57 protein-coding genes and 1 tRNA gene (2 of these 58 only partly in view) are annotated in these 57,671 nt (G+C 51.8%); 19 read left to right on the top strand and 39 right to left on the bottom strand.

Going from position 1 to position 57,671, the window contains the following annotated elements; all coding sequences use genetic code 11:
• The 4 genes from fis to purD form a co-directional block, all read left to right on the top strand.
• On the top strand, window positions 1-55 hold the 3' end of the coding sequence (gene fis, locus CWE14_RS10755) for a DNA-binding transcriptional regulator Fis (RefSeq protein WP_111569125.1). The gene continues 242 nt to the left of window position 1, outside the view; the window shows 55 of its 297 coding nt (coding positions 243-297); its start codon lies off the left edge, out of view; the stop codon is at window positions 53-55.
• A 99-nt stretch (window positions 56-154) separates the two neighbouring features.
• Window positions 155-1,735: a bifunctional phosphoribosylaminoimidazolecarboxamide formyltransferase/IMP cyclohydrolase gene (gene purH / locus CWE14_RS10750; protein WP_126799377.1), complete on the top strand. Its 1,581-nt coding sequence runs from the start codon at window positions 155-157 to the stop codon at window positions 1,733-1,735.
• 69 nt (window positions 1,736-1,804) lie between these two features.
• A complete protein-coding gene (locus tag CWE14_RS10745; protein ID WP_241972380.1) occupies window positions 1,805-2,752 on the top strand; it encodes a class I SAM-dependent methyltransferase in 948 nt (315 codons plus the stop codon).
• Between the two features lie 9 nt (window positions 2,753-2,761).
• Window positions 2,762-4,054, top strand: coding sequence for a phosphoribosylamine--glycine ligase (purD, locus tag CWE14_RS10740; RefSeq protein WP_126799376.1), 1,293 nt, complete (start codon window positions 2,762-2,764; stop codon window positions 4,052-4,054).
• 41 nt (window positions 4,055-4,095) lie between these two features.
• Here the strand turns inward: purD and CWE14_RS10735 are convergent, their stop codons facing one another.
• The 11 genes from CWE14_RS10735 to orn form a co-directional block, all read right to left on the bottom strand.
• A complete protein-coding gene (locus CWE14_RS10735; RefSeq protein WP_126799375.1) occupies window positions 4,096-4,467 on the bottom strand; it encodes a MaoP family protein in 372 nt (123 codons plus the stop codon).
• 132 nt (window positions 4,468-4,599) lie between these two features.
• Window positions 4,600-6,114, bottom strand: a complete 1,515-nt coding sequence (locus tag CWE14_RS10730; protein WP_126799374.1) for a response regulator — start codon at window positions 6,112-6,114, stop codon at window positions 4,600-4,602.
• The gene (locus tag CWE14_RS10725; protein WP_126799373.1) at window positions 6,111-6,539 is read right to left on the bottom strand and encodes an OsmC family protein; all 429 of its coding nucleotides are present in this window, start codon (window positions 6,537-6,539) and stop codon (window positions 6,111-6,113) included. Before CWE14_RS10725 ends, CWE14_RS10730 begins: the two co-directional genes overlap by 4 nt.
• Before the next feature lie 70 nt (window positions 6,540-6,609).
• Complete coding sequence (locus CWE14_RS10720; protein WP_126799372.1) at window positions 6,610-7,509, bottom strand: hypothetical protein; 900 nt, start codon at window positions 7,507-7,509, stop codon at window positions 6,610-6,612.
• A gap of 37 nt (window positions 7,510-7,546) precedes the next feature.
• On the bottom strand, window positions 7,547-9,916 hold the full coding sequence (locus CWE14_RS10715) for a fimbria/pilus outer membrane usher protein (RefSeq protein WP_126799371.1): 2,370 nt from the start codon (window positions 9,914-9,916) through the stop codon (window positions 7,547-7,549).
• Window positions 9,917-9,919: 3 nt separating this feature from the next.
• The gene (locus CWE14_RS10710) at window positions 9,920-10,684 is read right to left on the bottom strand and encodes a fimbrial biogenesis chaperone (RefSeq protein ID WP_126799370.1); all 765 of its coding nucleotides are present in this window, start codon (window positions 10,682-10,684) and stop codon (window positions 9,920-9,922) included.
• Window positions 10,685-10,756: 72 nt separating this feature from the next.
• Window positions 10,757-11,227: a hypothetical protein gene (locus CWE14_RS10705; RefSeq protein WP_126799369.1), complete on the bottom strand. Its 471-nt coding sequence runs from the start codon at window positions 11,225-11,227 to the stop codon at window positions 10,757-10,759.
• Between the two features lie 153 nt (window positions 11,228-11,380).
• Window positions 11,381-12,052, bottom strand: coding sequence for a response regulator transcription factor (locus tag CWE14_RS10700; protein WP_126799368.1), 672 nt, complete (start codon window positions 12,050-12,052; stop codon window positions 11,381-11,383).
• 127 nt (window positions 12,053-12,179) lie between these two features.
• Entirely contained in the window at window positions 12,180-12,593 is a 414-nt protein-coding gene (locus CWE14_RS10695; RefSeq protein ID WP_126799367.1) for a hypothetical protein, read from the bottom strand.
• 200 nt (window positions 12,594-12,793) lie between these two features.
• A tRNA-Gly gene (locus tag CWE14_RS10690) sits at window positions 12,794-12,869 on the bottom strand.
• Between the two features lie 83 nt (window positions 12,870-12,952).
• Complete coding sequence (gene orn, locus CWE14_RS10685) at window positions 12,953-13,507, bottom strand: oligoribonuclease (protein ID WP_126789663.1); 555 nt, start codon at window positions 13,505-13,507, stop codon at window positions 12,953-12,955.
• 97 nt (window positions 13,508-13,604) lie between these two features.
• Between orn and rsgA the strand changes: the two genes are divergently transcribed.
• The 3 genes from rsgA to CWE14_RS10670 are packed head-to-tail and all read left to right on the top strand — an operon-like array spanning window position 13,605 to window position 16,229.
• Window positions 13,605-14,624: a small ribosomal subunit biogenesis GTPase RsgA gene (gene rsgA, locus CWE14_RS10680; RefSeq protein ID WP_126799366.1), complete on the top strand. Its 1,020-nt coding sequence runs from the start codon at window positions 13,605-13,607 to the stop codon at window positions 14,622-14,624.
• Window positions 14,625-14,631: 7 nt separating this feature from the next.
• Window positions 14,632-15,501 (top strand): archaetidylserine decarboxylase, encoded by an 870-nt coding sequence (asd, locus tag CWE14_RS10675; RefSeq protein ID WP_126799365.1) that lies wholly within the window; start codon window positions 14,632-14,634, stop codon window positions 15,499-15,501.
• Complete coding sequence (locus tag CWE14_RS10670; RefSeq protein WP_126799364.1) at window positions 15,501-16,229, top strand: glycerophosphodiester phosphodiesterase; 729 nt, start codon at window positions 15,501-15,503, stop codon at window positions 16,227-16,229. Before asd ends, CWE14_RS10670 begins: the two co-directional genes overlap by 1 nt.
• Here the strand turns inward: CWE14_RS10670 and CWE14_RS10665 are convergent.
• The 4 genes from CWE14_RS10665 to nudC form a co-directional block, all read right to left on the bottom strand.
• Window positions 16,226-19,372, bottom strand: coding sequence for an efflux RND transporter permease subunit (locus tag CWE14_RS10665; RefSeq protein ID WP_126799363.1), 3,147 nt, complete (start codon window positions 19,370-19,372; stop codon window positions 16,226-16,228). The two genes, CWE14_RS10670 and CWE14_RS10665, sit on opposite strands and share 4 nt — an antisense overlap.
• A 3-nt stretch (window positions 19,373-19,375) precedes the next feature.
• On the bottom strand, window positions 19,376-20,431 hold the full coding sequence (locus tag CWE14_RS10660) for an efflux RND transporter periplasmic adaptor subunit (RefSeq protein ID WP_126799362.1): 1,056 nt from the start codon (window positions 20,429-20,431) through the stop codon (window positions 19,376-19,378).
• Between the two features lie 117 nt (window positions 20,432-20,548).
• Entirely contained in the window at window positions 20,549-21,622 is a 1,074-nt protein-coding gene (gene hemE, locus CWE14_RS10655; RefSeq protein WP_126799361.1) for a uroporphyrinogen decarboxylase, read from the bottom strand.
• A 24-nt stretch (window positions 21,623-21,646) separates the two neighbouring features.
• The gene (gene nudC / locus CWE14_RS10650; RefSeq protein WP_126799360.1) at window positions 21,647-22,480 is read right to left on the bottom strand and encodes an NAD(+) diphosphatase; all 834 of its coding nucleotides are present in this window, start codon (window positions 22,478-22,480) and stop codon (window positions 21,647-21,649) included.
• A 135-nt stretch (window positions 22,481-22,615) separates the two neighbouring features.
• Here nudC and rsd point away from each other — a divergent pair, with 135 nt between their 5' ends.
• The gene (rsd, locus tag CWE14_RS10645) at window positions 22,616-23,086 is read left to right on the top strand and encodes a sigma D regulator (protein ID WP_126799359.1); all 471 of its coding nucleotides are present in this window, start codon (window positions 22,616-22,618) and stop codon (window positions 23,084-23,086) included.
• Between the two features lie 82 nt (window positions 23,087-23,168).
• Here rsd and CWE14_RS10640 read toward each other — a convergent pair whose 3' ends face one another.
• Window positions 23,169-23,894, bottom strand: coding sequence for an FKBP-type peptidyl-prolyl cis-trans isomerase (locus CWE14_RS10640; protein WP_126799358.1), 726 nt, complete (start codon window positions 23,892-23,894; stop codon window positions 23,169-23,171).
• Between the two features lie 101 nt (window positions 23,895-23,995).
• Between CWE14_RS10640 and CWE14_RS10635 the strand changes: the two genes are divergently transcribed.
• Genes CWE14_RS10635 through CWE14_RS10625 form a run of 3 tightly spaced genes read left to right on the top strand, consistent with a single transcriptional unit; the run spans window position 23,996 to window position 26,196 of the window.
• The gene (locus CWE14_RS10635; protein ID WP_126799357.1) at window positions 23,996-25,009 is read left to right on the top strand and encodes a WD40 repeat domain-containing protein; all 1,014 of its coding nucleotides are present in this window, start codon (window positions 23,996-23,998) and stop codon (window positions 25,007-25,009) included.
• 59 nt (window positions 25,010-25,068) lie between these two features.
• Window positions 25,069-25,290, top strand: coding sequence for a SlyX family protein (locus CWE14_RS10630; protein WP_126799356.1), 222 nt, complete (start codon window positions 25,069-25,071; stop codon window positions 25,288-25,290).
• A gap of 27 nt (window positions 25,291-25,317) precedes the next feature.
• Window positions 25,318-26,196 (top strand): phosphoribulokinase, encoded by an 879-nt coding sequence (locus CWE14_RS10625; RefSeq protein WP_126799355.1) that lies wholly within the window; start codon window positions 25,318-25,320, stop codon window positions 26,194-26,196.
• Between the two features lie 15 nt (window positions 26,197-26,211).
• On the opposite strand, the gene CWE14_RS10620 is transcribed toward CWE14_RS10625, so the two are convergent.
• From CWE14_RS10620 to CWE14_RS10575, 10 genes are all read right to left on the bottom strand, one after another.
• The gene (locus CWE14_RS10620) at window positions 26,212-26,562 is read right to left on the bottom strand and encodes a DUF3802 family protein (RefSeq protein WP_126799354.1); all 351 of its coding nucleotides are present in this window, start codon (window positions 26,560-26,562) and stop codon (window positions 26,212-26,214) included.
• Window positions 26,563-26,638: 76 nt separating this feature from the next.
• Window positions 26,639-28,120, bottom strand: coding sequence for a succinylglutamate-semialdehyde dehydrogenase (astD, locus tag CWE14_RS10615; protein ID WP_126799353.1), 1,482 nt, complete (start codon window positions 28,118-28,120; stop codon window positions 26,639-26,641).
• A 10-nt stretch (window positions 28,121-28,130) separates the two neighbouring features.
• The gene (gene astA, locus CWE14_RS10610; protein ID WP_126799352.1) at window positions 28,131-29,189 is read right to left on the bottom strand and encodes an arginine N-succinyltransferase; all 1,059 of its coding nucleotides are present in this window, start codon (window positions 29,187-29,189) and stop codon (window positions 28,131-28,133) included.
• Window positions 29,182-30,405, bottom strand: coding sequence for an aspartate aminotransferase family protein (locus tag CWE14_RS10605; RefSeq protein ID WP_126799351.1), 1,224 nt, complete (start codon window positions 30,403-30,405; stop codon window positions 29,182-29,184). The genes astA and CWE14_RS10605 overlap by 8 nt, the downstream gene beginning before the upstream one ends.
• A gap of 219 nt (window positions 30,406-30,624) precedes the next feature.
• Entirely contained in the window at window positions 30,625-31,725 is a 1,101-nt protein-coding gene (locus CWE14_RS10600; protein ID WP_126799350.1) for an HDOD domain-containing protein, read from the bottom strand.
• Window positions 31,726-31,903: 178 nt separating this feature from the next.
• The gene (locus tag CWE14_RS10595) at window positions 31,904-32,533 is read right to left on the bottom strand and encodes an anthranilate synthase component II (RefSeq protein WP_126799349.1); all 630 of its coding nucleotides are present in this window, start codon (window positions 32,531-32,533) and stop codon (window positions 31,904-31,906) included.
• Between the two features lie 29 nt (window positions 32,534-32,562).
• Window positions 32,563-34,242 (bottom strand): amino acid ABC transporter ATP-binding/permease protein, encoded by a 1,680-nt coding sequence (locus CWE14_RS10590; protein ID WP_126799348.1) that lies wholly within the window; start codon window positions 34,240-34,242, stop codon window positions 32,563-32,565.
• Entirely contained in the window at window positions 34,226-35,845 is a 1,620-nt protein-coding gene (locus tag CWE14_RS10585) for an ABC transporter ATP-binding protein/permease (protein WP_126799347.1), read from the bottom strand. The genes CWE14_RS10590 and CWE14_RS10585 overlap by 17 nt, the downstream gene beginning before the upstream one ends.
• Window positions 35,846-36,853 carry a cytochrome d ubiquinol oxidase subunit II gene (gene cydB / locus CWE14_RS10580; protein ID WP_126789642.1) on the bottom strand — a complete coding sequence of 336 codons (1,008 nt, stop codon included), beginning with the start codon at window positions 36,851-36,853 and terminating at the stop codon, window positions 35,846-35,848.
• Window positions 36,853-38,307, bottom strand: coding sequence for a cytochrome ubiquinol oxidase subunit I (locus CWE14_RS10575; RefSeq protein ID WP_126799346.1), 1,455 nt, complete (start codon window positions 38,305-38,307; stop codon window positions 36,853-36,855). The genes cydB and CWE14_RS10575 overlap by 1 nt, the downstream gene beginning before the upstream one ends.
• 371 nt (window positions 38,308-38,678) lie before the next feature.
• Between CWE14_RS10575 and CWE14_RS10570 the strand changes: the two genes are divergently transcribed.
• Window positions 38,679-39,560 carry an MBL fold metallo-hydrolase gene (locus CWE14_RS10570; RefSeq protein ID WP_126799345.1) on the top strand — a complete coding sequence of 294 codons (882 nt, stop codon included), beginning with the start codon at window positions 38,679-38,681 and terminating at the stop codon, window positions 39,558-39,560.
• Between the two features lie 78 nt (window positions 39,561-39,638).
• On the opposite strand, the gene CWE14_RS10565 is transcribed toward CWE14_RS10570, so the two are convergent.
• Entirely contained in the window at window positions 39,639-40,499 is an 861-nt protein-coding gene (locus tag CWE14_RS10565; RefSeq protein ID WP_126799344.1) for a TraB/GumN family protein, read from the bottom strand.
• A gap of 68 nt (window positions 40,500-40,567) precedes the next feature.
• Between CWE14_RS10565 and CWE14_RS10560 the strand changes: the two genes are divergently transcribed.
• Entirely contained in the window at window positions 40,568-41,368 is an 801-nt protein-coding gene (locus CWE14_RS10560; protein ID WP_126799343.1) for a TlpA disulfide reductase family protein, read from the top strand.
• A 19-nt stretch (window positions 41,369-41,387) separates the two neighbouring features.
• Here CWE14_RS10560 and trpS read toward each other — a convergent pair whose 3' ends face one another.
• Both trpS and rpe read right to left on the bottom strand, forming a co-directional pair.
• Entirely contained in the window at window positions 41,388-42,389 is a 1,002-nt protein-coding gene (gene trpS, locus CWE14_RS10555) for a tryptophan--tRNA ligase (RefSeq protein ID WP_126799342.1), read from the bottom strand.
• A 69-nt stretch (window positions 42,390-42,458) separates the two neighbouring features.
• Window positions 42,459-43,127 (bottom strand): ribulose-phosphate 3-epimerase, encoded by a 669-nt coding sequence (gene rpe / locus CWE14_RS10550; RefSeq protein ID WP_126799341.1) that lies wholly within the window; start codon window positions 43,125-43,127, stop codon window positions 42,459-42,461.
• Between the two features lie 160 nt (window positions 43,128-43,287).
• Between rpe and CWE14_RS10545 the strand changes: the two genes are divergently transcribed.
• Both CWE14_RS10545 and CWE14_RS10540 read left to right on the top strand, forming a co-directional pair.
• Window positions 43,288-43,653: a hypothetical protein gene (locus CWE14_RS10545; RefSeq protein WP_126799340.1), complete on the top strand. Its 366-nt coding sequence runs from the start codon at window positions 43,288-43,290 to the stop codon at window positions 43,651-43,653.
• A gap of 56 nt (window positions 43,654-43,709) precedes the next feature.
• Window positions 43,710-43,961, top strand: coding sequence for a DUF2970 domain-containing protein (locus tag CWE14_RS10540; protein ID WP_126799339.1), 252 nt, complete (start codon window positions 43,710-43,712; stop codon window positions 43,959-43,961).
• Between the two features lie 45 nt (window positions 43,962-44,006).
• On the opposite strand, the gene prlC is transcribed toward CWE14_RS10540, so the two are convergent.
• Window positions 44,007-46,073, bottom strand: coding sequence for an oligopeptidase A (prlC, locus tag CWE14_RS10535; RefSeq protein WP_126799338.1), 2,067 nt, complete (start codon window positions 46,071-46,073; stop codon window positions 44,007-44,009).
• 181 nt (window positions 46,074-46,254) lie between these two features.
• Here prlC and CWE14_RS10530 point away from each other — a divergent pair, with 181 nt between their 5' ends.
• Together CWE14_RS10530 and CWE14_RS10525 are read left to right on the top strand one after the other, a co-directional pair.
• Complete coding sequence (locus CWE14_RS10530; protein WP_126799337.1) at window positions 46,255-48,576, top strand: S9 family peptidase; 2,322 nt, start codon at window positions 46,255-46,257, stop codon at window positions 48,574-48,576.
• 103 nt (window positions 48,577-48,679) lie between these two features.
• The gene (locus CWE14_RS10525; protein ID WP_126799336.1) at window positions 48,680-49,564 is read left to right on the top strand and encodes a DUF368 domain-containing protein; all 885 of its coding nucleotides are present in this window, start codon (window positions 48,680-48,682) and stop codon (window positions 49,562-49,564) included.
• Between the two features lie 17 nt (window positions 49,565-49,581).
• On the opposite strand, the gene CWE14_RS10520 is transcribed toward CWE14_RS10525, so the two are convergent.
• From CWE14_RS10520 to gorA, 3 genes are all read right to left on the bottom strand, one after another.
• Complete coding sequence (locus CWE14_RS10520) at window positions 49,582-49,845, bottom strand: hypothetical protein (protein WP_126799335.1); 264 nt, start codon at window positions 49,843-49,845, stop codon at window positions 49,582-49,584.
• A 111-nt stretch (window positions 49,846-49,956) separates the two neighbouring features.
• On the bottom strand, window positions 49,957-50,757 hold the full coding sequence (locus CWE14_RS10515) for a CLCA_X family protein (protein WP_126799334.1): 801 nt from the start codon (window positions 50,755-50,757) through the stop codon (window positions 49,957-49,959).
• A gap of 8 nt (window positions 50,758-50,765) precedes the next feature.
• A complete protein-coding gene (gene gorA / locus CWE14_RS10510) occupies window positions 50,766-52,124 on the bottom strand; it encodes a glutathione-disulfide reductase (protein WP_126799333.1) in 1,359 nt (452 codons plus the stop codon).
• Between the two features lie 80 nt (window positions 52,125-52,204).
• Here gorA and CWE14_RS10505 point away from each other — a divergent pair, with 80 nt between their 5' ends.
• Together CWE14_RS10505 and CWE14_RS10500 are read left to right on the top strand one after the other, a co-directional pair.
• Window positions 52,205-52,912 carry a M48 family metallopeptidase gene (locus tag CWE14_RS10505; protein WP_157981810.1) on the top strand — a complete coding sequence of 236 codons (708 nt, stop codon included), beginning with the start codon at window positions 52,205-52,207 and terminating at the stop codon, window positions 52,910-52,912.
• A gap of 95 nt (window positions 52,913-53,007) precedes the next feature.
• A complete protein-coding gene (locus CWE14_RS10500) occupies window positions 53,008-54,051 on the top strand; it encodes a hypothetical protein (protein ID WP_126799331.1) in 1,044 nt (347 codons plus the stop codon).
• 28 nt (window positions 54,052-54,079) lie between these two features.
• On the opposite strand, the gene CWE14_RS10495 is transcribed toward CWE14_RS10500, so the two are convergent.
• From CWE14_RS10495 to udk, 6 genes are all read right to left on the bottom strand, one after another.
• Entirely contained in the window at window positions 54,080-54,466 is a 387-nt protein-coding gene (locus CWE14_RS10495; protein ID WP_126799330.1) for a TM2 domain-containing protein, read from the bottom strand.
• Window positions 54,456-54,740, bottom strand: coding sequence for a membrane protein insertion efficiency factor YidD (gene yidD, locus CWE14_RS10490; RefSeq protein ID WP_198676576.1), 285 nt, complete (start codon window positions 54,738-54,740; stop codon window positions 54,456-54,458). Before yidD ends, CWE14_RS10495 begins: the two co-directional genes overlap by 11 nt.
• Before the next feature lie 5 nt (window positions 54,741-54,745).
• Window positions 54,746-54,973: a DUF4177 domain-containing protein gene (locus CWE14_RS10485; RefSeq protein ID WP_126799329.1), complete on the bottom strand. Its 228-nt coding sequence runs from the start codon at window positions 54,971-54,973 to the stop codon at window positions 54,746-54,748.
• 183 nt (window positions 54,974-55,156) lie between these two features.
• Window positions 55,157-55,831 (bottom strand): MlaC/ttg2D family ABC transporter substrate-binding protein, encoded by a 675-nt coding sequence (locus tag CWE14_RS10480; protein WP_126799328.1) that lies wholly within the window; start codon window positions 55,829-55,831, stop codon window positions 55,157-55,159.
• A gap of 131 nt (window positions 55,832-55,962) precedes the next feature.
• Window positions 55,963-57,171, bottom strand: a complete 1,209-nt coding sequence (locus tag CWE14_RS10475; protein ID WP_126799327.1) for a NupC/NupG family nucleoside CNT transporter — start codon at window positions 57,169-57,171, stop codon at window positions 55,963-55,965.
• A gap of 31 nt (window positions 57,172-57,202) precedes the next feature.
• Window positions 57,203-57,671, bottom strand: the 3' portion of a protein-coding gene (gene udk, locus CWE14_RS10470; protein WP_126789620.1) for a uridine kinase. 164 nt of this gene lie beyond the right edge of the window; the window shows 469 of its 633 coding nt (coding positions 165-633); its start codon lies off the right edge, out of view — the gene reads right to left on this strand; the stop codon is at window positions 57,203-57,205.

The following is a 57,671-nucleotide window of genomic DNA, read 5'->3' as shown; positions in this document are numbered from 1 at the left end:
GGGCATTAACCGCGGTACTCTGCGCAAGAAATTGAAAAAATACGGCATGAATTAAGTGTCTTTTAAGCCCCGCCCTCGTGCGGGGCTTTTTATTGCTTTATAATTGGCAACCATCTGTAGACCCCTCTTCTGATATTTAATGGAATCATAGGTTATGAACCAGCATCGTCCTGTCCGCCGCGCATTGTTAAGCGTTTCTGATAAAACCGGTATTGTTGAGTTTGCAACAGCGCTCAGCCAACTCAATATTGAATTGCTTTCCACTGGCGGTACCGCGAAACTTCTGCGCGACGCTGGTTTAACTGTAACCGAGGTATCAGACCACACCGGGCACCCTGAAATTATGGATGGCCGGGTCAAAACCCTGCATCCAAAAGTTCACGGCGGCATTCTGGGACGCCGCGGTCAGGACGAAACCGTGATGCGGGAACATGCTATCGAGCCTATTGATATGGTGGTCGTCAACCTGTATCCGTTTAAAGAAACCGTTGCTAAGCCAGGGTGTTCGCTGGCTGATGCGATTGAAAATATCGATATTGGCGGACCTACCATGGTTCGTGCCGCCGCTAAGAACCATAACGATGTCGCCATTATTGTGAATGCAGCAGACTATGACCGGGTGCTGACGGAGATGCGCGAACAGGACAGCAGTCTGACTCAGCAAACCCGTTTTGAGCTTGCCGTAGCGGCGTTTGAACATACGGCCGAGTACGATGGCATGATTGCGAATTACCTTGGCCAGCGCACGGGTGAAAACAGTCACCAGGAGCCCGCCCGGTTTGCCGATACACTGAACATCCAGATGCGTAAAAAGCAGGATCTGCGCTACGGCGAAAATAGTCATCAACAGGCTGCATTTTACGTTGAGTCCGGCAACACCAATCCATCCGTGGCGACCTCAAATCAATTGCAGGGCAAGGCTCTGTCGTTTAATAACATTGCCGACACCGACGCGGCTCTGGAGTGCGTAAAATCATTCGAGCAACCCGCCTGTGTTATCGTTAAACATGCCAACCCCTGTGGGGTCGCCGTAGCTGACTCAGCGTTTGATGCCTATGAACGTGCCTTCAAAACCGACCCGACCTCCGCCTTTGGCGGTATTATTGCCTTTAACCGTGAACTCGACGAGGCCACTGCCAACGCGATCATTACCCGTCAGTTCGTCGAGGTGATTGTTGCACCCGCAGCGAGCCGCAAAGCACAAACTATTATTGGTGCGAAAAAGAATGTTCGCTTGCTGGTCACCGGCAATTGGCAAAACGGTACTCAACAGCTCGACTACAAGCGTGTTTCAGGTGGTTTGTTAGTGCAGGACAGCGATAATGCCGTTATCGCTGCCAGCGACCTGCGGGTGGTGACTAAACAACAACCCAGCGCTGAGCAGATTGAAGACCTGTTGTTCTGTTGGAAGGTCGCTAAATTTGTGAAGTCGAATGCGATTGTGTATGCCAAAGATGGCATGACCATAGGTGTCGGCGCCGGCCAGATGAGCCGTGTCTACAGTGCAAAAATTGCGGGTATTAAGGCTGCTGACGAAAACCTTGAAGTAAAAGGATCGGTAATGGCCTCTGACGCCTTCTTCCCGTTCCGTGATGGCATTGATGCAGCAGCAGAAGCAGGTATCAGCGCCATTATTCAGCCTGGCGGCTCGATCCGAGACGATGAGATTATCGCCGCAGCGGACGAACACGGAATTGCGATGGTGTTCACCGGAGTTCGTCACTTCCGTCACTAAATCAACAGTTTGGCAAATAGCTGCTACGCTTAAGGATGTTTATCTTTAAGCCATGTTGAGGATCGGATTATGAAAATTACATTACTCACAGCATCTGTTCTGGCCTGTATCTATACAGGCCCGGTTTACGCCTGGCAACAGGGCCAGCCACCGGTCGACCCTGAAGTGGTCGAGGAGAACGAACCCGAGGATCTTGATCTGGTCCGCGATGTCGCGGGCGAGAACGGCGAATTACAGCAGAATCAAGACAATGCATGGTCTGATGTGGAGTCTATGACCCTGCAGCAAGCCATTGCCGCTCCCCACCGCAGCGCGGCGAATCGTCAGCGGGATGAATATAGAAACCCACGTGAAACGCTGGAGTTTTTTGCTATTGAGCCTGATATGACGGTGGTCGAAATTTGGCCGGGAGCTGGTTGGTACACCGAAATACTAGCGCCTTACCTTGCCGCGAACGGGACGTTTTACGCCGCGCACTTCCCGGCAGACACGGACTCTGATTATTTTAACAATGCGCGAAATAACTTCCTCGAACGGATGCAGTCCAGCAACGTCTATAGCAAGGTGCAGGTTACTGAATTTAGTCCAGGTAGCGCCCATGATATAGCGCCGGAAGGCAGCGCTGATATGGTGCTGACGTTCCGCAATTTACATAACTGGTATATGAATGGCGGTGACGAGAGTGTCAGCGAGGCATTCGATGCCTTTTATCGCGCCCTTCGTCCGGGTGGTGTGCTCGGTGTTGTTGACCACCGCTTACCTGAAGACAGAGACAGCGAACAAGCTCGCTCCAGCGGCTACATTAAGCAGAGCTGGGCCATTGAAATGGCCGAGCAGGCTGGATTTGAACTGGAAGACAGCAGCGAAGTGAATGCCAACGCTCGTGATACAGCCGATTACGAGGAGGGTGTTTGGACGTTACCACCCAGCCTGCGTACCGGGGATGAGGGCGGCGAGTTCAGTCAAATCGGAGAAAGCGACCGTTTTACTCTTAAATTCCGAAAACCAGAAGAATGAGATAGATAAATGAAAGTATTGATCATTGGCGGCGGTGGCCGCGAACATGCGCTAGCCTGGAAAGTGGCCCAATCTTCACGTGTTAGTCAGGTGTATGTTGCGCCCGGTAATGCAGGTACAGCTCTCGAGCCAATGGTTGAAAACCTGGCCATCGCTGCTGAAGACATCGATGGCCTGCTTGCATTTGCCCAGCGTAGCAGTATTGATCTGACCATCGTCGGCCCAGAAGCGCCGCTGGTCAACGGTATCGTGGATACCTTTCAGTCTCAGGGACTGGCTATTTTTGGACCGAGTAAGGGCGCTGCCCAACTTGAAGGTTCCAAGAAATTCTGTAAAGACTTCCTTGCCCGTCACCATATTCCGACAGCCGCGTACGGCTCGTTCACTGAGATCGAAGACGCCAAGCGCTATGTTCGTGAGCAGTCGCTGCCTATCGTGATCAAGGCGGATGGTCTGGCGGCCGGAAAAGGGGTCATAATCGCAGAGTCGCTTGAACAGGCTGATGCAGCGATTGATGACATGCTGGCTGACAATAAGTTCGGCGACGCTGGCTCACAGGTGGTCATTGAAGAATTTTTGGTGGGTGAAGAAGCCAGTTTTATTGCCATGGTAGACGGCGATACCATCTTGCCTTTTGCTTCCAGCCAGGACCACAAAGCCCGTGATGATGGGGACCAAGGCCCGAACACCGGCGGCATGGGCGCCTATTCACCAGCACCAGTCCTGACCGACGAAATTGATCAGTGGGTGATGCAGCACATTATGCATCCGACCGTCGAAGGGATGCGTGCCGAGGGCAATACTTACGTCGGTTTTCTTTATGCCGGGTTAATGATTGCACCAGACGGCAGCGCTAAGGTACTTGAGTATAATTGCCGTTTCGGTGACCCCGAGACACAGCCTATTATGATGCGACTTGAATCTGATTTGGTTGAGCTTTGTCTTGATGCGCTGGCAGGCCGTCTGGGCCAGACTCCGATTGAGTTCAACAGCAAGGCCGCTGTTGGCGTAGTCATGGCCGCCGGTGGTTATCCGGAAGAATACCGCAAAGGCGACATTATCCACGGTTTAGTCGATGCGCAGAATAATAGCGAAGGGAAAGTTTTTCACGCTGGTACCGCGGTCAACGACGACCACATCGTGACCAGTGGCGGTCGCGTGCTGTGTTGCACCGCATTAGGTGAAACCGTCACAGAGGCCCAGGCACGTGCGTACGCTATCGCCGATGGGATTACCTGGGACGATGTCTATTTACGTCGTGACATCGCCCACAGGGCCATTCGTCGCGAGCAACCTAAGTAAGCGCTGATTAAACAAAAAGCCGGCACAAGGTGCCGGCTTTTTTAATCTTCTACCACCAGGTCGTCATCTTCGGTGGTTGCAGTGTAATCAGTATCTGAGTCTTCATACACTTTACTCCGACCATACATACTGCCTACTTTTGGCCGGTTAATTCTGGCCTGATACTTAGCCCAGGCTTTCTCAACTGGCGTTACCGCCGCCTGCTCGCCACGAGCGACTGCCAATAAGTTCTTATCCTCATCAGTCATCGCTGGCAACTCACCAGCGAGCATCGCAGTGATAAGGCAGCCATAGTGCAGCAACGCGTCGCTTTCACGAATGGAGAAGTCTCCAGAGCGCGCAAACCCGTATGGGTAGTGACGAAAGTCGTTGAAGGGTTTTCTTAACAGCATTTCACGGGTTAAAGCAGCCATAATATCCTCGCCCAGCTACCTCAGCGCTATCACAGTGACAACCCTGAGAACCTCCTCAAGACGGCAGCATTTAGTTAAACGCGCCGCCACCAGAAATTTATAATGACGATATAGAGGCGAGACAAATCTTTGTCAATCTTTTTTTTCTGTTTCTGTAGAGGATTTACTAAATGAGAGGAAATGCTTAACTTCCAGTTTGCTCATGCAGGTGTCTAACTGACCCAGCAATCGGGCGTTATCCGGCATCAATTGCAACGCACGGCTAAACGCATAGGCCGCTAAATCAACCTTGCCCGACTTGAAGAGGCGCTTGCCCAGTGCGTCGTGCAAGCGAATCTGCGATTTTTCTTCGCTAACAGTGAAATTCAACAAAGCTGAAAACAACAGTAAGTTCGAGCTGGCTCTGCCGCTTGCTCCCTGCTGCTCGATTAAATGAATACATTGCTCAAGCTGCTCCAGAACCAGACTACCGTCGTTCAGCCAGCCATTCAAAATACGCATCATCAACGAAAACGGAGACTGATCATTGCCCGCTTCGCCGCTGGTGATACGCGTGCTCCGCGGGTCGGACAGTTCACCTCGCTGCATGCGCTCGATAAATTCCGGCAACAGCGTTTCATTCAGCTCCATATCACGACTTATACTGAGGTTGTAGAGCTGACTCAATGCCGCCTGAATGTAGGGTTCCACTTCCGCTACTGAGCTTGCAGCCGGCTCCAGCACCAGCTTGAGTACCAGCGATTTAATGATCGCCAGAGAAAAAACATACTGCTGGTGTGAACGCAGCTTGGCCCGGCGCTGTTTGTTTTGTAGAAAACTCAACGCGCGTTCCCACTCTCCGTGCTGCACTGCCAGCATCGAGCGGAATTCACATTCGAACAAAGAAAGCTCACTTTCCTTCAGGGTATCAACGATTTCCCCTTTGTTCTCGGCGTTTGTCCCAATCAGTACCTGATTCATTAATGCCAGGCAGGCGCTGTAATAAGGGTCACGCGCAACCATGCCATTAAACACTAGCTGGGACGCCTTGACCTGGCCCAGAGATACCAATGCTTGCATGCGCACTAACCTAGCCCAGTCATAACTTTGAACCAATTGATAGCGGCGCAATACTTTTGAAAAGCGGCGCAACTGCAATAAGATTTTGCACTCTAAGAGCCACGCTTGCTGCTGAAACTGATGTGGGGTGCCATCTTTTATCAGTTGCAAACTATTGAACGCAGGCGCCCACTTTTTCTTATCCAGCAAGTAAAAAACGGATGAGAATGCGCGCTGATTGGCTTCCACCCGTTGGATGATCTCTTCAATGTGGGCAGCACTTATCGGCTTGCTGTAGAAATAAGTTTGAGTAAAGCGGAGGGGAGCCTGACGTTTTGCATGATCCAGCGTGTTGGAAATAAACACCACATGAGTTTTCGCCGAAATGCGGTCACTCCATTCCAGATAATGCAGCAATTCTGTCCCCGTCACTGACGGACCCAGATCATAACCGAGAATTAACAGATCGGCGTCGACGCGCGAAGACTGCTCAAGCAAGGCGTTGCCACTGCTATAGGTTTTTACCGCATAGTTAGGGCTCAGCGCGCGCACAAAGTCACGCAACACGCCAAGAGTTTCAACGTTATCTTCGACAATGATTATCTTCATACTGGCGAGTACGGTTCCACACTATAGCTATGGGTGACGTCCACTGACGCTCCCAGCATAATAGAAACAGAACAATATTTCTCGGCCGACAGCTTAACGGCCCGTTCGACATGGCTGTCACTAACGTCGTTGCCACTGGTGTCATGGCCACGGACAACAAAATGCAAATGAATGGAGGTAAATACCGCGGGCACCGTATCTGCACGTTCAGCACTCACCTCGACCACACAATCGGTAATCGGCTGTCGCGCTTTCTGCAGAATACTTACCACGTCGACTGACGAGCAACTCGCCACAGACATTAAGACCATTTCCATAGGGCTCGGCGCATGCGCGCCCTGGTTCCCATCCATGATGACGCTGTGACCACTGTCAGATGTGCCTAAAAACTTTAAGTCCCCGCACCATTTTACCTGAGCCTGCATGTATCACACTCCTTGAAAGGTTAAGTGTCCACATTATCATAAATTATGACCCGATAAAGCTAGCAAAATGTTAGTCCTGCGGAAAAACATCAATGGTAATTAAATCCGAATACTCGCCAGCCAGCTGCTCTTTGCCCACATAAGGCACATCTATTCTGATCGGTACCCTCCAGGTGCCTCGCTGGCGAAGCCGCTGGATCGATGTCGTCGACGGGTTTTTCAGATCAACAAAGCGGTGATTAAGCCGGAAACGATAAGGAATGGTCTGGCTCGGTTCGCGTATATGGCGCATAACACCCTGGTTTTCACTGGTAACAAACACCTGGATATCTGAGTTACTGTCCACCACCAGATTAAAGTCTTTGAACGCACCGCTGCGCAGTGAGCCAAAATCAACGCGATAGTAAGAGCCCGTTCCGCCCCCAGGGGCGTCGATCTGGACCGATACCCGGGGTTCAATAACGAACTCGAAGACATCGTTTTTCTGTGCCGACATCAACCAGGGCGTTTGGGTGTTCATAAACTGGCTTACCAATACCCCCCTATAAACGCCCGGCGTCGCATAGTCTGCATCCAGAACCCGTAACCAGAACATCAGTTGGGGCCGTTCTTCGTGCAACGGCAACACCCAGCCATTGCCTTCGCTACCTAACATCAGGGCATTTCGGCGCTGATCATAAGGTTCAACCCGCAATCGACTCATGCCATGCCGAATGTACCAGGAAGTGCCTGTGCCGGGCCCGATATGGAGCTGATCAGCGCAATCAATCAATGTTTGATCAAGCTGCAACTCAACCGGGATCCAGGCACTGCCGCCGTGTAGCGCGCTGAATTCTGCTGCTTTGCCTTGTATTTGGGCGGTCCAGTGTCCGTCGCACTGAAGCGCCGCTCTATGGTCGTCACCAGCTTCCTGTGCCACCGCTACAGTTACGCAGAGCACGCTTAGTAAACCTGCTATGAGTGAACGCATAATTATCCCCCCACTCGTTATGTCATTAGAATCCAAATCAGCGTGCCTGCGGATGCAAGGTCCCGATCCGCACAAAGCTGTCCCCACCTTCTTCAATCCGCAGTCGATAGCGGACGTCCGGTTGATGCAATAACGTAATTTCATAGTCACCCGGGCGTAGTCCCTCAGCAATAAAGCGCCCGCTGCGATTGGTGAACACGCCGACTCGCAGGCCCTCGCCTTCAATACTGCCCCCTTCCAGATAAAGAGGTTCGCCGTCTTCATCGACAAGTATTCCCAGCACCGAATAAAATGCATCGGATCCGATAACAACGCTGGTTCCGGTAACCGCCCCGGCTTCCGCCAGATACTGACCACCACCCCAGTCATAGCCGATCGGCGCATCCGGCACATCGACAAAGACCGTGGTACCACGGTAACGCGCTCGTGAGGTCAGCAAAGCCCCGCCACCCCATTGACTAATAGCCTCAGGTCCGGCGCGCCCTTCGTTGACCAGTATCTCGGAATCACGTAGCGATTTGTGTCTGGAGACCACGGTAAATGGGCCCACACCAGCCCGACCCCACCCAAACCGTGAACCAGCCCATCCGAATGCCGTGTTCATCTGGCCTCCCGCATATCCAGCCTCGGTTCCCTGCGCTCGGCGATACTGACCGAAGGTGCCAAAGCGTGCTCTGTTACTAAGGTAATCCAGGCGTCCAAAGGTGGTGCTACTGCTATCCGACTCCAACTGACTCAACATAAAGGAGGTATCCCCGACTGAGTGACTGGATGCCTTCCCGACAGATACCTGTGCTTGTTCGTTGTAGCTGTCATAACGAGCGCTATAGCGCATGTTATTGCGCGGACGGAAAATATTAATATCAATGGTAACGAATGCCTGATATTCGTCTTCGTCACCGATATCACCAAAAAAGCTACTGCGACGAACGCCGGCACCAAGCCGGGCCCAGCGCCAACGGTAGGTGCCACGTACTTCCTCTTCGCGTAACTCAACACCCGGGCGGGTGCGGTCATCCTGGTAGGAGAAACGCAATTCAAACTGGCGTCCAATGTACGCGCTATAACTCCCCAGCCAACGCTCTCCATGCAATTCGCTGTCCAGCAGCCATGGTCGATTATCAAACCGGTCGAAGCGATCCCATGCCACACGTAAATTAGGTGAGCCAGAAAGAGACCCCCACACCCGCTGCTGCCACTCGACACTCAGCGCCTCACCTTCGACATCGAATACGTCGCTCATTGAGTAACGGGCAGCGAAATTACCAATCGGCGTAGCAAAGGCGGTACTCACTCCATACAATTCGCCAAAGTCATTACTCTGCCCATGAGCGCCCAGCGTTAGCCAGCTAAATAAGCCATGCTCCACAAAAGCCGAAGCCAGCGTATCGTCGCTATAGGTGGTGCCGGACAAAGGCGTGAACTCCGACCGATAGCCATAGGAAAAGCCGAAATTGGTCAATCCGGGGCGCAATAGTTCTGCATTGAAAAACTGGCTGAACGTCTGTATTTCGTAGTCACCCGATGCATAGTACAAATACACTTCGATATCATTTGCGCCATGCGCCAGTGGCAGTTCGGTTAGGTTATAACGACCAGGTGCAAGACGCAGCCGTTGTAGTAGCCGTCCATTCACATAGACTTCAAGTTCTGCCCGTTCACGAACCAGGATCTGCTGCGAGGTACCAGGTGAAATACTTCGGTTTGGCTGCAGCTCATAATACGACGACGCCACCGAAATACCGCCCAAACTGGCGCCGCCAAGGTGGCCTACCACAGGCGAATACACGTCACCTGCCGACAACCGCATAGGTACATTGGGGATATCATGAAACGCAGTGACCTGGCCGCGATAAACATCGGTCTCGTTTGTTACGCTTTCATGTGTTGCGGTCGCCGACCAGGTTAAATTTACACCCCGTATTCCGCCAACGTTCAACTGACCGAGCCAGTCGACATTTATCTGGTCATTGCTTTCTTCAAATTCGTGCTCAGCAGCAACATTCAGGTTATTCAGCCACGCAAAACGACTTACTGGTGCGGGCAGACCAGCGGCCCCTGAACTTTGGGCAAAACTAATCTGATCAGAACCAAAAGCTGATTCCTGTAATCGCGCTACCAGCTCCATCGTACGAGGCCGATACGCAATTTCGATACCCAAAGCATTTAGCTGCTGCATATCAATCATGCCTGCCGCGGTTAAGGTGGTCTGCAATTCAGTTGAAATCGAAGACCCTAAAGCCAGCGCCAAACTGGCGCCTTCCACCTCAACCAGTGTATTGCCCTCTACTTCGACGATAACAAACCCTACTTCACGCTCGTCGTACAGTAATGGCAACTCAAATGTAAATGCTTCAACCGAACTCGCCAAGAGCAGTAAGAGAAGCAGCCATCCTTTGCGCAACATGGCTTAACTGCTTATGAACTGAGCCGACACCGCACGTGATTCGATGCCAAGCTGAAGCCCCTCAACCGGAATCCGACTTTCTCCGCCAGGCAAAATATGACGAACAAAGACAGCTGGAGAAAACTCACGCCAGGTTAGTGTGCGCGACTCTCCGTTCTCAAATTCAACTTGTAACTGACCACGCGAGAGGTCCTGCATACCATTCCCATGATTGGTCAGGACAATCACTCCATAAGGATTATCCCGATCAAAGAAATCAGCTTCAAAGCGCGTCTCATTGTGCAAGTCCGTGTAGTCAATTTCAGAATAAATCTCCGGCACTGTACCTCGGGGCACCACGAAAACCGGAGCATGAACGTGCATCACAAACTGCACCCCTGAGCCTTCGACGGGCGCCAGATCAACTGGCAGTTGATAAAATATGATGCGGTAGCCTACGGCCTGATCGAGTACCTTATTGCCCAGGTAACGAACCCGAAAGACCTGAAAGTCGCCTGGTTCTATATAGGCTTGAGGCGGCATAATAATGAAATCTTCGTCCGCATCTTCAAGCTCATTGTAATAACCATCCTTAAGGACACGCCGCGCTGCCGATATTTCAAACGTCAGCGGCCGTTCGGTGGTGTTCTGTAGTCGAAAGACACCGCTAGAGTTACGCCCCATCTCTTCAAGTGTCAGACTTATCGGGTGAAGTTCGTATGCATGCACCGACACTAAGGTGTTACACAACCACACAATTAAGGCCATTGTTCCTATTATTTTTTTCATAATATGCCTCTTCCAGTAATAGAAGAAGCGGCCTAACGGCCGCTTCTGATAGAGCAAACACTTGGCTACAGACTATGGAGAAACAGTGATTTCCATAACTGCGGTGTAGTCACCAGCCAACTCTGCACCTGATGTAATACCGCGGTATTCAAGGTCAGTGTTAGCAAAGGCTGGAGCTGCGCCTGCTGGTTGTGAAATTGTGTGTGGACCACCGTTTGGTGGGATAGTCACAGGACCAGAAGGAATTGAGCCCAGGTTGCGTGCTTCATAAGAAATAAAGTCAACGCCGTTGGTGTGTACGAAGCCATTGCTTTGCGCTTCGTAGGTTACATTCGCACTACCTGCGCCGTTGTTGCATGAAACACCGATCTGGCCGACAACGTGCCATTGGTTATCGAAGTCAAAACCTGCTTGTGGAGTTACTTGCAGTTCGCAATACTCATCAATGGTACCTTGCACATTCAGAATGTCGCTGGTGTTAGCCATTGCACCAGTAGTTGCCAGTGCCGCTGCTAACGAGAGTAAGGTTGCTAATTTTTTCATTGCTGTATTCCTTGTCTTCAATTGTTGAGGTTCTTGTCACGTTCAGGGACTGCCCTGAACTGCCCTAAGTATTCGTGGAGTCGCCTCTGTTGTGATCAGCCGTGCAGCCTAATTTAATGGCATTTATGGTAGTAATTCGGCGGGGTTCACGCCTTAGCTGGCTAACGCCGTGTCTTCGCTACGCTGCATCCGACGATTGACCAAATTAAGAATTTCATGGCGGGAACGAATACCCAGTTTGCGGTAGAGATTGGTGACATGGCATTTCACGGTATGAGTACTGATGAACAATTTTTTCGCGATGTAGCAGTTCTTTTGCCCATGAATAAGTTCAAGGCAGACCTGCTGCTCACGCTTGCTAAGTTCATAGGCAGCTGCCAGCTCGTAAACAACCTGTTCCGGCGTGGTATTGGTACGCTGATAGTCACGCACCGCCTGCTCGACGATACGGCGCGGAAACCAGGTATGTCCTGCGCTAATCGCTTCAAGGGCTTTAAGCAGGCATTCGGGTCGTTCGCCGAGGCGAATAACCCCACTGAAACCTGTCTTGAGGAAATGCAGCAACGCGGTATCCGATAGGTCAGTGGTGTTGGTCAAAACCACACTGCACTGTTCCATATTGGGGTGAGGGTTATACGGCAGGTACTTGGGCATCCCCAACGCCTGGGTATCAATAAAAATAATACTGCCGGGCTCAAGGCGTAAACGGGAAAACTCCCGCAACGAGATACTATGGTGGCGAGCGCGATCAGTTTTAACTAAAGCAAGTAACGCGGTCCACTGGTTGAGCCAGGTCCGATCATTGGTAATCGTTATAAAGGTCATGGTAGTCGCTAGCTTGTTATGTGTTGACTCGATCTATTTAAGCACCGCTACACCATGGAGCAAGGTCGCTAGCCTAAGATTCATACCTTCCAGCGGAGATTCAGCAATGGGGCCTAGCCCGAGAGGACTAGTGAGAGGAAACAGAGACCACTATAACGTCTGAATAATGACCTGATATGAGTCCCATACTACGAGGCGATACGCGGAAAAAGTAAGGCCGCCCGCCAGTTCGTTGAGCAATAGTCCAGGGGCCTTCACTTGCCATACCGCCGCCACGTACACCAGAGAGACTCTTTTCATAGTCAATCACAGCGCCAAATTCGTTGCGAAGACCACGGTTAAGTGACTCATATGTCACGTTCACGGTTTCCTGTTGAAAATTACACAGTACGGTCACCTGGGCAACTACCTGGGGAGCTGTTGAATTATAGCGAAGTGCTTCAAAGGGACGAGCCATCGGATGGTCGGTATTAAAGTCAACGCTGCAGGTAGGTTCAATACGGCCGATCACGACAAGGCGGTCGCTTGTAGTTCGCTTCATCTGCTGGCCATAAACTGCGCTACTGCTTGCGGCGCAAATAATAAGAAGCGCAATGGATACTGCCGTTACTGAAAGACGCATAGGTTCTCTCCCCGAGAAAGTGGCTGCCTAAGTATCGCTCAGTTTGGCGACCTTGGGGAGTCGTGTTTTCGGGGGAGATAAACAAAAAAGCCGTCCCAACGGACGGCTTTTTTCGAATTTGGAGCGAGTAACGAGGTTCGAACTCGTGACCTCGACCTTGGCAAGGTCGCGCTCTACCAGCTGAGCTATACTCGCATATCAGGTGCAGTGTTGAGGGCCAACCCCTTGACTGCGAGGCGCATTTTACTGAACCTGAGGCGCTTTGCAAGCCCCTTCCTTCAATTTTTTTCTAAATTCAGCATAGTTGCTCGATAATGCACCAATTCTGCGATGGATTCACGAATATCAGCCAACGCCGTGTGTGCATTCTGCTTCTTGAAACTGGTCAGCACCTCAGGCTTCCAGCGTCGGGCCAGCTCTTTTAAGGTGCTCACATCCAGATTACGATAATGAAAGTACGCTTCTAATTGTGGCATCTGCCGGGCCAGAAAACGGCGGTCCTGGCAGATACTATTACCACACATCGGCGACACCCCTTGCGCTATGTGTTCCTGTAAAAAGGCAATGGTCTGCTGCTCGGCCTCGGCCATGCCAACACCTTCTTCTTTGATCCGCTTAACCAGGCCAGACTGGGTGTGAGTTCGGGTGTTCCACTCATCCATCGACGCCAGCGTCTGGTCGCTTTGCTTAATCGCAAAAACAGGTCCCTCTGCCAGCACATTCAAATCTTTATCGGTCACTATGGTAGCAATTTCAATAATGACATCGCGTTCAGGCACCAAGCCCGTCATCTCCAAATCAATCCATATCAGGCGTTGGCCAGGTTCGCTCATTCGTAACTCCAGGGTAAGCCCTGCAAAGCAGGGGCGAGAACAGTTCAATTGTTGTATCATAGCAAGCAAGAAACAGCACAACCAAGCAAGGATTCCAGTGGGTCGCAACAACAAACTCAGTAAAGGCCAGCAACGCCGCGTCCGCTCGAACATGCAGAAGCGGTTGGCAAAACGTGAGACAAAGCAAAGCGTCGAGTGGGCAAACGACCAGCTCGGGTCAATGCAAAACGCAATTGTCATTAGTCGTTTTGGCCAGCATGCTGATATCGAAACCGACCAAGGTGAGATTTTGCGCTGCAATATACGACGTACAGCAGGCAGCCTGGTGACGGGTGATATCGTTGCATTTCGTCCCGCAGCTGAAAGCGAACAAGGTTTGCAGGGTGTTATCGAGGCGGTTGAAGAGCGTCGTAGCCTGTTAACCCGACCCGATGTCTACGACGGAATTAAACCTGTGGCCGCCAATATTGACCAGATATTCGTCGTCACATCACCGCTTCCGGCATTTTCAGCACAAATTATTGACCGCTATCTGGTGGCCTGTGAAGACATTGCTATTCGCCCGGTGATAGTGATGAATAAAGCGGATTTGATCGACGAGGTCAACGAGGACTATATCCAGAACCGGCTCGCATTGTACCGCGACATTGGTTACCAGGTCGCCGTGGTCAGCGCAAAAGAACAGCATGGGCTGGATCAGCTAACCGACTTAATGGCGAACAATGTCTCCGTCTTTGTCGGCCAGTCAGGTGTCGGTAAGTCGTCATTAGTCAACGCGATTTTACCGCAGGCCTCTATTGTGACCGGCGATGTCTCGCATAATTCAGGGTTAGGCCAGCATACGACCACCGTTGCCCGACTTCATCGGCTGCCAAATCATGCCGCACTTATTGACTCGCCTGGGATTCGTGAATTTGGGCTTTGGCATATCGAACCTGAACGCGTAACCTGGGGTTTTCGTGAGTTCCGGCCGTATATTGGTGGCTGTAAATTCCGCGACTGCAAACATCGCACTGATCCTGGCTGCGCACTTCAGGCGGCCGTTGCCGAGCAAAAGCTGGACGCCGAGCGATTACAAAATTACCATCGAATTATTGATTCTTTAGAACAGGCCTGATGCCCCTATGAGCAAACTCGACCAATTCAAAGTCAAAGCCCAGTATGTACTGCCCAAGCACGCGGTTTCCCGTTTAATGGGAAGGTTTGCCAGCGCTCGTGCTGGTATTTTTACCCAGCTCTTTATGCGCTGGTTTATTAAACATTACCAAGTTGATATGTCTGAAGCCGTACGTGAAGAGCCGTCAGACTACAGCACGTTCAATGAATTTTTTACCCGACCGCTGAAACCCGAGGCCCGGCCCCTGCAGGCTGACGACTCTGAGCTAGCACACCCGGTCGATGGTAAAGTGTCGCAGCTCGGTAAAATCGATGGCGACTCCATTATTCAGGCCAAAAACCATGACTACAGCCTGGTTAAGTTGCTTGGCGGCGACGAAGCGGACGCCGCCCCCTATAAAAATGGGCAGTTTGCGACTATTTATCTGGCTCCGCGTGACTATCATCGCATCCATATGCCGCTCGACGGTACCTTGCGTAAGATGACTTATGTGCCGGGTGACTTATTCTCAGTCAACCCGTTAACCGCAGCCAATGTGCCAGGCTTGTTTGCACGCAACGAACGAGTGGTCTGCTTCTTCGATTCCGCTCAGGGACCATTTACGCTGACCTTGATAGGCGCAACCATTGTAGCCAGTATTGAGACGGTATGGGCTGGCACCGTGACGCCACCAACCGGCCCCCGCATTCACAGCTGGGAGTATCCGGCGCAGGGATTTAACGCCGTTACGTTGAAAAAAGGCGAAGAAATGGGTCGCTTCAAGCTTGGCTCAACTGTTGTCCTGACCTTCCCCGACGAAATGATGTTTTTTGAAGAGAATCTGCAGGCGGATGACGTTACGCGAATGGGCGAGGTCATGGGGCAGCTGATCCGCTGATGTTGATTATCGCGCACCGAGGTGCCAGCGCTGAGGCGCCGGAAAATACCCTGGTTGCTATGCACAGGGCACTGGAATGCAAAGCTGACGGCATCGAAATAGACATCTATGCGGTCGACGGTGAAATATTCGTATTTCATGACAGGTACCTGGAGCGCCTTACCGCGCACCCCGGGCGCCTGCAGGATTTAACCGCCGCCCAGATCCGTAAACTAAAAGTATTTGGTCAACATCCGGTACCAACGCTTGCGGAGGTACTCGAGTCGATTGGCGGGCGCTGTTTACTTAATATTGAGTTAAAAGGTGAAGTGCCACTAGATTTGCTTGCCCCGTTGCTGGAGCGGGCCCGCGGGGAATTTGGCTTTACGGCTGAACAACTAATCCTGTCCTCATTCAACCATCACTGGTTGAAAGCGCTACATGGGCGATGCCCCTGGGTTCGCCTCGGTGCCCTTAATGCCAGCTGTATGCTCGACTACGCCGCCTTCGCCACCGAGCTTGGGGCCTATTCACTGCATACCTGTGTCGACTTCGTAGATCAGGCTCTGGTTGACGATGCCCACCAACGCGGCCTGCCGGTTTACGTGTACACGGTCGACGAGTCGCATGATATTCACGAACTAAAAAAAATGGGGGTGGATGGTATATTTACCAATCACCCCCAGTTTGCCCGCAACGTGCTCGATGGCTTACCTACCCATGAGCACGAGCTAATGTGGCATCGCTAACGCTCAGCGTTCGCTTCTTCCAGTGCTAAGTCTTCTGCCCGACGATCCGGGTAATCCGCTTCATAGCCCTTAATCCGGTTCGCCAGTAACTTAGGTGACCCAGTATTCTTCGCCATGGCCTGATACAGCGCAGGAACGATAAACAGCGTCATAAAGGCAGAGAAAGCCACCCCTGCAAAAATAACTGTCCCTATTACCGCACGGCTTTCTGAACCCGGGCCTACTGCAAGCAGCAACGGCAACGAACTCATAATTGTGGTAAACGCTGTCATCACGATAGGACGCAGACGTAAAGTCGAAGCACGCACCAGCGCATCTTCAAAACGCATACCGGCGTCACGTAACTGGTTCGCGAACTCTACAATCAAAATACCGTTTTTCGCGGCCAGGCCTATGAGCATGATAATACCAATCTGACTGTATATATTGATGGTCATATCACCGAGCCAGAGTCCGGCTAAGGCACCGAAGATTGCTAACGGAACGGTCAGAATAATAACAATCGGATGCACAAAACTTTCAAACTGTGCCGCAAGTACCAGGAAGGTGATGGTCAACGCCAGTAGGAAAATCCAGTAAATGGTATTACCGCCTTCTTTATATAAGCGCGACTCGCCACGGTAATCATAAGCGGCTTCTTCCGGCAAGTCTTCAGCAACCACCTGCTCAAGAAACGCCAGTGCCTCACCCAGGTTGTATCCATCAGCAAGGTTCGCATCAATAGTAATAGCCCGCATCCGGTTGTAACGGTTCAACTGTGGTGCGGTTGCACCTTCCGTCACCGTGATCAGGTTCGACATCGGAATCAGCTCGTTTGATGTCGTCGAGCGGACATAGATGTTATTGATCGCTGAAGGCGTCTGGTAGTCTTCCCGCTCACCTTCAATAATCACATCATATTCTTCACCCCGATCAGAGTACGTCGTAACACGCCGCTCACCCATAATGGCTTCCAGTGTTCGTCCAATGTCGCCCACTGATACACCGAGGTCTGCCGCGCGGTCATGATTAATATGAACCGACAATTGCGGTACTGTTTCGCGATAATTACTGTCTACCTGCAACAGGCCCGGGTTCTCTTCTGCCCGCGCCACCACAATATCGCGCCACTCTGCTAACTGATTAAAATCATGTCCTTGCAATACGAAACGAACGGGTCGTCCGCCACCGCCACCGCCGCCTAAGGAGCTGCGCATGTTGGCGACGGCTATCACATCGGGAATTTCATTTAAGCCTTCACGGATCTCCGCCATCAGTTCGGCTGTGCCCCAGTCTCGCTCACCATGCGGCACCGCATTTACAATCGCGACCCCCGCACTGGTGCCCCAACCAGGCGCCCGCACAATCAGACGGTCAACCATTCCCCGATCAACATAGGGTAACAGCACCTCTTCAACCCGTTCCATATTGACCCGGTTCGATTCAAAGCTCGCCCCTTCAGCGCCACGCACGATAACGAAGAAGCTGCCGCGGTCTTCCTGTGGCGCATATTCCTGACCCAGTTGGCCAAACAGCACGTAACACCCTGCTATAGCCAAGGCGACCACCAGGAAAGCCATGCTGGGGAGTCCTATGGTGCGCCGTAGCCCTTTTTCATAGCCGGACTCGAGCTTAGCAAAACCACTATCGAACAGACGGCGGAACCAGCCCTTACGTTTGTTACCCTTTTTCAGAATTTTCGACGACAGCATGGGTGACAGCGAGAGTGCGGTAATACTGGAGAAACCGACAGCCGCTGCAAGTGCTACCGCGAATTCGGAGAACAGCAGACCGAGGTTACCGTCGAGGAACATTAAGGGTAAAAATACCGATATAAGGACCATCGTGGTCGCTATAACCGCAAAGCCAACCTCACGTGCTCCCCGATACGCGGCAAGCAAAGGCGGATCGCCCATTTCCACGCGACGGTAAATATTCTCCAGCACAACGATGGAGTCGTCGACCACCAGACCGATAGCAAGGACCAATGCCAATAAGGTCAGCAGGTTAATGGAGAAGCCCATTGCGCTCAGTACAATGTAGGACGATAGCAACGCCACCGGTACTGTAACCGCAGGGATCATGGTGACCCGGAGATTACCGAGGAACAGGTAAATTACGATGACGACCATCGCCATCGCTATAAAGAGGGTGTTGTAAACTTCCGATATCGAGTCTTCGATAAAGGTCGAGCTGTCGTAACTTTTCACCAGCTCCATACTTGCCGGAAGCGTCTGTTTAATACGTTCCACTTCGCGGTCTGCGTTACGTACAACCTCAAGTGTATTGGCTTCAGACTGGCGTTCTATGCCAATACCGAGCATGTTAACCCCGTTCGAGCGATACACCGATTGGTCGTTAGCCGCCTCCAGCGACACCCGTGCGATCTCTCCTAAACGAACCAGGTAGCCCCGGTCGCCACCACCACGGATGGTTAGCTGCTCAAAATCCGACGCGGAAAGGTAGGCTCTACTTACCCGAACATCGAATTCACGATCAACAGATTCTAATGTGCCCGCAGGGAGTTCGACGTTCTCGGCACGTAAGCGGTTTTCTATATCGGTGACTGTCACATCCCTGGCCGCCATCGCATCGCGGTCAAGCCACAGTTTCATCGCATAGCGGCGCTCACCACCGAAATTAACACTGGATACACCGTCCACAATGGCCAGCCGCTCCAACATAAAACGACGGGCATAGTCGGTCAGCTGTTCGCTGGTCATGAGTTCGGAGCGCAGGTTATACCAAACTACGGTATCTTCATCGGCCCCTGCTTTAGATATTTGGGGTGGATCAATTTGCTCTGGTAGCCGCCGCATAATACGCTGCACGCGCTCACGGATGTCGTTCGCCGCCGAGTCAATGTCGCGACCCGAGTCAAATTCGATAGTGACACGCGAGCTACCATTACGGCTGCGTGAATCAATAAAGCGAATACCATCTATACCACTGATACCGCGCTCTATACGCTGGGTAACTTCACGCTCCATGATCTCAGCGTTAGCACCCGGGTAACTGGTACTAATTGAAACAACCGGTGGCTCGATATTCGGGTATTCACGAAGTGGCAACGAGAGAAAGGCCACCACACCGAAAATCACCAGCAGAAGGTTGAGTACGGTTGCAAAGACCGGACGTTTTACCGATACATCAGATAAAAACATGGCTTACTGCTCCCGTGGTGACACAGGTAAGCCGTCGCGCAGACGCACCACACCCTCTTTTACGATAATGTCGCCTTCACCTAAGCCGCTCAATACCTCGACCCAACCAGGCTGACGGCGACCAATCTCGATGTTGGTGCGCACGGCCACATTGTCTTCATTCACTTTAAACACAATGAATTCATTGCGAATGGGGATAACGGAAGCTTCAGGGATCATCAGAGTCGTTGCTACTTCACGTTCCAGACGGACACGCATTAACATTCCAGGGCGAAGCTCCCGGTTTTCGTTGGGGATTGAAGCACGTACCTTAATTGAGCGGGTAATTGGGTCGACCCGTGACGCCAGGCTGACAATGCGACCTTCAAATTCACGGCCCTGATAGGCTGTCGATAAACCGATCACGCGTTGCCCGGCTGCCAGGCTCGGCAGGTAAATTTCCGGCACACTAAAGTCAACATATAGTGGTGAAATATCATCCAGTGTGGTGATAACATCGCCGGGCCGCACAAGAGACCCTTTGCTCACCTGACGGATACCGAGGCGGCCTTTAAAAGGGGCTTCGATGGTCATTTCTTCTAAACGTACGCGCGCCACTTCCAGTTCCGCGCTGGTTTGTTCAACACGAACTTCCTGTTCATCGATCATACTCCGTGATGCAGCGTTCTCAGCTGCCAGTTCACGCAGTCGATTCAGTTGGCGGCGGGCATCCGCTAAGCGGAACTCCAGTTCCTGAACCCGTGCACGTTCTTCACGGTCATTCAGGGCGACCAACACCTGACCTTCTTCAACGTCGTCCCCATCACTAAAGTACAGTTCGCGAACATTCTGCGTCACCCGTGCCATGATATCGACTGATTGACTGGCCTGTCCGGTTCCGAGACCTTCAATAATATCGCGGAATTCGACCATGCTCACCTCATGGACAACCACAGGCTGAGTCAGGTCTGGACGAACATCTACTGCCTCGTCCTCGCCGAAAAAGTACAAATAGCCAACGAAAACGGCTAACAACACTACAACCAACGAAAGTGGCGTGACTATATAACGCTTTGCCATACTGCCCTCTAGCTTAAATTCTGAAGATCCTGATATGCGACCGCCATTGTAACGTATTGGTCTTTCAGTACTGCACTCCTCAACGCTTATAAAATGAAACTGGTCGCAAAATCAGCTTCAGTCTTCGCTGTGGTAGCCTGCACTCATTTCCTGAACGGCTTTAATGAACGCACCGGCATGCTCAGGGTCGACCCCTGGGTGGATACCGTGACCGAGGTTAAAGACATGCCCGCTGCCGCTGCCGTAACTGTCTAATATAATCTGCACTTCCTGACGAATACGCTCCGGCGACGCATACAACACGGACGGGTCCATATTGCCTTGCAGAGCAACCTTATCACCAACCCGCGCCCGCGCGTCACCAAGGTCAGTAGTCCAGTCCACGCCGAGCGCATCACAACCCGTGGCTGCCATCGCTTCAAGCCATTGACCGCCATTTTTGGTAAATAAAGTGACCGGTACTTTACGCCCATCCGCTTCGCGAGTAAGACCGTTAACGATTTGCTTCATATAAGTCAGTGAGAATTCGCGGTAGTCACGTGGTGACAACACACCGCCCCAGGTATCAAAAATCATCACCGACTGAGCGCCCGCTGCAATTTGAGCATTGAGGTAGCTGGTGACCGATTGCGCCAGCTTATGCAGTAGCAGATGCATGGCTTCCGGTTCAGCAAACGCCATTTCTTTAATCAGGGCAAAGTTTTTGGTACTGCCACCTTCAACCATATAGGTGGCCAGGGTCCAGGGGCTACCGGAAAAACCGATGAGTGGGACCTCACCCTTTAATTCACGGCGGATGGTGCGAACAGCATCCATCACGTAACGCAGCTCCTGTTCAGGATCCGGTACCGGAAGCTTCTGAATGTCTGAAAACGAGCGTAAAGGACGTTCAAAACGAGGACCTTCACCTTGCTCGAAGTAAAGGCCCAGGCCCATTGCATCAGGAATGGTAAGAATGTCCGAAAATAAAATGGCAGCATCAAGCGGGAAGCGTCGTAACGGTTGCAGAGTGACTTCACAAGCCAGTTCAGGGTTGCGGCACAGGGTCATAAAGTCACCTGCCTGCTTGCGAATTTCGCGATACTCAGGCAGATAGCGGCCAGCCTGGCGCATCATCCAAATAGGCGTACGATCCACGGGTTGCTTTGCTAAGGCGCGTAAATACCGATCATTTTTCAAGGTGTTGCTCATGCCGCTTCCTATCGTTTAAAAGTTCTAGCGCGATTCTACCAAGCCTTGCAGCCGACTGCGAACTTCTTCAATCAGCTGCGCCGCGATGGTGCCCGCCGGTGGGGTTTGTGGTAACTGATCAAGTTCAAACCAGTCGCCTTCGATAATCTCAACATCGTCCACTTGCAACTCGCCACCCGCATACTGCGCAACAAAACCCGCCATCAAGGAGTGCGGGAACGGCCAGGGCTGGCTGGTCACATATTCTACGTTATCGACCAGAATCCGGGTTTCTTCATAAACTTCACGCTGCACTGTCTGCTCCAGCGTTTCGCCGCTCTCAACAAAGCCTGCTAACACGGAGTACAACCCCTCCGGATGGCGTATCCCCCGGGCCAGCAAGATCTCGTTCTTACCCCGGTCCTGGCGAAAAACCGCGACGATAATGCAGGGTGAAATGCGCGGGTAGGTACGGTAGTCACAGCTTGCACAATAGACCGCAAGTTCGTCTTCGACCTCTTGCAATGGGTCGCCACAATGGCTGCAAAAGTTATGCGTGCGAATGAAATAAGCGACCTGACAGGCTCGTCCGGCGATAGCGAACAAAGCGCTGTCGAAGTGACTGAGCAAGCGGCGTAATGGTAAGAATTCGAAGCCATCGAAAGTCACATCCTGCCCGGGGACCACCAGAAATACCTCTCGTCCCTGGTAACTTCCAATACTGGCCAGATACTGAGCAGACTGCCATAGTTGCGCCCGAACAGGCTTCGACAGTACTGGAAGCGGGTTAGCCCCCTCCCTCTGAAGAACTAAATTTTCCTTAACTATCATAATGATAGAGTCTTCATCCGGCATGTGGCCGGGCCGTGGAATAATCATGTATGCTCCTGCGTAAATCCGTGTAAAGACAGCCGAAAAGAATTGACCCCCAGCGGTCTTGCAACGTAAATTGATCTAATTGGTTGTCCGCTGGATAGTTCGAACAACCCAAATGATTAAAGACCGGAGGTCACCATGTTACGCCGCAATGAATCCGCTCGCCAGCGCTGGGGAGGTCACCATCAATCTCTTGACCATTGGCTCGAAGAACGTCAGGAAATGCTTGTTCAATACTGCCGGATGGCAGGGCTTCCGCCTTATAAAAGTGCAGATGGTCTGCCGTCAACAACTGACATTAAAGCGTTTTGCGAGGTATTGGTTGACTACGTATCCACTGGCCACTTTGAAATTTACGAGCATTTACTAACCCAGGCGGATGTGCAAAGCGAGACAGCCCGTGCCACGGCCGTGCAGGTGTACCCATTGATTACGGTGACCACGGAGCGCGTGCTTAACTTCAATGACAAGTACGCAGAAGTGAACGAAAACGATCCATTGCGTGAGTTCGACAATGACCTGTCTGCGCTAGGTGAAGCCCTTGAGGTTCGTATGGAACTTGAAGACCGTTTACTGCATGCGTTAGAAGAGCAGGCCGTATTCGCCTGAGCTGACGGGTAACTTTCTTAGCAAATTTGTAATGCTAAAACAAAGGCCAGCGTAGTCACGCTGGCCTTTGTTGTTTGGGCATTTATTGCTCGTCTTGATCTACAATGCTGACCAACTCAACCTCGAAAATCAGGGTCGAATTTGGTGGGATGGCACCACCGACATCGCGGTCACCGTAAGCCAGTTCTGCTGGGATCACGAAACGATAATGGGCGCCTTCACGCATCAGTTGAACACCTTCGGTCCAGCCCGGGATCACCCGGTTGAGGGGAAATACTGCCGGCTCGCCGCGTTCATACGAACTATCAAACACGTCGCCGTTAACCAGTGTGCCTTCATAATGCACTTCAACTACATCTTCAGCAGCTGGACGCTCACCTTCACCTTCACGCACGACTTCATACTGCAAACCGGACTCAGTCACCTCAACACCCTCGCGTTGAGCGTTCTCTTCGAGGTATTGCTGACCTTCACGCAGTGCCCGTCCGCCGACAACTTCCTGACGTTGACGCATGACCTGCTGTTGTAGCTCGATCACGATATCTTCGGCGGTTTCCTGGTCCATACGGCCTTCGCCACGAACGCTCTCATTAAACGCTGTGATAACCAGGTCCTTGTCCAGCTCGATTTCGGCTTCTTCCTGCTGACGCAGGTTTTCTTCAACGTAAAGGCCAATCGAGGCACCCAGTGCATAGGCTTGACGTTGCTCTTCAGTTTCCAGTTCAACCGTCGCTTGCTGGCTTTCGCCGCATGCGCTCAGCGCTAGGGTTAACGCCGAAACGGCGAAGACTTTATGCAAGGTTTTCATATAATTAAATTCCACGTCTCTTTATATATCGGTTTATTAGGGAGTGATTTAAATCACTGGTATAGTGAGCTTAGTGTACACAGATTACAAGAGGCTGACCAATGACAACGCGGGCTCAACGAGGTTTTATTGTAGTAGGTCTTCTCCTAAGTGGCTGGCTATTAAGTGCCTGCTCACCGTCTGCAGAAAAGCTCCAGCGTGACCAGCGTTCGCCTTCGCGAACCCAGGCTGCCGCCATTTCCCCGGATGGTGAATTGTCGTTCGTTGCCACCGCTGAACATGGTCTTATGCTCTTTGACCTGACCACCGATGAACGTAAACATAATTGGCAGCAGGACGAAGACGGTATCAGTCAAATCCGGGCCGTGGCGCTGGCTGCCGATAAAAGCGTTGCAGTCGCCGCCAGCCGTGAAACCATCGCACTTTGGGATACCAATAGCGGTGAAGTCCGCGGATACTGGCGCTTAGAAGAGGCAGGTATTCGTGACGTTGCGGTCTCCAGTCAGGGTCGGCACCTGATTATTGGCCGTAGCGACGGTGTAGTGGTGGTGTTTGAGCCGGAAACGGGCAGACGCCTGGAGTTTCTCGGTCATAGCGAACGCATCAACAGTGTCGACATCAGCGCCAATGGCCGCTATGTAATAAGTGGTGCCGATGACCATATGAGTTTGCTATGGGACACCGGTAGCGGTCAGGTGTTGCAAAGATTCCCCGGAGACGGCCGGATAGCGCTGGTCCGCTTCAACCCGGATGGCAGCACGGCTTTCACCGCCAGTGCGCAGACCGCACACATCTGGCATCTGACAAGCGCGGAAAAAATCAGCGAATTACGTCATCGTAGTCGGCACAAATCATTTCTTAGTGCAGACTTCTCGGCGGACGGGCGATTCCTGGTTACCGGCTCACCCTCACGCCATGTCGAAGTCTGGCGAGTGGAAGATGGAGAGCGCCTTTCCAGTAGCCAGGTTAAAGGGCGCGAGGACGATTACCCGCCACGGGCAGCGGTGATTGCTGTGGCGTTTATCGATGGCAGCGACGAGATAGTGAGTGAAAACAGCGCGGGGTTTGGCGAACGTTGGCGCCTTCAGGGTATACTAGAGAACCAGGCGCGCTAATGTAGCCTTTAACCTATAAACAGGCGCCGCTATCAGTCATTACAGTCAGGTGTGCTAATTTGAAAGAACTCGAGCTTGAGAAGCGAATGATGGATCTGGAAAGCCAGGTGGCTTTTCAGGAAGAAACTATCGAACAACTGAACCAGCTGGTTGCCGAACAAAACCACGAACTAGCTACGTTTAAACGCCATTTGCAATTGCTGGCAGGTCGTCTGAGTCAAATCAAGGACCAGCAAAGTGAAGACACCAACCCGGTGGATGAACGTCCACCCCATTACTAATCTTAGTAACTAAAAATTGAGTGTGTTATGTCAGCGAAGCATCCCATTATTGCCGTCACCGGTTCATCCGGTGCTGGCACCTCGACCACAGGTCAGGCTGTTCGTCATATTTTCAGAAACCTAGGGATCAACGCATCCTTTATTGAAGGGGACAGCTTTCATCGGTTTTCGCGACCAGAGATGGATCTGGCTATCCGCAGAGCGCAGGAGCAAGGCCGTCACATTAGTTACTTTGGCCCTGAGGCAAATGACTTTGAGCGCCTGGAAAAACTTTTTGCGGACTATTCCCAGTCTGGCACCGGCGAACTTCGCCGCTACCTGCACAGTTTCGACGATGCCGTGCCTTATCACCAAATGCCAGGCACATTTACCCCCTGGGAGCCATTGTCAGCGGAGACTGATCTGTTGTTCTATGAGGGGCTTCATGGTGGCGTTCAGGGCGAAAACTACGACGTCGCCAGGCACGTGGATTTACTCATAGGGATGGTCCCTATCGTTAACCTGGAATGGATTCAGAAACTGCTACGCGACACTTCAGAGCGTGGCCATTCGAGAGAAGCGGTGACCACCAGCATTGTGCGCAGCATGGATGACTACATTCACCATATAGTGCCGCAGTTTTCGCGTACTCATATCAATTTTCAGCGCGTGCCTACCGTTGATACCTCGAACCCGTTTAGTGCCAAAGACATTCCTTCTCTGGATGAGAGTTTTGTCGTTATTCGCTTTCGTGGCATGCGTAACGTCGACTTCCCCTACTATTTACAGATGATCGACGGCGCCTTTATGTCGCGTATCAATACCATGGTAGTGCCGGGCGGCAAGATGGGGCTGGCAATGGAATTGATTCTAACGCCGCTTATTGCAGAGCTTATCGAGCGACGTCAGAAAGGGAGTGGCGATTAATAAAAGTGAAGCAGGCTAACCGCCTGCTTCACTAATGCGGGCATCGAGCAGGTTTTTCACCAGGCCGGTGAACTCCTCGATAAATGTCTGTTGCGACGGTGTCGGCTGCTGATTTAATACCGACGCCAACACTTCCTCCAGATCATACAGAATAGCATCTGCCTCGCGCACAATATCGAAGCGTAGCTCCTGGCTTACATCATGTTGTTGGCTGACGCGCATAATCTTGTCAGACAAAGAGTCTTCCAGCTGTTCACGCACGGTGAAGCTAGCGCGCTCTGCACCATCAGAAGGATGTTCAAACATTTCCAGATGCTCAGTCAGGTATTGAATGAGCTCTACATAACCATCACTTTCAACAATCATAATTAGGCTTCGGTTCCTGCCACCAGGTAGCCAACTGGCTACCTGGCGTTTTAGAACATTAAGGTTGCGCGCTTACTTAAAAGGTCAGACCCGGTGCCAGTTTTTCCGGAAGCTGAACTTTCTCTGCTTCCACTGAGGCGACCGGGTATGCACAGTAGTCTGCCGCATAATAGGCACTGGCACGGTGATTACCACTGTCGCCAATACCTCCGAATGGAGCCGCACTGCTGGCGCCTGTAATAGGCTTATTCCAGTTTACAATACCAGCACGGATCCGCAGTAAGAAGTCATCGTACACGCCTTTGTCATCCGCAAGCAAGCCTGCCGATAAACCAAAGCTGGTGTTGTTAGCTTCCGCAATGGCTTTGTCTAACTCATTGTAACGATAGACTTTTAACAACGGACCAAAATGTTCTTCGTCGACCAGTGGCTGAGCGTCGGTGACGTCGATGATGCCCGGTGTGACAAACCCTTTCTCCGCATCGAGCTGGGTCATTTCAACCAGCACCTTGGCCCCGCTCGCAGCAATATCCTGCTGTGCTTTGACCATACCAGCGGCCGCTTTTGCCGAAATCATGGCGCCCATGAAAGGTGCAGGGTCAGCCTCGTAATCACCCACCCGAATAGTCTTGGTCACTTCTACCAGGCGCTCAAGAATGGCATCACCATTGGCAGAGTTTTCAATAAACAGACGACGCGCGCACGTGCAACGCTGTCCGCTGGTGATAAAGGCTGACTGGACAATATCATGCACCGCGGCCTCAACGTCTGCCACATCTTTGACGATAAGTGGATTATTGCCACCCATCTCAAGAGCCAGAATTTTACCTGGCTGACCACTAAATTGTTCATGCAACAGCTTGCCGGTGGTCGACGATCCGGTGAAGAACAAGCCGTCGATTTGCGCATTCTGTGAAAGCGCTTTGCCCGTCTCAACCAGGCCTTGAACCAGGTTGAGTACCCCATCAGGCAGACCGGCACGCTGCCACAGCTGGACCGTCTTTTCAGCTACCATTGGGGTCATTTCACTGGGCTTGAAAATAATCGTATTACCGGCAATCAGCGCGGGCACGATATGGCCGTTAGGCAAATGGCCAGGGAAATTATACGGGCCATAGACCGCGACGACTCCGTGCGGACGGTGGCGGATAAATGCTTTGGCACCCGGCATTGGGTTTTCTACCGTACCCGTCCGCTCATGGTAAGCGCGCTCAGAAATGCTCACCTTGCCAATCATCGCGCCGACTTCAGTCAGGGTTTCCCAATAAGGCTTACCGGTCTCACGAGCAATGGTCATCGCTAAATCGGCTTTGTTTTCTTCCAGTAACTCAGCGAAACGTTTAGCAATAGCCAGACGCTCTTCAAAGGTGCGCTTCGCCCAAGCCGGGAAAGCAGCGCGTGCTGCGGCCACGGCTTCATCAACCTGGGCCGGATTCGCACAACGGCTTTCCCAGATAACTTCATTACGGGCCGGGTCAACGGAGCGTAATAGCTCACCCTGACCAGCCACCCATTGGCCATTAATAAACAGGCCTGATTGTGCATTTGTAACTGACATTTAACTCTCCTTACAGAGGTGCTATTCGCAACGAATCGCCGTCTTCCACCTGCAGCGCCTCGGCCACACGACGGTCAATAATGACATCATCGCCCTGGCAGCTGACATCGGCATGACAGGCCCGGAAGTCTTCTACCTGCAAGGTACACAACAGGTAACTTTCAGCCACTTCCGGCTGCCCTACGACGACGTTCATTAATCGGCTGTTACGAACTGTTTTCAATTGTTTGAGATCGCCTTCCACGGTCGGGCCGGCGTCGAAAATATCAATGTAGTCGCGGAACTGGAGTCCTTCAGACTGTAGCAGCTTAAGCGCTGGCAGGGTGTTCTGGTGCACCTTTCCAATCACTTCCTGGGCCGATTTATCTAACATATTGACGTAGATAGGAAAGCGCGGCATTAGTTCAGCGACAAAGGTCTTGTCACCAATACCTGTCAGGTAATCGGCGCGGGGGAAGTCCATGGTAAAAAAGTGCTTTTCCAGCCACGCCCAAAATGGCGAACGACCGTTCTCATCCGAAACGCCACGCATTTCAGCGAAAACCCGGGATGAAAAACGTTTACTGAACTGGGCCAGAAACAGCAGACGGAATTTAGAAAGCGCCCGCCCGTTACGACCAAACCGGTAGGGTTCGCGTAAAAACAAGGTGCATAGCTCGGTGGCACCAGTGTAATCATTACATAGCGTCAATGTTTGCAGCGCGTTGTAGACATTATGCTTCGGCGAGTGATGAACAACTTTGCCTAAATGATAATGATAAAAGGCTTCGCTAAGCCCGACGGCGGCTTCAATCCCGGCGACACCGGCAATACTACCATCGTTGCTGTCTTCCATCACAAACAGGTAGCCGTCTTCACCTGGGGTACTCAGATCCTGTTTACTAAACGCCTCCTGCGCCCGCGCTATGCGGTTGCGCAGCAAGGTTTCATCCACTGGTAACGAAGTAAACCCGTGGCCGGACTCCACCGCGCAGTCATACAGCGCAGCATAGTCCGACTCACGAATTGGGCGAATAATCAGCTGACCCGGTTTAGCGTGCCGCCGCTCGGCTGCCTGCTTCTTAGCCATGGCTAGAAACCACCTGGGCAACAGCCTTTTCGAAACGCTGCATACCTTCGGCGATATCCGTTTCCGGGATAACCAGCGATGGTGTAAAGCGAACCACGTCAGCACCAGCAATCAGAACCATCAGCCCATGTTCAGCAGCAGCCAGTAAAAATTCGCGTGCCTTACCTTTGAATTTGTCATTCAGTGCAGCGCCTAACAGCAAGCCCTGACCACGGACTTCGGTAAACACATCGTATTTTTCATTAATCGCCTGTACCGCATCACGGAACATTTGCTCACGGCGTTTAACACCATCCAGTACTTCCGGGGTGTTGACCACATCCATGACCGCTTCTGATACCGCGCAGGCAAGTGGATTACCGCCGTAGGTACTGCCGTGAGTGCCTGGTTTCAGATGAGCAGCAATCTCAGCTGTGGTTAACATGGCACCAATTGGGAATCCACCGCCAAGGGCTTTGGCTGAGGTCAGAATATCAGGGGTCACACCACACTGTTGATAGGCATACAAGCTGCCAGTACGGCCAAAACCGGTTTGTACTTCATCAAAAATTAACAGCGCGTTGTGTTTATTACACAGCTCGCGCACGCCTTTTAGAAAGCTTTCATCGCCAGGGATCACACCACCTTCACCCTGCATCGGCTCCATCATCACAGCGCATGTTTTATCGCTCATGATGGCTTCCAGGCTCGCCAGGTCGTTGTACTCGACATGTTCAACCGCACCCGGCTTAGGGCCAAAGCCATCCGAGTAAGCAGCCTGGCCGCCCACGGTTACAGTAAAGAAAGTACGACCATGGAAGCCTTTCTGGAATGCAATAATCTGTTGCTTCTCTTCACCATGCACTTCCAGCGCCCAGCGACGCGCCAGCTTGAGGGCCGCTTCGTTGGCCTCAGCACCAGAGTTGGCAAAATAAACGCGTTCAGCAAAAGTCGCGTCTGTCAGTTTCTTCGCCAGTCGGATCGCCGGCTCATTGGTCAGCACATTACTCAGGTGCCACAGCTTCTGGCCTTGCTCGGTTAGTGCGTTCACCATCGCAGGGTGGCAATGGCCCAGGCAGTTGACGGCGATACCGCCAGCAAAGTCAACGTACTCACGACCTTCCTGATCCCACACTCGGGAACCTTCCCCTTTTACTGGGATAAAGTTTGCAGGGTTGTAATTGGGCACCATCACATCATCAAATAAGGCGCGGGTAACAGAGATTGCTTCAGACATACCTAGGACTCCTGATCTTCAATCAACAAGACATATTAAGCTGACTATTATGCCACTTCAGAGCGCATTTGTCTGTCTATACAAGGGCTTGTTTAGGGAGCGTAAGTAGTCTTTCAGGAGAGTTGCATAAGTATCCGATTTTACCGGGCAAAACTGGATACTTAGGCAAAAATAATCGGCTATCGGAATAGCACAATGTGCAATAGCTGAGAGCTGCTTTTATTCGCTCTCCCGATTCCGGGTCAGAATGAGCTTTTTCAGGTTGAGCTTACGCAACTCCACAATGGTTTTACCATTTAAACGGGTGGCCGCAAACATCCGCTTGCCATCATCCAGAGACGCCAGATTAGCAGCGTGGAGCATGCGAAATTCACTGAAGGTATTAGCCTGCCACAACAGACGTGAGTAGCCGGAGGTATCCTCGAAAGTTTTCGCTTTCGCGTAGTCAGCGTAGATCTGTGCCAACGGCAAATGGCGCATTTCAAACCCTTCAAACAAAAGTTTGGTAACCACACGTTCCTGTTTTAGCATCATATCGCGCAAAAACTGCTGATCAGGTTCCACATGCATCAGTGCATTGTATCTGGTTGAGGTTTTCTCGCTGCGCAGTTCTTCAAACATTTTTTGCCGCACATCTTCAAACACACGCAGATACAGACGAGCCAGGGTCACTTTGCCCATTTCATGAAACATGCCGGTGTTAAAGGCAATCGCAGGGTCAAGTTTGCCATTTAGCTCGGCTAAACGCTGGCATACGACAGCGGTGGCCATAACATGTTGCCACAGTTTGCGCCGCAATAAGGTAAACGGAGGCTCAGCCGGTGGTAGCCAGTTCTGCATGGTTAGCGCTGGCGCTATGACTTTAATATCTTCGGCACCGATAAAGTTCAGGGCACCGCGATAGTTATTTATTTTGGTTCTCTTGGGGTCATTCGGGTCCAGGAAGGGTGGCATATTGACGATTTTGACCACGCCAACATGCAGCCAGTCGAGACCCTGAGACAGTTCTTCAACCCGTTTTGACGAGGCCGAAGGGGCAAACATTAAATCGAGCAAGGCAGGGGTATTTTCCGCCAACATCAGCACTCGTTCACGAATAAACTGCTGGTCCTCAAGACGCTTTGCCGTTTCTCTGTACAATCGCTTTTGCATGCGCAGCTCGACGTCCCGGCGCACTTTATCCTGAACTGCACTTAACTTGGCTTTTTCCGCACGGCGCTTCTGTTCAACAGCCAGAAGCTCACGGCTAATCGCTTCATCGTCGTCAACCAATCCTTCTTCTGAGTTAAACTGGCCACGCGCGAAATTTAAACTAATCAAATAGTTAATAAATCTTCGCGCTAAAACATTAACTCGATCAGGTGACTCAGTTTTAGATGAGGCAGGAAACTGCGCAGATTGAGACACTAAATACCAACTCCTATGCTTAACTCACCGCCGAGTATATCACCAGACGTGCGCGCCTTAACCACTTATCATTACTCTTAATTGCAGCCTGTTATGACAGGCCTGCAGCCAAAGTGTCTATATCAACGTCTACTGGCAGTCCAGCTAAACGACAAAAATTAGCTAACAGGGTATGACCATGTTCGGTCACCACCGACTCCGGGTGAAACTGCACACCATATACTGGCATATCGCGATGACGGACGGCCATGATTTCGCCACCATCAACAGCTCCATCATCAATCCAGGCGTCCACCACCAGTGCGGTCGGCAGCGATTCCGCCGCAACCGCCAAGGAATGATAGCGAGTCACCTGATACGGCGATGCAATACCCGAAAATATTCCCTTGCCCGAATGACGGACCGGTGAACGCTTACCATGCATGACCTGTTTAGCGGACACCACGTCAGCGCCGAATACCTGAGCAATTGCCTGGTGACCAAGACAGACCCCAAGAATGGGTATCTCTCCGGCAAATTGCTCAATCGCGGCCAGGCTTATCCCGGCATCATTCGGTGTTCCTGGTCCCGGCGATATTAACAAGGCCGCAGGTGCCATATCCCTTAACTGCTGAAGGCTAACCTGATCATTACGGAGCACTTCTACCTCTTGCCCTAGCTCACGAAAATAGCGCACCAGGTTGTGGGTAAACGAATCGTAATTGTCGATCATGGCCAGCATTCGGGCACCGCTGCAAGGGTCATTTAAGGCTAGCGATCATAGCACAATTCAAAATCCTGCTGCACTATCGGATCCACCGTGATATCACTGCCTTCAGGCCCAACCTCAGGCAGCGCCTGATGAGTCACACAAATCACCGTTTTGCCTTTCAACAAGGGCTGAATTGAGCGCCAAATCCGCTCACTTTGGGCCACGCCAACACCGCTAAAAGGCTCATCCAGCAGCATCAATGGAGCTGGATGCAACAAGCACCGTGCCAGTGCGAGACGTCTTGCCTGGCCACCTGAGAGCTGCACCCCGCCATCACCTAACCAGGTGTCGAGCTGTTCCGGCAGTCCCTCTATGTCATCGGCGAGCTCGACAATTTCTAAAGCCTGCCAAAGCATTTCATCGGTTACTCCGGTTCGCGCCATCCGCAGGTTCGAGGCAACGGTGGCGCTGTAAATATGTGTGTATTGGGTTAGCAGAGTAAATTCAGGTCGGGCAATAGGTTGACCCTGGTGGCGAAATTCAATCTTGCCCTGCTGCAGCGGCAGAAGCCCCGCAATGGCGTGCAGCAGGCTGGTTTTGCCGCAGCCGGAATGGCCTTTGAGCAAAATAAGCTGCTGCTGTGCAACCGTCATACTAAGGCTTTTTGCGGTTAATGGTCTGTTTTCAATGACGACCTCAGATACCTGAATAGAAGGTGCATGCTGCGGTCTGTTCTCATCCGTTGACGGGTGAACCGATGGCAATTCCAGCGCTCGCCTCAGGTACCCCTGTAAACGCTCACTCGCGCCCTGCACCCGGCCCCATAACAGCATCGCCTGGGCCAAGGGCTGCCAGACATCGATGCTCGCTAGCACAGCAAAGGCGGCAAATAAGGCTAACGGCGTGCTGAAAGCCTCTTGAAATGACAACCACATGGCCAACCCAAGCATGACGATCAGCAGACCATGACCAAAGCCCTCCAGCGCCAGCTGCAACCAGCTTAACCGACGACGCAACTGATGTTGAGTTTGCCCCAGCTGTAAACGGGCCTGTGCCACTTCCCTGACCGCCGGGGTCAACACGCCCCAGGCATGTAACTCCGCTTTACACTGAACAAACTCAACCGCCTGCTGACGTAAATACTCACTATCACCCAACTCCCTAGCGGACAGACGTCGCAGGCGTTGAGCAAACACAGTGGTCAGTAGCAGAAGCAAAACCAGGCTGCATATCCAGATCACCGCAGCCAACGCGGGATGCAGCAACCAGAATGCAGCACCGAGTACAACCGCACTGATGCTGGCGACAAGCAAGGGGCCAAGGATACGCAGATATAAATCATCCAGCGCACTCAAATCCTGAGTTAACCGCTGCAACAAACGAGCGGCGCGAAAGCGTTCAGTACTGGTCACTGACAGCGTCATCAGTCCCTTGAACAATCGCACCCGCCAACGATTTTGCCAGTTCAGAACCAGGTCGTGGTTACGCACCCGTTCGAAATACCGTGCTACCGTGCGTATAAGCGCCAGTGCGCGAATACCGGCCCCTGGCAGAAATATATCGAAGGCCACCACAAACAGCCCGGCGGCACTGATAAACCAAGCTGACAAACCGAGCAGCGCAATGCCTGCCCATGCTGTCACCAGCATCAGCATGATTCCAGCAAATAGCGGGCCGCGCTGTTGTTCCCATACCCCAAGCCATGGTTTCAGCCGCTGCCAGTCAGTGCGGTGCCACATGGTCACCTCCGCTCAGGTCCGCAATAATATGCTCAGCCACGGCCTCAAACTCAGGCTCATGGCTGGCCACCAGCACAATGTGCCCGCGTTTTTTTAAACCGACAATGGCATCGATAATTGATCGTGCTGTCGACCCATCCAGAGCAGCGGTTGGCTCATCAAAAAGCATCAAGGGTGACGGCTGCAGATGCATCCGTGCTAATGCCAGCCGGCGTTGTTCGCCGCCGGACAGGCCCTGCCCCCGTTCATACACAGAGGTCTCCAATGGCAGCGTCAACTCAGCAAATGCCAGCGCCTGATGGAGTTGTTCATCGCTGGCGTCTGCTTTAACCAACCGTAGATTGTCAGCCAGCGAACCAAACACAAAGTAGGGTTGCTGGGCCATGTAAGCGATATGATCCATACAGGGTAGTTCGACCCGCTGATGCGCTTCAGCAGCGGACAAGGCAAGCTGCCCGGTTAACAATTTCAGCAAGGTGCTTTTACCACTTCCTGACGGTCCGTTGAGTAGCACCAGTTGCCCCGGTCTCGCGCGAAGTGAAAAGTCTTCGATCGCGGGCAATCGACTACCCGGGTAAGTAAAGCTCAGGTGTTCAATACGCAGATCCGAGCCATGTTGAGGGACGCTATAGTCCGCAAACTTTTTAGCTCGACGCTGTTCGCGGTCGAGAAGGTCGGCCGCCGCCAGCGCCGACGCACGGTCATGGTAATGTGCCGATAGGGTGCGCAGTGGCTGAAAGAATTCGGGTGCCAATACCAACACACTCAGCCCGGCAAAAAAGGTCAGCGAGGCGGCGGGGCCTATTGAATAATAACCGAGCAAGGCAAAGCCAACGTAAATAGCCACCGCGGCAATCGCCACCGCGGAAAAGAACTCAAGCACCGCCGAGGACAAAAATGCAATGCGCAAGGTCGCCATATTGGCCTGACGCATGTCATCGCCAGCACCGGCAATATCATTGACCGCCTTGTCGGTGGCTGAAAAAAGCTGCAGGTTGGTCAAGCCCCGCACCCTGTCCACAAACAGGCCAGCTAAGCGCTGGGTAGTGGCAAGATGCTGCTGATTAAGGCGTTCAGCCCCCATTCCAACCAGCGCCATAAAAACAGGAATCAACGGTGCTGAGAGGAGCAAGAACAGCGCGGCAATCCAGTCCAGCCAGGCTACTACCAGCAGAATAGCCAGCGGCGTCGTACACGCCACCCAAAGTTGTGGCTGGAACCGGGCAAAGTAAGCATACAAACGCTCGACAGGTTCAACCATCAGGTTGGCGCGTTCAATCTGTGCCGCCGTGGAACCGTCCTCTGCTTGTTGCCAGCTCCACTGCAGAGTGTCCCGTGCCAGTTGTTCGGCCTGCTCTCCGAGCGTCTGGCAAGCGTTTTGCGCAGCCGCCCCGCTCGCAGCGCGCAGGCCGAAAAAGGCCAACGCCAGCATCATCGACGCCAGATGCACCGTCGCTTCCTCAACGCTGCGATGAACCCACCAGGTCAGCGCCAGCATACTGGCAATCACTACCAACCCATGCACCGCACTATACAAACGGGCTCGCCAAAGCGAGCCCGTCAGTTGGTGTTGCAGATTACTCAGATACGACGAGGCGGACACTTAATGGTACCCCTCCCCAGCTTTGACCTTGCCGCGGAAAACCCAGTAGGTCCAGGCGGTATAGGCGAGAACGAACGGGATCACGAAGAGCAGTCCAATTAACAAAAAGAGCTGTGACTCATGCGCTGATGACGCATCCCAAAGGGTGTAGCTGGGCGGTACCACGTAGGGAAACTTACTTGCCAGTAAGCCGAGGTAGGTAAAGATAAACATCCCCATGGTGGCTAAGAACGGCGTTCCATTGCGCTTTTGCCGAACACTGCTGAAGATCCGGTAGGCACAGAGCAAGGCCAGTATTGGTAAAATCCAGATCAAACTTACCCCACCGAACCAGCGGTCTGCCACAAATGGGTCGATGATCGGCGTCCACACACTGATTAAGGCAAAGACTACGAGCACGGCCAGCAGTAACCAGGGTGTTATTTTATAAGCCCAGGCCTGAATATAACCCTCCGACTTCATAATTAACCAGGTCGCACCCAGCAACGCATAACCCGCTACCAGCCCCAACCCGGTTAACACCGTAAAAGGAGTCAGCCAGTCAAAGGCTCCGCCCACATACTGCATGTTCTGTGTTTCGAACCCTTCAATATAGGCCCCCACCACAGCGCCCTGAGCGAATGCCGCCACCGTTGAACCAATGGTAAACGACCAGTTCCACAGGTAACGCGAGCTTTTCGCCTTAAAACGAAACTCAAAGGCGACCCCTCGGAAAATAAGCCCGGCCAGAAGCAGGAAAACACCAATATACAAGGCAGGTAAAAAGACCGCGTAAACCAGCGGGAACGCGGCTAATAACCCCGTCCCGCCGAGAATCAGCCAGGTTTCATTACCATCCCATACCGGCGCAATTGAGTTCATCATTACGTCACGCGCGTCTTCATCCGGGGCAAATGGAAATAACATGCCAAGGCCTAAGTCAAAGCCGTCCATCAATACATACATGATGACACCGAAGGCGATGATCCCAGCCCAGATATAGACTAAATCAAATACTGGCTCAACCATTAGCGTGCTCCTTGTTCGTCAGCAAGATCTTGCGCGGTAGTATTCCACTTACTGCGCGTTTCATCGTCTTCTTCCCAGTCAGCATCCGCCACCGACAATGGCCGTTTAGGGCGCTTGCCGGATTTGTCATAGCCATAATCGTGCTGCTCTGCACCCGTACGCAAAACACGCATAAGGTAATACAAACCTGCACTGAAGATCATCGCATAGACAAGGATATACCCAATCAAGGTAAAGAGCGCCATTCCGCCAGTGAGTGACGGTGTTAACCCATCGGCATGGCTGAACTGCTCATAAATCAGCCATGGTGCCCGACCAAGCTCGGTCACAAACCAGCCTGCGAGTACGGCGATAAAGGGGGTCACCGCCATCAAACGCAAGGTATTGAGGAACCAGGGGGCAGTCAGATAGCGCTTACCGCGACGCATGAACAAGCCAGTCACCGCTACAGCCACCATGGCCATACCAATCGCAATCATAATCCGGAATGCCCAGAATACGATGGCCACCGGCGGCTGCTCATCGACTGGCACCTCGTTGAGGCCGGGAACTTCTCCGTCCCAGTCATGCGTCAGAATGAAGCTCGCCAGTTTAGGTACCGCAATTTCAAAATGGTTGGTCTGGTTTTCCTGATCCGGTATCGCAAACAGCAACAGCGGGACCCCACTCGAGGTTTCCCAGTTCCCTTCCATCGCCGCTACTTTAGTTGGCTGGTTTTCAAATGTATTAAGACCATGGAGGTCGCCCACCACAACCTGTGCCGGGGCTATGAACAGAAGCAACCACAGTGTCATCGACAATGCTCTGCCATGCAGTTCAACGTCTCGTTTGCGTAACAGGTACCAGGCACTTACCCCTGCAACCACAAAGCCACCGGTTAAAAAGGACGCCAATGCCATATGGAAAAACCGCGGCCACAATGACGCATTAAAGATCGCTTCTGACCAGCTCGCCACGTAGTACAGACCGTCCCGTACTTCGACGCCCGCCGGGGTATGCATCCAGCTATTTGCCGAGAGGATCCAGAACGAGGAAATAAAGGTTCCTAATGCGACCATGCAGGCAGCAAAGAAGTGAATGCCTTGCGGCACTTTATCGCGGCCAAACAATAACACGCCGAGAAACGCAGCTTCGAGGAAGAATGCCGTGACCACTTCGTAGCTCAGTACCGGGCCAAGGAAGTTTGCTGCCGTATAAGCGAAGTTACTCCAGTTGGTGCCGAACTGAAACGCCATCACGATGCCAGAGACAACGCCCATGCCGAAAACAACCGCAAAGACCTGAATCCAGAATTTAGACAGACGCTCCCAGTCTTTATTACCTGTTTTGTAGTAGAGACCTTCGAGGCAGGCAATATAGGATGCCAGCCCTATCGTAAAGACCGGGAATATGGCATGAAATGAAACAACAAACGCGAACTGTATTCGCGATAGTAAGAGTGGATCTAATTCCATCAGCATCTCCTTAAGAGCTGGCTACGGTGTTGTCCAACACTATACGCCTACTGTGAGCGGATTTCGTTGGATAAAATGTCGCACTCGCCTTACAAAAAGTATGTCGTTCTAGGTATAGCAAGGGCAACGGTGATTACCACCTTGAAGTTAAACTTTCGGTGCCGAGGCGGATACAGGTCTCGCACTCACCGCTGGCCTAACTGCGTCGGATAATTTTTTGCATAAATCATGATTTATCTCAATATTAATTAATTCGAATATAGCAATCGGTTATACTTTAGCCTGTACCCTTGATAAATAACCAAATCGAATATATATATAACCAAACTAAGGTTACCTGACCAGATTAGGCGATTCATGAGGAGGCAGTCATGAGCCAGAACAAACTTTCCGCACCTATGGTGAAAGCATTTCTTGATAATGATAGTGAAACCTTTAGCTATGTGGTTTATGACAAACCAAAAGGCAAAGGCGTCGTGATCGACTCGGTGCTCGACTTTGACTACAAGTCAGGACGAACGAAAACAGACAGCGCGCAGAACATCGTCAATTTCGTGCATGAAGAAGGCCTCGAAATCGAATGGATACTGGAAACACATGCTCACGCGGACCACTTGTCTGCGGCTCCGTTTCTGCGTGAGCAATTAGGCGCCAAAGTTGGGATAGGTGAGCACATTAAGGGCGTGCAGAAAATATTCAAAGAGGTCTTTAATCTGGAAAAAGAGTTCTTGCCGAATGGTGCTCACTTCGACCATCTTTTTGCAGACGAGGAAACCTTCAGGGTTGGTGAACTGCAGTTCCGGGTTATCCATACCCCGGGTCATACTCCGGCCGATCTCGCCTATCTGGTTAACGAACAGGCACTGTTTGTCGGCGACACTCTATTCCTGCCTGACGTTGGGACCGCCCGTTGCGACTTCCCGGGAGGCAGCTCGAAGACCCTGTTCCGCTCGATCAAAAAGTTGTTGGCGCTGGCACCCGAAACACAGATGTATATTTGCCACGATTACCCCACAGAGGGTCGTTCACACGAGTACCTGACCACGGTTGCTGAACAGCGCAGCCGTAATATCCACGTTCACGACGGGGTCTCCGAGCAGGAGTTTGTCGAGATGCGGGATACCCGCGACGCCACTCTCGATATGCCGCGACTGATCCTGCCATCGATTCAGGTCAATATTCGCGCAGGCCACATGCCTCCGGCAGACGACAGCGGCAAGGTCTATCTGAAGCTCCCCCTTAATCAGCTGTAGTCACCAGCTGCAATAAAAAAGACCTGCTGAGTATCAGCAGGTCTTTTTCAATTCAACGTTTGCAGCAAAGCCGAAGGCTCAGCGAGCGACTGGTTCCACCGTATAGCCAGCATCCTGCAATAAGGTGATAACCCCCATGTCGCCTGGCAAATGACCAGCGCCCACAGCAATAAAGGTGCTCCGCTCATGGATCATCTCACGGATCGGTGCGACCCAATTCTGATTGCGTTCATCCAGCAACACCTCAGCGTACTCGGCAAATTGCGGATCCTCTTCCATTAACGCTAATAAGGTATCCAGATCTTCGCTTAAGTAAGCATCAATCAGAGATTCCATTTGTTCAGTCGTTGCCTGGTCGTCTTTAACCATTTCCAGCAGCCAGCTAACCTGTTCCTCCTGAGGAATATTGTCGAACAGACTCATCTGAAACTCGACGCTTTCTAATTCAAGAATTGGTAGTTCAAGTTCTGACGCGCGTTGCGCAAAAAAGGCTTCATACGACTCGGTATCAGCACATGGCATTGCGCCCATCAGTAACATCGAGTTGAGCGCCATTGGTTTCAGCGCTCCAACCTGCGCCAGGCCGACACCGAAGTTATCGAGAAAATACTGGTCCAGCGTTGCCAGTTCGTCTTCATTAAGGTGCTCTTCAAGATAAGGTCCATCAGGGTTTACCATTAACTGCTGCAGGCGCATCATGGTCCCTGGTGCAGAGATATCAATTTCCTTAGCCAGTTGCTCGCTGCTGGCAATTGCATCTTCGATGCGCTCATCCATGTAAAACCGATCCTGACAAATCACATGAATCGTGCCAAACAGGTATGAAGGCTGGTCCAGGTCATTGCCGGTTACTTTCCACAGCAACGAGGCCTGCGCTGTGCTAATGGTGAACACTGAAACAAGCAACGCCAGTGTAAAAGTTCGAAACATCATTTTCATTTCATATTTCCTTGCTATCGTAGACTGCTATTTTAGCCAACTCACCACCATCAGCAGAGAGTTCAGCCATGTCCGTTACCTTTGGCCCATTTACATTTGCCACCCACCATCTGATTTTCTTTATCAGCTGCGCAACCGCTTTTTTATTGGGCTGGTTGCTCAGCCGACGCCAGGCGTACGGCATGGGCGACATACTTTTTCGTATTATAGCCGTGGGTTTGATCAGTGCCCGTCTGGTATTTGTAATTAAATATTACGATGTCTATCTTAGCGCGCCCTGGCAACTGATCAATATCCGCGATGGTGGCTTTTCACTCAGCACTGGGATCATTGCCGGTATACTCTGGACCGGTTGGGAACTCTACCGCCTTCCGCAAGCGAAATTACGCTTAGCAACGGCTGCCCTGTCAGGACTGTTTGTGGCCGTCGTATTGACTAACGTCAGTCAATATTACCAACAACAAACCGGCTTACCAGCGTTGGCTTTAACCAACCTCGAAGGACACGCCAGAGAATTGCCGGCAGACTTTGCTGGGCAACCGCTGGTGATCAATTTATGGGCCAGCTGGTGCCCACCCTGCGTACGTGAAATGCCGCTACTGGAACAAGCCAGCACCGACTGGCCTGAGGTTGCTTTTATTACCGTTAATCAAGGCGAGGGTTCAGGCACTGTCGAGCAATTCCTGCAGCAACAGCAGCTGACACTGCCTCATGTTTTATTGGATGCGAACGCTGAACTCGGACAGGCAGTCGGTTCGCATGCTCTGCCCACCACCTTGTTTCTGCATAGTGACGGCCGTGTGAGCTATACCCATATCGGGGAATTCAATACCGCAACGCTGGAAAACGCGTTGCGGCGACTTGAATAGCTGATTCTTGAATAACTGATTACGGAGTGACAAAACCGATAGTGTCGTAAACTTTGCGCACTGTCTCAGCAGCGGAGGCCCGCGCTTTTTCTGCGCCGTCCTGCATAATGCTATTAAGTGCTGCGCGGTCGTCACGCAGCGCATGATAACGCTGTTGCAAAGGTTCCAGCATCGCTACCACGGCATCCGCCACATCCCCTTTCAGATGGCCGTACATCTTGCCTTCATAATCAGGAACCAGGGACTCAATTGATTTGCCCGTGGCCCCGGACAACAGTGTTAACAGGTTAGAAACTCCCGGTTTCTCCTCTGGATCAAAATAAACCCGGGCCTGTTCGTCAGAGTCCGTGACCGCGCGCTTAATTTTCTTCGCGATTTTCTTCGGGTCTTCCAGTAGGCCAATAAAGTTATTTGGGTTTTCATCTGACTTGGACATTTTTTTCAACGGGTCCTGCAGGCTCATGATGCGCGCGCCATGTTCAGGAATGAAAGGGTCCGGCACCACAAAGGTATCACCATAGATATTATTGAACCGGGTCGCGACGTCGCGGGCCAGTTCAAGATGCTGCTTCTGGTCATTACCGACTGGCACCTGATTGGCATTATAAAGCAGAATATCGGCCGCCATCAGTACCGGATACGTAAACAGCCCAGCGTTCATATTAGCTTCGTTTTTTGCTGTTTTATCTTTGTACTGGGTCATCCGGTTTAGCTCACCCATTTGGGTATAGCAATTCAGGATCCAGGCCAGCTGCGTATGCTCAGGTACATGAGACTGCAAAAAGATAGTACTGCGCGCCGGGTCGAGGCCACAGGCGATATACAGCGCCAGCCCATTCAAGGTTGCCTGATGCAGCTCTTTCGGGTCCTGGCGTATGGTAATAGCATGCAAATCAACCAGCATAAACTTACAGTCATGGCTATCCTGCATGCCAACCCATTGACGCAATGCCCCCATGTAATTGCCAATGGTTAACTGTCCGGATGGCTGACATCCGCTAAGTACAACTGGTTTGCTCATTGTCCTGTTACCTTCTTTAGTATGCTATTGATGTACTGAATAGTATGTTCTGATTACAATGTCCGCTGACTACTTCAATTGCTCACGCATGGCGTCAATCACCTGCTTATAGTCAGGCTGATTAAAAATAGCTGAACCGGCTACAAACATATCGGCACCCGCTTTTGCGATCTCGCCAATGTTATCAACCTTCACCCCACCATCCACTTCCAACCGAACAGGTCGTCCTGCTACGTCAATGCGCTTGCGAACCTCACGGATTTTATCCAGCGTCGATGGAATAAACGACTGCCCACCGAAGCCAGGGTTCACTGACATCAGCAAGATAACATCCAGTTTGTCCATCACGTAGTCAAGATAATGCAGAGGCGTCGCCGGGTTAAAGACAAGTCCTGCCTGGCAGCCATGGTCCTTAATTAATTGCAGGGTGCGGTCAAGATGAACAGATGCTTCCGGATGGAAGGTTATAATAGACGCGCCGGCTTCCGCAAAATCCGGGATCAGACGGTCCACCGGCTCCACCATCAAATGGACGTCAATTGGTGCCGTGATGCCATGCTTGCGCAAGGCTTTACATACCATAGGTCCAATCGTAAGGTTGGGTACAAAATGGTTGTCCATGACGTCGAAGTGGATAACGTCGGCACCTGCTGCGAGCACTGCATCCACTTCTTCGCCCAGGCGGGCAAAATCGGCTGATAAAATAGATGGTGCTATCCAGTAGTCCAGGTTCTGCATCGGTTCTCTCTTCGTTTATTGGGTTGGTAAATGGGGAAAACCCGCCTAGTTTAGCAGTCACAGGGAACGGAATCATCTGTTGTTACTCAGATGTAGACCACCACTTAAATTGGTGATAGATTAACCAGTTGTCGACACCTGTGTTGCCAAAGGAATTGTGATGCTTAAGTTTTTACTCAAAAATGCGATATTAGTTACGCTTCTGGCTGTTTCTGCCAGCCTGCTGTGGTCATGGACTGACACGGGAGCTAACTCTGGGGCTAACACTAACAGCCCCAGCGAGATCAGTATGCTACGTTGTCCGTTGCGGCAAGTTGCGCAGTCCGAACGTACCGGTCAATCAGATACAAAACAACTGTGTAATGCAGCGGAACAGGCACTTGAGCCAGGTGGAATTTCGCAAAGCCAGCTGCGCTTTGAGCTCCGGGCCCCTCGCAGTTCGTTTTCGTTCCACTATTTAGATATTCTTGAGTGGTTATTTACCGTTGGCAGTGACCCTCAGAGTAAAGCTTCTCAGTTTCATTAAATTCAGTGCGACAGGTGTCATCCGACATTTAACTCAGCAGTAAAATGAAGACCCCTATGACCAACAAAGAATCAACAGACAAACAATCGACAGACAAAGAATCGGCTTCCAGTCAGAAAGTTACCTTTTGGCAGGTGTGTAAAAGCGTTGCCGCCGCACTGTTGGGGGTTCAGAGTGAACAAGCCCGCGCCCGCGATTTCGCCCAGTCAAATCCATTGCCTTATATCGCTGTCGGTGCCATCGCCATTGTCGGCTGTGTCATCCTGATGGCGCTCTTAGTCCGTACTATTATCAGCGTCGCCAGTTGATGCAGCATACGCGTCCGGCGTATGCTGCAATTACCAACTCAGCGATTATCCACTCACATCCGCGGTAATTCCGCTGTGGCGAAGTAACGCGCTGATATCAGGTTCACGACCACGAAACGCTTTGAATAAAGTCATCGCATCGTCACTACCGCCTCGCTCCAGGATCTGAGTGAGGAAGTCCTGGCCTACCTGTGGATTGAAAATACCTTCTTCTTCGAACCGCGCGAACGCATCTGCCGACAACACTTCCGCCCATTTGTAGCTGTAATACCCCGCGGCATAACCGCCCGCAAAAATATGGCCGAAACTATGCTGAAAACGGTTGTATGCTGGCGGTGTAAACACCGACACTTTACTCCGTACATCGTCGAGAATAGCTTGAATTGCAACTCGTTCGGGGTCAACTTCATGGTGCAGACGCATATCAAATAATGAAAATTCAAGCTGACGCACCATCTGCATGGCCGACTGAAAATTACGTGCTGCCAGCATCCGTTGCAATAAATCATCCGGCAGGGCTTCACCGGTTTTATAGTGACTGGAAATGAAGGCCAGCGCCTCTTTTTCCCAACACCAGTTCTCAAGGAACTGACTCGGCAGCTCGACTGCATCCCAGGCCACGCCATTAATACCTGAAACACCTGCAACATCAATCTGCGTCAGCATATGGTGCAACCCATGGCCAAACTCATGAAACAGAGTGATCACTTCATCATGGGTAAACAGCGCCGGAGTATCGCCGACCGGCTTATTAAAATTACAGGTCAGGTAGGCCACAGGTATTTGCAGCGACCCATCCGGCAGTCGCCGCCGTACTGCGCATTCGGCCATCCAGGCACCGCCGCGCTTTTTCCCGCGCGCATAAAGATCAAGGTAGAAACTGGCCCGGTGTTCATCGTTTTTATCGTAGATATTAAAAACCCGTACCTGCGGATGCCAGGTATCAACCCCTTGCTGCTCTTCAATGCGAATTGAGAAAAGGCGTTTTGCCACTTCGAACAAGCCATTAACGACCTGCGTTTCGGGGAAATAAGGACGCAAAGTCTCGTCTGAAATATCATAGGTTTGTTGTTTCAGCTTCTCGCTGTAATAGGCCATGTCCCAGGCCTGCAGCTGTTCAAGCGAATCATTGGCCTGAGCATACGCCTTAACCTCTTCCACATCGGCACGGGCAGCTGGTAACGAGCGCTCGGCTAAGTCAGTTAAAAAGTCCATCACCTGAGCCGGGCTGTCGGCCATTTTGGTCGCCAGCGACAGCTCCGCATAGGAGGCAAAGCCAAGTAAGCGCGCCAGTTCATGGCGTAAGCGAATGGTCTCTTCCATTACTGCACTGTTATCAAACTCACCTGCATTCGGCCCCTGATCTGAAGCCCGCGTACTAAACGCCTGGTACATTTCTTCACGCAACGCGCGATTATCTGCGTACATCATGACCGGCAAATAACTTGGAATGTCGAGGGTAAATACCCACCCATCCAAATCCCGCTCTTTGGCCTGTTCGGCCGCTGCTGCCAGCGCGCTTTCCGGCAATCCAGCTAGGTCATTTTCATCGGTGACATGCTTATACCAGGCGTGAGTTGCATCCAGTAACTGGTTACTAAAGGTCGAGCTAAGTTCCGACAAACGAGACTGAATTTCGCCATAGCGCGACTTGTCTTTCGGTGCGAGGGCGACACCACTGAGTTCGAAATCACGCAGGGTTTCGGTAATCACCCGCTGCTGAGCCTGATCCAGTGAATTAAACTCATCGCTGCCACGCAGGGTCTGATAAGCCTGGTAAAGTCCCTCATGCTGGCCAACCCAGGTTGAGTAATCGGACAGCAGCGCAAGACAGTTGTCGTGGGCCTCGCGCAAGGCGTCGTTGCTGACCACAGCATTCATGTGGGATACCGGCGACCAGATCCGGCTGATCTTGTCATCCGCATGTTCCAGGGGCGCCACCAGGGTTTCCCAGCTCGGGTAAGCCTGTGCCGCCACACGTTCAATTAAATCGCGGCTCTCGGTTAACGCCTGCTCAAGTGCCGGCTGAATATGCTCGGCCTGAATTGCGGAAAATGGCGGATAAAGGAAATCGCCGGCCAGAGGGTTTTCGCTACGGTCCTGTTGCTTCATGGAGCTACCTACCTAAATTCTGAAAATGCATTTACTACTGAAATAAGGCCTCGGGAGGCGAAATTCAAGTGAACACTCAAGTGAGCACTCAAGTGAAAGCAATGAGTATAGGCGCAACAGTGTTTTCAATGGCTAAACTTGGTTACACTGGGGGTTCGTCCATTATCATGACACTACTATTATGACTCTTTCTACTTTCCTGCGTCGCCAGCGCGTTACCGCAGTGGCACTCGTAACTGGCTTAACCCTTGTCGCCTGCAGTAGTACCGAATCGCGCTACCAGGGCACACCGCATAACCTGCCTACTACCTTCGAACTTTCCGATATATATCAAAAAAATACCTTCGCTGTTGAGAGCTTTCCGACCAGCCGTTGGTTAGCCGATGGCAGGGGTTTCACGACCCTGGAAGCCGGCACGAACGAAGGCCAGGATATCGTCCTCTATGCAGCCACTGGTGAGCAACTTGAAGTCATGGTCAGCGCCAGTGAACTGACCCCAGATGGCGCTGAAAGCGCATTGACTATTGCGGACTACCAGTGGTCAGACGATGCCAGTAAGGTACTGATATTTACCAATACACGCCGCTCGTGGCGGACCCACACCCTCGGCGATTATTGGGTGCTCGACCGTAACAGCGGTGAACTGCTGCAACTGGGGGCTGATATGCCCGAAGCCACGCTGCAGTTTGCAAAGTTCAACCCAAGCGCAGACCGGGTCGCTTTTGTGATGGAAAATAACCTCTATGTGCAGGTTCTTGCGGATCGTTCGGTGACTCAACTGACCGACGATGGCAGCACAGATACCATTAACGGCACATTCGACTGGGTCAACGAAGAAGAATTCTATCTACGTGATGGTTTCCGCTGGAGCCCTGACGGTCAACACATTGCGTACTGGCAACTCGACACCAGTGACGTGCCGATGTTCACGATGATAGATAACGTCTCTGAACTCTATCCCACCCTGACCGAATTCCCTTATCCGAAAGTTGGCGAGACCAACTCGGCAATGCGTATTGGCGTTATGCCAAGCCACGGGGGTGAAACCACCTGGATGCAGTTGCCCGGGAAACCGCGTGACCATTATCTGGTGCGTATGGAATGGGCGGGCAACAGTGATGAATTGCTGATTCAGCAAATGAATCGCGCCCAGAACACCATGCACTTATGGGTTGCTGAGCGTCAGCAAGGAAACGTGCAGCGTTTGCTCACCGAACAAAGCGATGCCTGGGTAGAGCAGGTCGATGATATTCAGTTCTTTAACAACGGCCAGTCATTTACCTGGCTCAGTGAGCGTAATGGGTTCCGGCAGTTATACCGGGTTGATCGCAACGAGCAGGGTGCCGAACTCAGCCCCCTGACAAGCGATGAGCATCGGGATTACGACATTATTGATGTGAAGCAGATTGTCATTAACGCCGACAATCAGGGCTGGGTCTATTACGTAGCGGCCCCGGATAATCCACTGCAGCGAGTACTAATGCGAGCGGCCATTCAGCCGCAGGCCGATACAGCGACAACCTTAGAACGACTGACCCCGGCAGATTGGGCTGGTACCCATGATTACCAGATTGACGCCAAAGGTGAATTTGCTATCCACAGCTACGCCAGTATCGGCCAGGCGCCGCAAACGCGAATGCTGAGCTTGCCTGATCACGAGGTGGTAAGCGAACTGGAACTGAATGAAACACTGGCCGATACCCTGGCAGAGCGAATTACCAGCGAGACGGAATTCTTTCGCGTCGAAGCACGCGATGGGCTACAACTAGACGCCTACATTATGCGCCCGGCTGACCTCGACCCCAGCAAATCCTACCCACTGTTAATGTATGTGTATGGAGAACCATGGGGCCAGACTGTCGCCGACAACTGGCTAGGGCATAGCTGGCTGTGGCATGAATACCTCACCCAACAGGGTTTCATCGTGGTATCAGTAGACAATCGCGGCACGCGTTCGCCACGCGGGCAAGCCTGGCGTCATTCGATCTACCAACAGCTTGGAGTGATCACGGTTCGCGATCAGGCCGACGCTTTAGACGCCATTACCGACAGATGGGATTACATCGACAGTGAGCGGGTTGCTATCTGGGGCCACAGCGGCGGCGGCTCACAAACGCTGAATGCACTGTTCCGCTACCCGGAGAAATTCCACGCTGGTATTGCACTGGCACCAGTGCCTGACCTGCGTCTGTACGACACCATTTATCAGGAACGCTATTCAGGGTTACTGCCTGAGGCGGCTGAAAGCTACGAGTATACCAGCGCGGTAAGCCATGCCGGGAACCTTCAGGGTGACTTGCTGCTAGTTCATGGGACCGCTGATGACAATGTTCATTATCAGGGTTCAGAGCGGCTTATTGACGAACTGGTGCGAGCACAAAAGCAGTTCCGTTTTATGGCCTATCCAAACCGTACCCACGGTATCAGCGAAGGTGAAGGCACATCGCTGCATTTACGCACCATGATGACCGAGTTTTTACAGCAAAACTTACTCGACAACTAAGATCGCATGGACCACTATGCTCCGGGCTCCGGCTCGGAGCTGACATGCTGTCTGGCCAGGAATGCTAAGCCGGTGTCTAATTTATCTTGAGACTAGCAAAACCATGCAACTAAAAAACTATATTAACTGGATTATAAAGGGTCTGGCGATGGGCGCGGCTGACGTAGTCCCGGGCGTCTCCGGTGGAACCCTGGCGTTCATTCTTGGTATTTATGAACGCTTCTTAGGCGCTTTGGCCTCTTTCAACGGACAGGCACTTCGGTTCGTAGCGAAAGGCCAGTGGCGGGCGTTCTGGCAGCATGTCGACGGAACCTTTTTACTCTGTTTATTTGCCGGTATTCTTAGTAGCATTTTCTCACTGGCGACACTGATCCATTATTTGCTGATCACTAATCCGCTTCCACTTTGGGCCTTTTTTAACGGCTTGATTATTGCGGCGTTACCCTGGCTTTTAAAAGCAGTTCGCTTTAATGCAGCGCGCATTGGATTGCTGGTAGCAGGCGCTCTCTTTGCGTTCAGTATTAGTTTGCTCACACCAGTTCACAGTGACCCTATGCCTTTAATGTTCTTCGGGGCTGGCTTTATCGCTATCTGTGCGATGATCCTGCCAGGCATTTCCGGTAGCTTCCTGCTATTGCTAATGGGAATGTATGCGCCGGTGGTGAGTGCAGTTAGTGACGCGCGATTCAACTTGCTAGCACTGTTTGCGCTAGGTTGTGTGGTCGGTCTGCTGGCGTTTTCACGACTGCTGAATATGCTGTTAAAACGTCACCACGACACCATGCTGGCATTTCTGTGTGGGATTGTGATCGGGGCTCTGTACCGTATCTGGCCGTGGCAAATCGAAGGGGATATTATGCTGCCTGCTACCTACGCAGAGGCAACCGGCAGCAGCCAGTGGTTACTGGCTGGAGTCTGCCTGATCGCCGGTGCAGCAACTATTTTAGTGTTATTACGGCTGGAGCGCATTCTCGGTAAGCGTGAATAACACGCTTACCCGTTTGCTTACCAGTTTTGGTAGCTGTCGCCACGACGCTGGCGATCAATTTCGCCTTCAGCGGCTTCGCGGTTCGCTTCCATCTCTTCTGGTGAACGACACACACGGCGGCCAATGTGAGATCCAGTTGGCTTTTCAATGCGACAAATCTGTACGACTTCGCCTTCCTCATTTAACACCTGCTGTTCAGACGAACGATCCGCTCCACCTGCACACCCTGCGAGTACCAATGCACTGGCAGCAAATAAAAGCGTAATTTTAGTATCTACCATGACGTAGTTTCCCTATTTTCTGAGATTAGATGACTTCAAGATGAATGAATTTTAACCATATCTGTGATGCAAAGCGTACGCAATTGCATTTACAAACAAATTTGTAACACGTTATGACGAACTGCGTTTCGCTGATAGCGCACGACCCAAATGGTAAAAATAACTCAACCAGAGTTCACCAAGCTGAAACGTGGTGGATGAGTCGGGGTAAAGCCCGGCATTGGCCGTCTCACTTTGCAGCGTGCCGGAGACCAGAAAGTGATTTTTTTGCCCCAGCCCTTGCAGCATTCGCTCAAACGCACGCGCCGCAATTTCCTCTGGCTGGCTAAAATAAACCCGCCCGAGCCGCTGGTCGATAGCCATACAATGGCGCATAAAGGGGCTCACCCCTTGGCCGTTACTATCGAGGAAAAGTAACTTGAAGGCGGTATCGAGCAAATTGTTCAGTGGATGAACTTTGAAGTCGTGATGACTAAGCCAGTAGCGCGACGCGAACGCCTCTGCTGGCACCTTAGAATGGGTAGCGAACATATGCGCACAGATATAGTGGTCGAACGCATGGAACCACTCGTGCGCCAGGCTCCCGCCGCCTGCATTTTTTGCCAGGGCCAATGCTCTGCTCGCTGGTTCATAGTGGGCAGCACTGTGCTTACGACCGCCCACTGCGAAATGCAGCGCCAGGGTTCCGTTTAAAGAAATAACCTCAGGCGGAACCCTGAGCAAAGACTCCATATCCCGCAACGCATCGTAAAAAAGATTAGCCGCCCGCTGTTGCTCAACGGAAGTAACCCAACGACCCACCCGAATACTATAAAAATCATAGCGCCGCTGGATATCAGCAAAGCTGACATCATCGCCATTACGGTAGTTCGCGCCATTGCGATAATAGACGCGCTGTAAGAACTGGCTCACAGTCGCACTTAACGCATGGTAACAAACTCTTCAGCACTGGTTGGGTGCAAGGCTACTGTGGCATCGAAATCGGCTTTTGTCGCACCCATCTTCATGGCTACTGCAAAGCCCTGCAGGATCTCATCCATTCCCTCGCCAATGCCGTGCAGTCCTACCACCTTCTCATCCGAACCCGCACACACCAGCTTAAAGTGACTCATTGCACGGTGCGGGGTGACCGCGTTGTACATGGCAGCAAACCCCGAGTCATATACCTTAACCTCATCCGCACCGTAGTGCTCAACAGCGTCAACCTCAGTCATTCCAATAGTGCCGATCGGTGGGTGACTGAACACAATAGTTGGGATCAGACTAAAATCCATGTGCGCATCTGGCATGTCTTTATTGAAAAGACGTTCGGCCAGCAAACGCCCAGCCTTAATTGCCACCGGCGTGAGCTGTGCTGCGCCGGTAATATCGCCGACCGCGTATATTCCGTCGACATTGGTATTCTGATAGTCGTCAACCTTAATGTAGCCCTGTTTGTCAGCCTCAACGCCCGCCGCGGCAAGGTTGATTTTATCCGTCGTTGGTTCACGGCCAATGGCCCAGACCAAACAGTCGACCTGATCTACAATTTCATCATTCAGGGTCGTAATACAGAGCGTGCCGTCGTCATTCTTATCAACTTTTTTTACTTCACTGTAGGTATGCAGCGTCGGGCCACCGTCCTGTTCCATGCGTGTTAACAAGCTGTCTATCACCGACCGTTCAAAATCTCGCAGAGGCCGGTCCTGGCGTACCAGAAGGTGGGTATCTGTGCCTAATGCATGAAATACACCGGCAATTTCTACTGCGATGTAGCCGGCACCCACAACCACGGCCTTTTTAGGCTGCTCGGTTAATGCGAAGAAGCCGTCAGAATCAATGCCATGCTCAGCGCCCGGTAAATCAGGCACGGTCGGCCGGCCACCAACAGCAATGGTTATATGGTCAGCGGTAATCTGTTCGCCGTTTACTTCCACGGTGTTCTTGTCAACAAAGGTCGCAAACCCTTCAATGTATTCAACACCGTTGCCTGCAAAACCGCGTTTATAACCACCATGAATACGTTCGATGTAAGCTTCCCGGTTTTTCACCAGGGTGCCCCAGTCATAGCCTTTCTGCTCGACTTCAAACCCATAAGAAGGCGCATATTTAAGCGCTTCTGCGATATGAGCGCCATACCACATGACTTTCTTTGGTACACAACCGACGTTTACACAGGTGCCACCGACCGCTTTTGCTTCTATCACGGCCGCACTGGCTCCACGAATCGCAGCCCGGTTGGCTGAGGCAATACCACCGCTACCAGCGCCGATACTAAGGTAATCGAAATGTCTGCTCATGAATATTTCCTGTCAGTCTGTTCTGTAAGTTTGGCTGGCAACGTTATACCATATTTGCGAGTCAATTTGGGGACCTGCCATTGAACTACACCTTATCTCGCAGCAAGCGCCGCCGCACTATTGGCATTACCATTAAGCAAGGTAAAGTCAGAGTAGCAGCCCCGGAAAGTGTGGCTTTACACCGTATTGACAGCTTCGTTGCCAGCAAGCAGGACTGGATAACACGCCACCTGCAGGCGCAACAGACCCGCCTGCGCGATCTTCCCAAACGGCTGTGGCAACATGGGGAAACCCTGTTCTGGCTAGGCCAGGCAATGCGCCTTGAAGTCCGCCCTGGGCACAGAAATACGATTGAAGCTATCGATAATACTCTGCAAATTCGTTTATCACGACGCTGTACTCAACCCGCTGCCCAAACTCAAAAGCTGGTTCAGCAATGGTTCAGGCAACAGGCCCAGCACTGGCTCGATACACATTTAGCGGATATGCCAGCAGCTATAGCTACACCCCCTGCAGCCTGGCGCATTGCCAATTACACCGCGAAGTGGGGTGCCTGTTCGGCGCAAAAAACACTGAGCTTCAGTTGGCGGCTGTTTGCTGCACCAGAATGGGTGGTGCGCTACGTAGTCTTACATGAACTGTGTCATCTGACTCACTTTAACCATTCTCCCGCCTACTGGGCCTTAGTGGAGCACTACGACACCGATTACCGTGAAGCGGAACGATGGCTGAAACAGCACGGTCACAGTTTGCTTAACGATGATTACTTCAGTTTTTCCCCGCATTAACTTTGTAAACCCAGCGTCAAGTTCTGGACAAAACAGCTATATAGCCACTATCTTGGCTAACACTATTATAAAAAAGTTAACAGGGAATTTACCTTATGCGGTCATGGCGCCCTGCATATTTGCCGTTTATTGCGTTTGCTCTGATGCTAAGTCAGTCGGGTTGCGCACAATCTCAGGATGAGCCAGAACAGGTTACTCAGACAACATCCAGCTCACAGTCTGCAGACGAAGAATCCAATCAGCAGACGTCCTCACCTGATGACGACGATATGATGCTCGACAGCGTACAGCGTGGGGTGCAGGCGTCGGTCGATGCCACTGCTCGCTGGTTCGATGGTTTTTTTGGTGATAGCCGAACCTTTGATGACAGTGATTATGACAGCCAGGGCCGAGTCTCGTTAGCGCCGCAGTGGACTGAGTACGAGGGTTGGCGGGTACGCTCCAGCCTTCGGGTCAGAGTCAATTTACCCATTGCCGAAAACCGATTCTCTGCCTTTATCGGCCGTGTAGACACAGATGACTACGTGGTTGGCGAGGACGCTGAACGCCGCGCCTCAGTGCTGAGAAACATCAACGGGGACAGTGAATGGTTGGTTGGGCTGGGCTTTAACCCCAGCCAGGGCGAGGAGAATCGATTTAACGTGTCAGCTGGGATCCGTGGTGGGATAAATGCAGATCCTTATACCGAAGCACGTTACCTATACCAAAAACGGATAACCAACAACGCTCAATTTCGCACCCGGTCCGCCGCCTTCTGGCGTGACAGCGACGGCTTTGGCTTTGCTCAACGAGTTGATTATGAACACACCTGGGGCCCCGAGTGGCTGCTGCGTTTAGCGAATGAAGCCACCTATGCTGAACGGGTAGAAGGTATCCGCCTGCGTAACAGTGCTGCTATTTACCATTTGTACGATGAAGAGAAAGCCGTAGCATTTGAAATCACTTATGCAGGTGAAACCAAAGCCGAAGTCCAGCACAAAGATATTTCGACCCGTTTTATCCACCGCCAGTCCTGGCTACGCGACTGGTTCTATGTGGAGAAATGGGTCGGTATGCACTGGCCAAAGGAACTCCCCGAGGAAGAGCGCGAACGAGCCTGGATGCTTGGGATTGAATTTGAACTCTGGTATGGCCGTTAGTGGTGTCGACGACACCACATCAGCTGGCTTACCCCTCTACCCCTAAACGGGCGAGGTTACGTCGATAAATGCCATTATTATAGTCCTGCACAATCAGCTGAGAGCGAAATAAGGCCCCCAGTTCAAGCACAAGAACACCAAGCAGCATAACCACACCAAGCCCCTGCCAGCCTGTCGCCAGCAAGACAATGGAAAGCACAAAGACAGTCAGGTTAATGCTGCCGCGAAGCCATTTCTGCAGGTAAAAATGATGCAGCCCGCAGATAAAAAACCAGTTCAGCACGGCATAGGTATCCGGGTCCTTCACTTCGCGACGGACGGTCTCGTAGAACGCTTTCCGCTCGATAGCAGGCAACCGTTGAGCCCTGTTGCGCAGCCTTTCTTCGTCTGTATTAACGTCTCGTTTAGTTAACATGCGAGGCTGCCTCCTGACTGAGGTTTTTGCTCTGACTTTGCTGTTCAGGCTGAAAGGGCTCATAACACACACAAAAGCTATCGTGACCACGGCAGCGCCGTATTCGTTTCCAGCCAAGCATCATCCCTTTGCGCGCACCAAACGCACGCACTGCCTGAAGGGTGTATTCAGAGCAAGTAGGCGCGTAATTACAACAAACACCAAACCAGCGGCGACTACCGCCGCTACGCTGGTACGCCTGAATCGAGCGGATCAGTAACTGTTGTGCGTTCACTCGTATTACCGTCCAAGTGTGACTATCATGGCTTCACGCTGCCAGAACAACCAGAAGCGCTTCATCTCCAGAACCTGAAACACCACCTGCCAGCCATCCGCCGCATAGGCATTCAGTTCGGCTTCGATTTTTTTCATGGGTAAGCCAGATGAACCGAGAAAAATGGTGCCACAGCCTCCTTCAACAATATGAATCACTTTGTATTCGCTGTAGCGCTGTTCTGTACTTTGCATAAGGTCGTTCCTGTATTGAGTCAGTCTAGTATCTATACACGGATAGATAAGCCAATGGTAACCGGAAAATTGTTACAAAATATAAAAAAGCCAGCTAGCGGTTAAACTAGCTGGCTTTCTGTCATGCTCTACTGAGGTCAGTTGGGTTGAACCCAAATCGGCTCAATCGCTCCGCTTCGCACTTTACCCTTGTGAGGTAAATTCGTCCGCATCAAGTTCCTCGTCGAGATCAATCTCGACGCTCGCGCGTTCACGCAGCAGTTCAATTGCTCCGTCAAAGCCTCGTTGACTTAAAATAGACTGAATTTCAGAGCGCTGTGCGCTGAGCAGGCTAATGTTTTCCGCCTCAAGATCGAATGCCATCCACGGCGATTCAGGGGTCTGACGACGAAGGTTGAAGTTCAGCCGTATTGGCGGCCCATCATTCTGATTCAATTGAGCGCGGACAATTACCACCCGCTCATTCTCATAGGCATCTTCACGACCGAACTGCAATTCGTGCTTCTCTTCATCATACTGAGTAAAGACCCGCGCATAGGTATTGATCAGGTATGAGCGAAACGCATCCACAAACTGACGACGTTGTTCGTCATTCAGCGCACGCCAATTGCGACCCATGACCTGTGCCGCCGCAAAACGATAATCGGTATAAGGAATAAGTTCTTCTTCCATAATTACGCGCAGATAATTAGGTTCCTGCTCAATTCGCTCGCGGTCATCACGGATCCGTTGCAGCATTTTCTCCGCAACTTCCTGCAATAAGCGGTGCGGATTATCATTTTCGATGCGCTCCTGCGCCATCGCACTCGGCACAACGAGGGCAAGTACCAGCATGAACGCTATCCAAACGGATTTCATAATCTGCTCCTTTAAGAATAAAAATAACAAACCGCCCGAATCAGTCCAGGCGGTATAGTTTGATAGTATAAACCGAAACGCGTCTTACGTCCTGACAATTAATTGTAACTAATTGTCAGGAAAAGCGATCATTAAGAAAGTGCAAAGAAGACCCCGGCGATTGCCGCACTCATCAAATTGGCCAGCGTGGCGGCCAACAAAGCGCGCATACCCAGCTCGGCAATGTCTTTGCGCCGACTTGGTGCCATCCCGCCGAGTCCGCCCAGAAGGATTGCAATCGAAGAAAAATTGGCAAAACCACAGAGCATAAAGGTAATAATTACCTGGCTATGCTCACTCAGCTGATCCCGGTAGTTGGCGAAATCAAGGTAGGCTACAAATTCATTAATAACCAGTTTCTGGCCAATAAAACTCCCCGCAAGCCGAGCTTCGTCCCAGCTTATGCCAAGAATGAACGCCAGTGGCTGAAAGATGTAACCCAGAATCAGCTGCAACGTCAGCTCTTCAGCGCCAAAGAGGCCACCAACCCAGCCAATAATGCCATTTATCAGGGCAATCAATGCAACAAAGGCGAGTAGCATAGCGCCCACGTTCAGGGCCAGTTGCATACCGCTTGAAGCACCTGACGCTGCGGCGTCGATGACATTGGTACGTTTTTCTTCGAGCGGGGTTTCAGCAAGCTGGTCAAGCGGTTCTTCGGTTTCCGGCAGAATAATTTTGGCCATCAACAAACAACCTGGTGCAGCCATGAAACAGGCGGCTATCAGGTACTTTAATTCGATTCCCAGCCCTGCATACCCAGCCAGTACTGAGCCAGCAATTGAACCCAGGCCACCGACCATGACCGCAAAAAGCTCAGATCGGGTCATTCGCGGTATATAAGGACGTATCACAAGCGGGGCTTCAGTCTGACCGACGAAAATATTGGCGGCTGCTGACATTGACTCGGGTTTCGAGGTCCCGAGTAAGCGTTGTAACCCGCCACCAATCAAGCGAATTACCGAGTGCATAATACCGATGTGATACAGCACCGCTATCAGCGAGGAGAAGAATACGATGACCCCAAGCACGTGGATTGCGAAAATAAAGCCCTGAGAATACGCGCCAATGTCACCAAAGAGGAATTCCATACCTGCACTGGCATAACCAATGACATTGGCCACACCAAGCGCGAAACCACCCAGTAAATTCTGGCCCAGGGGGATATAGAGTACGAAAGCGCCAAGACCGACTTGCAATGCAAAGGCTCCACCAACGGTGCGCCAGCGTATCCGGGTAGGTGCAGCAGAAAATGCGTAAGCAATGAGCAGTAAAACGGCGATGCCAATCAAGCCTATCATAGGGATTCCTTTAGCGTCGGTCTTTGTCTAGTTATTCAGCCAGCAGCTGACGAATTTTGGCTTTAATAATGTCGATAGCAATTTCATTTTGACCACCGCGGGTCACAACCAGATCCGCATGTTGCTTAGAGGGGAAGATAAAATCAAAAAAGGCAGGACGAACATAATTCTCATACTGCTCGGTAATAGAAGCCAGCGTACGTCCGCGTAGCTCCATATCACGATTAATACGGCGTAAAAGACAGGTATCTAAAGGCGTATCCATAAATACCGAGATATCGAACTGCTCGCGCAGCTTTTCATCGCTCAGCAGCAAAATACCTTCAACCAAAATAACCCGTGCAGGGGTCACCGGGATGGTTTTTTCAAGACGCGTGTGCTCCTGATAGGAGTACTGCGGCATCTCGATCGCATGACCATCGCGCAATTGTTGCAGATGCTGGTACAACAGGTCATGTTCAAAGGCAGTTGGGTGGTCGTAGTTGGTGAGCACTCGCTGC

Source organism: Aliidiomarina soli (genome assembly GCF_003986975.1).
In the GTDB taxonomy this organism is placed as follows: Bacteria; Pseudomonadota; Gammaproteobacteria; order Enterobacterales; family Alteromonadaceae; genus Aliidiomarina; species Aliidiomarina soli.
Note: the sequence above shows the minus strand (reverse complement) of the source record. Positions and strands in the feature narration are given on the sequence as shown.

Coding starts and splice junctions, on each gene's coding strand:
- purH (WP_126799377.1), top strand. CDS start 155: ATGAACCAGCATCGTCCTGTCCGCCGCGCATTGTTAAGCGTTTCTGAT.
- CWE14_RS10745 (WP_241972380.1), top strand. CDS start 1,805: ATGAAAATTACATTACTCACAGCATCTGTTCTGGCCTGTATCTATACA.
- purD (WP_126799376.1), top strand. CDS start 2,762: ATGAAAGTATTGATCATTGGCGGCGGTGGCCGCGAACATGCGCTAGCC.
- CWE14_RS10735 (WP_126799375.1), bottom strand. CDS start 4,467: ATGGCTGCTTTAACCCGTGAAATGCTGTTAAGAAAACCCTTCAACGAC.
- CWE14_RS10730 (WP_126799374.1), bottom strand. CDS start 6,114: ATGAAGATAATCATTGTCGAAGATAACGTTGAAACTCTTGGCGTGTTG.
- CWE14_RS10725 (WP_126799373.1), bottom strand. CDS start 6,539: ATGCAGGCTCAGGTAAAATGGTGCGGGGACTTAAAGTTTTTAGGCACA.
- CWE14_RS10720 (WP_126799372.1), bottom strand. CDS start 7,509: ATGCGTTCACTCATAGCAGGTTTACTAAGCGTGCTCTGCGTAACTGTA.
- CWE14_RS10715 (WP_126799371.1), bottom strand. CDS start 9,916: ATGTTGCGCAAAGGATGGCTGCTTCTCTTACTGCTCTTGGCGAGTTCG.
- CWE14_RS10710 (WP_126799370.1), bottom strand. CDS start 10,684: ATGAAAAAAATAATAGGAACAATGGCCTTAATTGTGTGGTTGTGTAAC.
- CWE14_RS10705 (WP_126799369.1), bottom strand. CDS start 11,227: ATGAAAAAATTAGCAACCTTACTCTCGTTAGCAGCGGCACTGGCAACT.
- CWE14_RS10700 (WP_126799368.1), bottom strand. CDS start 12,052: ATGACCTTTATAACGATTACCAATGATCGGACCTGGCTCAACCAGTGG.
- CWE14_RS10695 (WP_126799367.1), bottom strand. CDS start 12,593: ATGAAGCGAACTACAAGCGACCGCCTTGTCGTGATCGGCCGTATTGAA.
- orn (WP_126789663.1), bottom strand. CDS start 13,507: ATGAGCGAACCTGGCCAACGCCTGATATGGATTGATTTGGAGATGACG.
- asd (WP_126799365.1), top strand. CDS start 14,632: ATGAGCAAACTCGACCAATTCAAAGTCAAAGCCCAGTATGTACTGCCC.
- CWE14_RS10670 (WP_126799364.1), top strand. CDS start 15,501: ATGTTGATTATCGCGCACCGAGGTGCCAGCGCTGAGGCGCCGGAAAAT.
- CWE14_RS10665 (WP_126799363.1), bottom strand. CDS start 19,372: ATGTTTTTATCTGATGTATCGGTAAAACGTCCGGTCTTTGCAACCGTA.
- CWE14_RS10660 (WP_126799362.1), bottom strand. CDS start 20,431: ATGGCAAAGCGTTATATAGTCACGCCACTTTCGTTGGTTGTAGTGTTG.
- hemE (WP_126799361.1), bottom strand. CDS start 21,622: ATGAGCAACACCTTGAAAAATGATCGGTATTTACGCGCCTTAGCAAAG.
- nudC (WP_126799360.1), bottom strand. CDS start 22,480: ATGATTATTCCACGGCCCGGCCACATGCCGGATGAAGACTCTATCATT.
- rsd (WP_126799359.1), top strand. CDS start 22,616: ATGTTACGCCGCAATGAATCCGCTCGCCAGCGCTGGGGAGGTCACCAT.
- CWE14_RS10640 (WP_126799358.1), bottom strand. CDS start 23,894: ATGAAAACCTTGCATAAAGTCTTCGCCGTTTCGGCGTTAACCCTAGCG.
- CWE14_RS10635 (WP_126799357.1), top strand. CDS start 23,996: ATGACAACGCGGGCTCAACGAGGTTTTATTGTAGTAGGTCTTCTCCTA.
- CWE14_RS10625 (WP_126799355.1), top strand. CDS start 25,318: ATGTCAGCGAAGCATCCCATTATTGCCGTCACCGGTTCATCCGGTGCT.
- CWE14_RS10620 (WP_126799354.1), bottom strand. CDS start 26,562: ATGATTGTTGAAAGTGATGGTTATGTAGAGCTCATTCAATACCTGACT.
- astD (WP_126799353.1), bottom strand. CDS start 28,120: ATGTCAGTTACAAATGCACAATCAGGCCTGTTTATTAATGGCCAATGG.
- astA (WP_126799352.1), bottom strand. CDS start 29,189: ATGGCTAAGAAGCAGGCAGCCGAGCGGCGGCACGCTAAACCGGGTCAG.
- CWE14_RS10605 (WP_126799351.1), bottom strand. CDS start 30,405: ATGTCTGAAGCAATCTCTGTTACCCGCGCCTTATTTGATGATGTGATG.
- CWE14_RS10595 (WP_126799349.1), bottom strand. CDS start 32,533: ATGCTGGCCATGATCGACAATTACGATTCGTTTACCCACAACCTGGTG.
- CWE14_RS10590 (WP_126799348.1), bottom strand. CDS start 34,242: ATGTGGCACCGCACTGACTGGCAGCGGCTGAAACCATGGCTTGGGGTA.
- cydB (WP_126789642.1), bottom strand. CDS start 36,853: ATGGTTGAGCCAGTATTTGATTTAGTCTATATCTGGGCTGGGATCATC.
- CWE14_RS10575 (WP_126799346.1), bottom strand. CDS start 38,307: ATGGAATTAGATCCACTCTTACTATCGCGAATACAGTTCGCGTTTGTT.
- CWE14_RS10570 (WP_126799345.1), top strand. CDS start 38,679: ATGAGCCAGAACAAACTTTCCGCACCTATGGTGAAAGCATTTCTTGAT.
- CWE14_RS10565 (WP_126799344.1), bottom strand. CDS start 40,499: ATGAAAATGATGTTTCGAACTTTTACACTGGCGTTGCTTGTTTCAGTG.
- CWE14_RS10560 (WP_126799343.1), top strand. CDS start 40,568: ATGTCCGTTACCTTTGGCCCATTTACATTTGCCACCCACCATCTGATT.
- trpS (WP_126799342.1), bottom strand. CDS start 42,389: ATGAGCAAACCAGTTGTACTTAGCGGATGTCAGCCATCCGGACAGTTA.
- rpe (WP_126799341.1), bottom strand. CDS start 43,127: ATGCAGAACCTGGACTACTGGATAGCACCATCTATTTTATCAGCCGAT.
- CWE14_RS10545 (WP_126799340.1), top strand. CDS start 43,288: ATGCTTAAGTTTTTACTCAAAAATGCGATATTAGTTACGCTTCTGGCT.
- CWE14_RS10540 (WP_126799339.1), top strand. CDS start 43,710: ATGACCAACAAAGAATCAACAGACAAACAATCGACAGACAAAGAATCG.
- prlC (WP_126799338.1), bottom strand. CDS start 46,073: ATGAAGCAACAGGACCGTAGCGAAAACCCTCTGGCCGGCGATTTCCTT.
- CWE14_RS10530 (WP_126799337.1), top strand. CDS start 46,255: ATGACTCTTTCTACTTTCCTGCGTCGCCAGCGCGTTACCGCAGTGGCA.
- CWE14_RS10525 (WP_126799336.1), top strand. CDS start 48,680: ATGCAACTAAAAAACTATATTAACTGGATTATAAAGGGTCTGGCGATG.
- CWE14_RS10520 (WP_126799335.1), bottom strand. CDS start 49,845: ATGGTAGATACTAAAATTACGCTTTTATTTGCTGCCAGTGCATTGGTA.
- gorA (WP_126799333.1), bottom strand. CDS start 52,124: ATGAGCAGACATTTCGATTACCTTAGTATCGGCGCTGGTAGCGGTGGT.
- CWE14_RS10500 (WP_126799331.1), top strand. CDS start 53,008: ATGCGGTCATGGCGCCCTGCATATTTGCCGTTTATTGCGTTTGCTCTG.
- CWE14_RS10495 (WP_126799330.1), bottom strand. CDS start 54,466: ATGTTAACTAAACGAGACGTTAATACAGACGAAGAAAGGCTGCGCAAC.
- CWE14_RS10485 (WP_126799329.1), bottom strand. CDS start 54,973: ATGCAAAGTACAGAACAGCGCTACAGCGAATACAAAGTGATTCATATT.
- CWE14_RS10480 (WP_126799328.1), bottom strand. CDS start 55,831: ATGAAATCCGTTTGGATAGCGTTCATGCTGGTACTTGCCCTCGTTGTG.
- CWE14_RS10475 (WP_126799327.1), bottom strand. CDS start 57,171: ATGATAGGCTTGATTGGCATCGCCGTTTTACTGCTCATTGCTTACGCA.